This is a genomic window from Candidatus Dormiibacterota bacterium (genome assembly GCA_035635555.1).
GTDB lineage: Bacteria > Acidobacteriota > Polarisedimenticolia > Gp22-AA2 > Gp22-AA2 > Gp22-AA3.
Genome location: DASQAT010000028.1, coordinates 1 through 57,320, shown reverse-complemented (window position 1 = coordinate 57,320; position 57,320 = coordinate 1). Strand labels below are relative to the sequence as shown.

Sequence of the window (57,320 nt, the reverse complement as noted above, 5' to 3'; positions counted from 1 at the left end):
CTCATCGCCCTCGGCACGGCCGTCTCCTACGGCTACAGTGTCGTGGCCACGCTCCTCCCCTCCCTGTTCCCCGCGGCGCTCCATACGCACGGTGGGCAGGTCGGGGTCTACTACGAGATCGCGGCCGCGATCACCGTCCTGGTGCTGTTCGGCCAGGTGATCGAGCTGCGCGCGCGCAGCCGGACCGGCGGAGCCATCCGCGCCCTGCTCGGCCTGGCCCCTCCGACGGCGCGGCGCGTCGCGCAGGACGGTTCCGAGACCGACGTCCCTCTCGAGAGCGTCCAACCGGGCGACCGGCTGCGCGTCCTGCCGGGCGGCAAGATCCCGGTGGACGGCGCCGTGATCGAGGGGCGGAGCCCGGTGGACGAATCGATGATCACGGGCGAGCCGATCCCCGTCGAGAAAGGTCCGGGCGACCGGCTGATCGGCGGCACGCTCAACGGCACCGGTACCCTGGTGATGCGCGCCGAGCGCGTCGGCGCGGACACGCTCCTCGCAGGGATCGTGCGCCTGGTCGCGCAGGCGCAGCGCAGCCGCGCTCGCATCCAGCGCCTCGCGGACGTGGTCTCGTCGTGGTTCGTGCCGGCCGTGATGGTCGTCGCCGCGCTCGCCTTCTTCGGCTGGACGTTCTTCGGACCCGAGCCGCGCCTGGCGCACGCCGTCGTAGCCGCGGTATCGGTGCTGATCATCGCCTGCCCGTGCGCCCTGGGACTGGCGACGCCGATGTCGATCATGGTGGCGACCGGGCGGGGGGCCGGCGCCGGCATTCTCGTCCGGAATGCCGAGACGCTGGAGCGGCTGGAGAAGGTGGACACCCTGGTCGTGGACAAGACTGGCACGCTCACCGAAGGACGGCCGCGCCTCGCGGGCGTCCTGGCGACGCCGAGGTTCACGGAAGACGATCTTCTTCGCCTCGCCGCCTCCCTGGAGCAGGCCAGCGAGCACCCACTGGCCGCGGCGATCCTCGCCGGCGCTCGCGAGCGCGGCATCACGCCTCGGGAGGTGAGCGGATTCGAGTCGGTGCCCGGCGCCGGCGTCATGGCGTCGGTCGGCGGCCGGCGGGTCGCGCTCGGCAACCGCCGGCTCATGGACCGGATCGGCGCGCGCCCCGCGGGAAGCGTCGGGCCTTCAGGCGACGCGGATTTCGAAAAGCGCGCCGACGCCTGGCGCGCGGAAGGGCGGACGGTCGCCTTTCTGGCGGTGGACGGCCGCGTCGCGGGTCTCGTCGGCGTGACGGACCCCATCCGACCGACGACACCGGAGGCCTTGCGCGATCTGCGCGACGGCGGCGTGCGCGTGGTCATGGTGACCGGGGACCACCGGGCGACCGCGGAGGCGGTGGCCCGCCGCCTGGGGATCGAGGAGGTGCACCCGGAGATCCTGCCGGCGCAGAAGGCCGAGGTCGTGGCGAGGCTGCAGTCGGAGGGACGGGTCGTGGCGATGGCCGGCGACGGCGTGAACGACGCCCCGGCCCTGGCGCGTGCCGACGTCGGCATCGCGATGGGGACCGGCACCGACGTGGCGATGGAGAGCGCCGGAATCGTCCTGGTGAAAGGCGACCTGCGTGGCATTGCGCGCGCCCTTCGTCTGAGCCGGGCGACTCTGCGCAACATCCGCCAGAACCTGTTCTTCGCGTTCGTCTACAACGTCCTGGCCGTGCCGATCGCGGCGGGAGTCTTCTATCCCGTCGCCGGCATCCTGCTGAGCCCGATGCTGGCCGGCGCCGCCATGAGCGTCTCGTCGGTGACGGTGATCGGGAACGCTCTGCGACTGAGACGCCTGCCGTTGTAGCCGCACGCGCGGTCCTGTATTAGAATGTCGCTCCCCTGCTGAACACTTGAACCCTGAAGGAGGCACCATGCACCGTCGCCAGGTTCTCAATGTCACCGCCGCCGCGGCCCTGTCGGCCGCCGTCCTCGTCCTCGCCTTCCACACCGTGCCCGCCGCCCGGGCCGCCGATGAGCTGGCGATCGGCGCGCAGGGCGCCGCCTTCAACCTGAAAGGGACCGACGGCAAGATGCACTCCCTCGACAACGTCAAGGGGGCGAAGGGGACCGCGGTCGTCTTCACCTGCAACGAGTGTCCGTTCTCGAAGGGTTACGAAGACCGGCTCATCGCGCTCGCGAAGGAATTCCAGCCGAAGGGGATCGGCTTCGTCGCCATCAACGCGAACGATTCGAAGATCGTCCCCGGCGACGGCTTCGAGTTCATGGTCAAGAGAGCCAAGGACAAGAACCTTCCCTACCCGTACGTCCTCGACGAGACGCAGGCGATCGCCACCGCCTACGGCGCCAGGGTCACCCCGCACGTCTTCCTTCTTGATGCGTCCGGCAAGCTGGTCTACCGCGGGCGCGTCGACGACTCCCTCGAGCAGGACAAGGTCACGACGCACGACTTCGCCGCCGCCCTCGACGCCGTCGTCGGCGGCCAGCCGGTGAAGGTCGCCGAGACCAAGGCGTTCGGCTGCGGCGTGAAGTACGCGAAGAGGTAGGGCGTCTACTTTCCGCTCGTCGTCTCGTGCTGCGGCTTGCCGTCGTTGATCTCGTACCAGGGGACCTTGCTGCGCACGTAGATGTGGTACTCGGGGCGCAGGTCGATCGGCGTGTCGAGGGTCGCGGCGGCGATTTCGATGAGATCGTCGCCGTCCACGAAGCAGCTGAGGGTCGAGCCGCACTGTCGGCAGAAGGCCCGCTTGGTGCCCGATTCGGCCTGGTAGGTCTGTATCAGGTCGGCGCCCTTGACGTATCCGAAGGCGCGCTTGGGCGCCTCGACGTACGTCACGAAGGCGGCGCCGCTGTTCTTGCGGCAGTCGGTGCAGTGGCAGTTCGACATGTTGCTCAGCGGCCCTTCGACCTTGTAGCGGACGCGGCCGCACTGGCACGATCCCTCATGGGTTTGCTTGGAGGCAGTCATCTCGTCCCTCGCTGGTTGAAGATGTTCTGACCCTATCCTGCCGCGCACCGGCTGTCAAGTTCGTGTCCGCCGGCCCGCCTGGGCCTCCGCCGTCCTCTCCTCGGGCGAACTTCTGGACTCGGTCCGATTCGGCACGTTCAGTCGGGAGATTCCTGACACACCATACGGATTCTCAGCCTCGCTCATTGGGGCATAGACCGGATTTCATTGCGTGCCGACTTGTTCCATCTTCATCGCCTGATGAGGAGGGCGACTATCGTGAAACCGGGTGATCGGTCCCGCAGAGTCGGGTTCCACTTCGCGGCTGCTCTCGTGGCGGTCATCGGCGGCTCCCTGGCCTTCCCGCGGGACGCCCGGGCGCAGGGCAACCTGGTCGTGACCATCACCTCGCCGACGTCGGGCTCGACCGTCAGCGGGACGATCACCGTCAGCGCAAGCGTGAGTCCTCTGGGCGTCCTGGTGGGAGGCGTGCAGTTCAAGCTCGACGGCGCCAGCCTGGGCGCCGAGGACAAGGCCGCTCCCTACGCCGTCTCGTGGAATACGACCGGCGTCGGCAACGGGTCGCACTCCCTCACGGCGGTGGCGCGGGATGCTCTTGGCCTGCAGTACTCCTCGTCACCGGTCACCGTCACGGTCTCGAACGCTCCTCCGCCCGACACCACGCCACCGGCGGTCGGCATCACTTCTCCCGGCAACGGCACGACCGTGTCCGGGACAATCTCGGTCACCGCTTCCGCGTCCGACAACGTCGGTGTCGCGGGTGTGCAGTTCAGGCTCGACGGCGCCAACCTGGGTGCCGAAGACACATCGTTGCCCTACGGCGTCTCCTGGAACACCACGACTGTGGCGAACGGCTCGCACTCCCTCACCGCCGCCGCGCGCGATGCAGCGGGCAACAGCACCACCTCTGCGACTGTCACCGTTACGGTCTCCAACGCCCCGCCGCCCGACACCACGCCGCCGGCGGTCAGCATCACGGCTCCCGCCAACGGTGCCACTGTCTCCGGGACCATCTCGGTGTCCGCCTCGGCGTCCGACAACGTCGGTGTCGCCGGCGTGCAGTTCAAGATCGACGGAGCCAACCTGGCCGGCGAGGATACGACGTCGCCCTACGCCATCTCCTGGGACACGACGACCGCCGCCAACGGCTCGCACTCTCTCACCGCCACCGCACGCGACGCCGCGGGCAACAGCACCACCTCCACCACCGTCATCGTCTCGGTCTCCAACACCTCCACGGGTGGCACGACGCGGATCGAGGAGACCGATCCGTCCGTGGCCTACACGGGCAACTGGATCCCGCAGTCCCGCGCCGACCTGAGCGGCGGCTCCATCGTGGAGGGCCCGGACGCCGGATCGACCGCCAGCCTGACCTTCAACGGGACGGGTGTGCGCTGGATCGGCTTCAGGGCCGATTTCGGCGGCATCGCGGAGGTCTACCTGGACGGTGTCCTCAAGGCGACGGTGGACACGTATTCCCCGACCCAGCAGGCGCAGGCGGTGATGTACACCGCCAGCGGCCTGGCGGCCGGAACGCACACCATAATGATCAGGGTCACCGGGACCTGGAGCGCTTCGGCCTGCTGCTCCTGGATCGTCGTCGACGCCTTCGACGTGACGAGCGGCGGCGGCGGCAGCCCGCCGCCCGACACCACGCCTCCGACGGTCAATATCACCTCCCCGGCCAACGGCGCCACGGTATCGGGAACGACCACGGTGAGCGCCTCGGCTTCGGACAACATCGGCGTCGCGGGGGTCCTGTTCCTGCTCGACAGCGTGGCGCTGGGCCCGGAGGACACCACCGCGCCCTATTCTGTCTCCTGGAACACGACGACCGTGAGCAACGGTTCGCACACTCTCTCCGCCACGGCCCGCGACGCCGCCGGAAACAGAACCACGTCGGCCCCGGTCACCGTGACGGTGTCCAACTCGGCCCCGCCGTCCTCCACGCGCTTCGAGGAGAGCTCGGCGACGCTCTCGCCGGCCGCCTCCTGGATCGCTCTGACGAGCGCGTCGACAGGCGTGACGCTGAGCGGCGATTCCGCGACTGCGGCCGCCGACGCGGGGGCGACCGCGAGCTTCACGTTCACCGGGCAGGGGGTGAGCTGGATCGGCTTCAAGTGCGAGCAGTGCGGCATCGCGAGTGTTCTCCTGGATGGATCCGTCGTCGCGACGGTCGACACCTACGTAGCGACGCGCCCGGCCGCTTCCGGGTCCATGTTCAGCGTCACCGGGCTCGCCGCCGGAAATCACACGCTCGTGATCCAGGTGACCGGGAACAAGAACGCCTCCTCGGCCTCCACATACGTCGTCGTCGACGCATTCGACGTGATGTAGCGGGGATGGGCGGCGCCATCCGGATGGTTGATCCGGGACCCGCGATCAGGTAATAGATCACCCGGACGGCTCGGCTCCAGGACGCCCCGCCGTCCGGGAGATCCGGCATGCGTGTCCGTCACGCCGTCCGCGCCATCGGAGGGCTCGCCCTCCTCGTCCCCTTCCTGCTCGCCGCCTCGTACTCGACCGCGGAGCTGACCCGGAGCGCGTCGCGGGTGTTCAGGGGACGCTGCGTTGCCGCCCGTCCCGGGACCGTGGACTTCAAGGGTCGGCCCCTGGCCGCGACGACCTACGCCTTCGAGGTGAGTGAATACCTGAAGGGAAGCGGACCGCTATATCTCACCTTCCGCCAGACCGGGACGCCCGAGCGGGATGTCGGCGACCTGGGGCGTATCGCCGGCCTGACGGTCTTCGCTCCCGGCGTCGAATACGTGGTCTTCCTCAGGCCGGAGAGCAAGATCGGGCTGACCTCTGCGGCGGGGCGGGGCCGAGGTGTCTTCCTGGTGAGCGGCGAGACTGTGAAGGCGGCCGACGTGGACGGCCGCGCCCCGGTTCCCGGGGCCGAAACGATCCCCTACGACGCCCTGCGCCGCGCCGTCCTGCAGGTCCTCAAGGAAACTCCCTGATCGGCGGCCGACGCTTTGTGCTATAAATCGGCACGGATTACCCTAACTCCAACCGATCGTCAGCGCGAGGGTCGCGATGTTCGTTTCGAAGAAGATGTTCCTTACCAAGGGTGTGGGCCGGCACCGGGAGAAGCTCAACTCGTTCGAGATGGCGCTGCGCGACGCCGGCATCGCCCACTTCAACATCGTCCGGGTCAGCAGCATCTTCCCTCCCGGCTGCAAGATCATCACCAAGAAGGAGGGGGTCAAGTACCTGCGGGCCGGCGAGGTCGTCTTCTGCGTCATGAGCCAGGCGGAGACCAACGAGCCGCACCGCCTGTGCGCCTCCTCCATCGGCATCGCGATCCCCGGGAAGCACGGCGGTCACGGCTACCTGAGCGAGCACCATTCGTTCGGGCAGACCGAGACGGTGGCCGGCGACTACGCCGAGGATCTGGCCGCGCAGATGCTGGCGACGGTCCGGGGGGTCGAGTTCGACCCGGAGACCTCCTACGACGAGCGGAAAGAGATCTGGAAGATCAGCGGCGAGATCTACCGCACCATGAACACCTGCCAGTCGGCCGTGGGGGACAAGCGGGGACGCTGGACGACGGTCGTGACCGCCGCGGTCCTCATCCCCTGACGTCCATGGGCGAGCACCCCGAGCTTCCGATGAACTACGGCGGCCTGGACGAGGAGCACTCGTCGCTGGAACGGGCGCGCGTCGTCATCCTGCCGGTCCCCTACGACCGGACAGCCTCGTACATGAAGGGGACCGCGCGGGGGCCCGAGGCGATCGTCGAGGCCTCGCGATTCATGGAGCTGTACGACGACGAGATCGACCGCGATCCCTACACCATCGGCATCCACACCGCTGCGCCCGTCTCCGGCAACGACGACCCGCCCGAGGTCATGACCCGCAAGGTCGAGGAGGCCACGGCGCGGTACCTGGAGATGGGGAAGATGCCGGTGGTCCTCGGGGGGGAGCACAGCGTCGCCGTGGGAGCGATCAAGGCGTACCACCGGAAGCACCCGAAGCTGTCGGTCATCCAGTTCGACGCCCACGGCGATCTGCGGGCCACCTACGAGGGGTCCGAGTTCAGCCACGCCTGCGCCATGCACCATTTCGCCGGGCGCCTGCCGACCCTCCAGGTCGGCATCCGCAGCATCTCCCGGGAGGAGCGCGATCTGATCCGGGCGAAGAGCCTGATGGTCGTGCCGGCGCGGGACTTCGTCGGCCGGCCGGAAAGGGCGCTGGAACTGGTTGACCGCCTGACGGACGAGATATACCTTACAATTGACGTGGATTACTTCGACCCGGCCATCATGCCGGCCACCGGCACTCCGGAGCCTGGCGGGCCGGGGTGGTACGACACACTGGCCTTTATCCGGGGCGTGTGCAGGAAGAAGAGGCTGGTCGGGTTCGACGTGAACGAGCTGCGGCCCCTGGGAGCAGACGTCGCGCCCGATTTTCTGGCGGCCAAGCTGATCTACAAGATCATCGCCTACCGCTTCTTCGCCGACGGACGCGGCGACCAGGCGGCGAAAGCGGGATGAGGCACAGAATGAGCGGACAGGGCAACAGGAAGAACGCCGCCGACAAGGGAAACGAGAGGCCGCTGGACAAGACGATCGCCGAGAAGATCGCCGCCGCCGGCGTGCGCGCCCACGGCGAGATGCTCGCCTGCGATATCCCCGCCGAGCTGCCGATCATCCCGCTGGCCTCCACCGTCGTGTTCCCGCAGATGGTGGTCAACCTTCAAGTCGTGAGGAAGAAGAACCTCAACCTGATCAGGGACATGGAGCCCGAGTCGATCATCGGTCTGGTGGTTCAGAAGTCCTCCTCCATCGACGTGCCGCCGATCGAGGAGCTGTCGGCCATCGGCGTCGCGGCCCGGCTGGTCAACAAGATCAACGTCTCCGGCAACACCATCCAGATCATCCTCCTGGGGCTGCGGCGGTTCCGCGTCGCCTCGTACATCCAGACCGAGCCGTACCTCAAGGCCCGGGTCGCCTGCATCGACGAGAAGGAAGAAGACTCGATGGAGGCGAACATGCTGATGGGAAACGCCCTGCACCTTCTGGAGAACTTGATCCAGCTCGACCCGCGCGTCCCCGGCGAGATCCTGAACCTCATCAAGAACAACCTGTCCGGTCCCGGCAACCTCGCCGACCAGATCGCCAACCACCTGAACTTCGAGCTGGAGGAGAAGAAGGAAATTCTCACGACCATCACGCCGCTCGATCGCTTGAAAGTCGCAATTCGGCTGATCGAGAAGTCGACCGGGCTGGCGAAGGCGGGGCAGGAGATCAAGGAGCAGACCGAGGACGAGATCCGCAAGGCGCAGCGCGAGTTCTTCCTGCGCGAGCAGCTCAAGGTGATCAAGAAGGAGCTGGGCGAAGAGAGCGAGTCCGCGGCGACGGTGCGCGATCTGCGGGAGCGCCTCGACAAGGCCGGTCTGCCGGCGGAGGCCAAGAAGGAGGCCGAGAAGGAGCTGGGCCGCCTGGAGATGGTGAACCCCGCCTCGGCGGAGTACAACGTCATCACCACCTACCTGGACTGGATGGCGGCGCTCCCCTGGTCCACGACCACGATCGATCGGCTGGACGTGAAGGACGCGTCGCGCATCCTCAACCGCGACCATTTTGATCTGGAGAAGGTCAAGGACCGCATCCTCGAGTTCCTGGCGGTGCGCCAGCTGAAGAACGACATGAAGGGGCCGATCCTCTGCTTCTACGGACCGCCGGGGACCGGCAAGACGTCGCTCGGGAAGTCGATCGCCGAGGCGCTGGGGCGCAAGTTCGTGCGCATGAGCGTCGGCGGCATGCGGGACGAGGCCGAGATCCGCGGCCACCGCCGCACCTACGTCGGCGCCATGCCCGGCAAGGTCCTGCAGAGCCTCAGGCGCGCCGGATCGAGAAACCCCCTGTTCATGATCGACGAGGTGGACAAGATCGGCATGGACTTCAGGGGCGACCCGGCCTCGGCCCTCCTCGAAGTCCTCGACCCGGAGCAGAACAACACCTTCACCGACCTGTATCTCGATCTGCCGTTCGACCTGTCGCGCGTCATGTTCATCACGACCGCCAACCGGCTGGACACGATTCCCGACCCGCTGCGCGACCGGATGGAGATCCTGCACCTCCCCGGCTACGTCGAGGAGGAGAAGCTCGACATCGCCCGCCAGTACCTGGTCCCGCGCCAGATCGGCGAGCACGGGCTGTCGAAGGACCAGGTCTCCTTCACCGACGAAGCCATCCAGGAGATCATCCGCGGCTACACGGCCGACTCGGGTCTCAGGAAGCTGGAGCAGCAGATCGCCACGGTCTGCCGCAAGGTCGCCAAGGACATCGCCATGACGCGCTCCAAGGGACGCGCGGTGGACGCCAAGAACCTGCAGGAGTTCCTCGGCCCGATCGTGTTCATCCCCGAGGTGGCGGAGCGCACCGACGAGGTCGGCGTCGCGACCGGCCTGGCCTGGACCTCGGCGGGCGGCGACATCCTGTTCATCGAGGCCAGCCGGATGAAGGGGAACGGAGTCTTGTCGATCACCGGACAGCTCGGGGACGTCATGAGGGAATCGGCCCAGGCGGCGCTGACCTACGTCAAGGCGCACGCCAAGGAGCTGGGGATCGAGGAGGTCCTGTTCGAGAAGACCGACATCCACATCCACGTGCCGGCCGGCGCCATCCCCAAGGACGGCCCATCGGCCGGCGTGACGATTGTGGCGGCCCTGGCATCGCTGATGTCGCAGCACCCGGTGCGGCACGACATCGCCATGACGGGCGAAGTCACGCTGCGCGGCAAGGTGCTGCCGGTCGGCGGTATCAAGGAGAAGATCCTGGCGGCGCGCCGCGCCGGCATCACGACCGTGGTCATGCCGGCCAGAAACGAGAAGGACCTCGTCGATATCCCCGAGCACATCCGCAAGCAGATGAAGTTCACCTTCGTGAAGGAAGTCGGAGAGGTCCTCGGCGCCGTGCTGTGCGCCATCGTCCTGGCCCCCGCCGAAGCGATCCCGGGCGAGGCCCGCCGGGCGCGCGTCCGCGAGCGCGTGCAGAAGAGACGCGAGCGCGCCAAGCCGCGCGCCGCCGCCTCCACCGGGGGCCGATAAACCCCGCGCCCGGCCCTCTCATGCCCGAGCCCAGGCGCCGCCGCCCCCGCCGGAGAAAGGGGCTGCCGGGCGTCCGCCTTCCTCTTCCAAGGAAACCGCACCAGCGCCACGCAGACAGACGGACGAAGCCCCCGAAGCACAGGAAGACGATCTTCGAAGACTGAACGCGTAAGGAGGGAATCGTGGTGGAGCGTGGGGGGATCGAACCCCCGACCTCGAGACTGCCAGCCTCGCGCTCTCCCAGCTGAGCTAACGCCCCACGAGATTTGGCGAACTATAGCATGCGTGCAAAAATAGGGTCAACGCGCCCTCGTCCCGGGGGTCTCGCGGGGGCGCCGGGAGAACATCGATGATCAACGCGAAACGACTGCTGTCCGCTCTGACTGTCCTCCTCGCAGCTTTCCTGTTCGTCCCGGACGCCTCGGCGCAGGCGCGGCCCTATCGCGGCGGTTTCCACCGCGGGTTCGAGCTCAACGGCTACCTGACCTATTTCAATTTCGAGAAAAGCACCGACCTGGACGGCGACACCGGAGTCGGTTTCCGCTTCGGCTACCTCTACAACCCGCAGCAGGAGGTCGAATTCCTGATCGATAGCGTCTCGACCACCGGCGCCATCCGTGACAGCACCGGTGCCATCATCGGCATCGCGGACGACAACATCACGCATTTCCAGACGGCCTACGTCTTCAACTTCACCTCGCACGACGTCGTTCCCTACCTCACCGCGGGAGTGGGCTTCCTCAGCACGGATGACTCGGCGCTCGGAACCGAAACGGACCTGACGTTCGGTCTTGGTGGCGGCGTCCGCTTCTTCCTGGGACGAGTCCTCTATGCGCGCGTCGAGGCCCGTCAGAATTTCTTCTCGGGGAACCTGCCGGTGTTTTCGGACAGCGAGAGCTTCAGCTTTCAGGAGGTCTCGTTCGGCGTCGGCTGGCGCTTCCCGACGCGCTGAAGCCGGCCGCGGGCCCCGACGCGTTCAGTTGATGTAGCCGAGAGAGCGCAGTCTCTCGAGGACGTTGCGGTCGAGGTCCGACTCGTCGGGCGCCCCTCCGTGCTCCGCCGCGCCGTAGGTGTCCACCCACGTGGCCGGATGCGCCCCGGAGAAGCCCGCGTCGAGCGCCTGCTCGAGGACCTTCCCCTCCAGGTCGCGGGCGATCGGTACGTTGAGGAGCCGCAGAAGCGTCGGCAGCACGTCCAGGAGCCCCGCCCCCTCGATCGTCGTGTCGCGTCGCACGCCGCGCCCGTAGAGCGCCAGGACCCCTTGCATGCGGTGATGCCCCGAGGTCGTCGGCTTCCCCGGAAAGAGGACCGCCTTGAACCCATGATCGGAGAGGACGACGAGCGTCGTCTCCGGGCCGATCCGGTCGAGATACTCCCCCAGGAGCCCGTCCACATAGACGTAGTAGGCGTCGATGACGCCCCCCAGGGCGGCCGCCTCGTCGGGCCTGACGCCGTAATCCATGGCGTCCGGGTGGGCGAATTTCCAGAAGCGGTGCGAGGAGACGTCGACGCCGCCGAAATAGATCGCGAACAGATCGACCGGGTACTTCTCGAACAGCCGGAGCCCGATGCGGCGATACGTCTCGTCGCAGGCCAGGCTCCACAGGAACCCCTCGACGCACTCGCGGTCGTCGGCCGGCAGGGACCGGACGCGGTCCGGGTCGTAGAACCGGCGCACCGTCCCGGCCGGCAGGTCGGCGGGCTTCACCTTGTCGCTCTCCAGATCGTCGACCAGGGACTCCGGGAAGGTCTGCTTCGGTATCCCCGAAACAATCGTCCCCTTGAGCGGGCGGCCGGTGGACCAGTTGTAGATGTATGGCAGGTAGGAGGAAACGATGTAGCCGTTCGTCGGCTCCGCCGGCCAGGTGACCAGCCAGCCGACGACCCCGACCTTGCGCCCGTAGCGCGGCAGGATGTTCCAGAAGGCCGGGGCGCGCCGCATGGTGCTCGTGACCGGACGCACGTCGTCACGCCGGCCCGCCGGCTCCGCCCTCCCCTCCTCGCCGTGCGCCGCGTCCCCCGGCCCGCCGCTCCCCTCGACGACGAAGCCGTGGATGCCGTGACGATCCGGCCGCACCCCGGTCGCGATGGTGGTCCAGAGGGACGGGGACGCCGACGGCTCCATCGACTGCAGCGTCCCGGTGGCCCCCTCTTCGATCAATCGCTTGAAATGCGGAAGACGGCCGCGCGCCACCAGCGGCTCGATCACCTGCCAGTCGGCGCCGTCGATCCCGAAGATGACGACCCGGCCGTGGTCGGCGATCGCGTTTCCATCGCAGGCGGTGAGACAGGCGGCCAGGGCACAGAGCACCAGCGCATTCGCGCACAGCGGCGGCATCGGCCCGCCGGCGCTCAAAGCGCCGCCGGCAGGTCGAGCGTGCCGAGCTGGTCGAGGAGGAAGGTCTCCAGGGCCGAGCGCCCGGGCTCCGGAAGCGCCTCGAACTCGATCCCCATGCCGGGCGGCTCGCCCGTGGACGGCGAGCCGTGACGCCTTACGACGCCGAGGGCGCGGATGCTGCGCTCGGTCCTGCCGACGCTGAAGACCATCTCGACGCGGGTGCCGATCGGGAGGGGGGCGCTGGTGCGGACGTAGCAGCCGCCGAGGGCGAGGGACGTCATGCTGTCGTATTTGAACTGGTCGTCGTGGTACATCCCGGGCTCGCGGTGCGCCACCGCCATCTCGGTCCGGATGCGCAGCTGGCGCCTCCGATCGGTGGCGAAGACCTCCTGGATCTTCAGATAGAGATCGTTCAGGCGCAGCGGGCTCCCGACCAGGAGCCGCGCGCCGCGCGCCCCGTCCTGGACGGCCCGGCCCTCGTCCTCGTTCGACACGCAGGCCAGCACGGCCACACCTCTCTTGAGAAAATGAGTCCGGATGAGGTCGAGACACGCGGTCCTTTCGCCGGCGTCGGCGGGCGGGCAGAGCAGGACGAGCACCGGATGCATGCGGGCTCCGCGCTCCACGTCCGGCGCCTGCGGGTAGGCGGTCATGATCTGGAAGCCGAATTTCAAGAGCGCCTGGGACAGGCCGAGGAGCGTCTCGAGCTGCGGGGCGACGATCAGAACGGGACGGGAGGCGTTGTGCGTCATCGGCGCTCCTTCACCTGGCACCCTGCGACGCGGTTCCCGGTCCCTGGGGACCGGGCGCGGGGGATGCGGACGCGGTCTCGAATTCGTCTTCGATCTCCCCGAAGATCTCCTCGATGATGTCCTCCATCGTCAGGATACCGATCGCCCTTCCCTGTCGATCGACGACCGCAGCCATATGGAGGCGGCGCCGCCGCATCTCCTTCAGGACGGCGTCGATGCGCCGGTCCTCGGGGACCCGCAGCAGCTCCTTCACGATGCTCGAATCCTGCGCCTGCGCCTTGTCCTTGTCGGCGGCGTCCTTCTCGCTGTAGAGCGCCAGAGCCTTCAGATTGATGACGCCGACCAGGTCCCCGCGACGCGCGTCGTACACCGGGTAGCGGGTATGCTTCTCGGCGCGCGCCAGGGCCAGGTTCTCCTCGATGGGGCGATCGAACGACCAGGTGACCACGCGCTCGAGCGGCACCATGACGTCGTGCGCCGTCCGATCGGCGAAGCGCGTGGCGCGCTCCATGATCTCCGCCTCGCTGTGCGTGATGACCCCCTTGCGCAGCGACTCGGCGAACAGGAAACGGAGCTCGTTCTCCGACAGGCCGGGCTCCTCGTGGCCGCGCAGACCGAGCAGCGACAGGATGCCGTTGGCTGTCTTCGTCAGGAGCCACAGGGCCGGGTAGAAGATCCGGTTGAAGGCCATCAGCACAGGCGCGGCGACGCGCGCCATCCTTCCCGGCCGGCGGATCGCCGCCCGCTTGGGGACGAGCTCCCCCAGGACGATGTGCAGGGCCGTGATGATCGCGAACGCCAGGACGGCGGCGATGGTGTGCGCGGTCGGGGAGGCCAGCGCACCGAGCCCCTGGAGCAGCGGAAGCAGCAGGCCGGTGAACGCCTCCTCACCCACCCAGCCGAGACCGAGGCTGACCATGGTGACCCCGAGCTGGCAGGCCGACAGGTACTGGTCGAGGTTCGCGACCAGCTCGGCCGCCAGGTGCGACCCCGGCAGACGCGACGAGACCATCTCGTGGATGCGCGACGCGCGCACCTTGACGATGGCGAACTCGGCCGCCACGAAAAAGGCGTTCCCCGCCACCAGGAGGAACGCCAGAGTCAGATACAGGGGTATGTGAGGCTCGATCATCGGCCCTCCTCGGGACCCTTCACCCTCCTAGAGCTTGACGTACTCGGGGCCGCCGCCACCCTCCGGAGGCACCCATGTGATGATCTGATAGGGATCCATGATGTCGCAGGTCTTGCAGTGCACGCAGTTGCTGGCGTTGATCTGCAGCCGCTTGCCGCCCCCCTCCTTCGGCACCATCTCGTAGACGGCCGCCGGGCAGAAGTGCCGGCACGGATTGTCGTACTCGACGGCGCAGCGGGTCTCGCAGATCGACGTGTCGGCGACCAGGAGGTGCACCGGCTGATCCTCGTCGTGCTTCGTGCCGGAGTGGAACACGTCGGTCAGCTTGTCGAGCATCAATGGATTGTCGTACCGCGGCGACACTTCGTCGGGCGGAGGCGGCGTGTCCCCGAACTGGGCGCGCATGGTCCGCATCCGCGTGTGCCCCGGCTCCGACGGCAGAGGGTCGCGCAGGCCCCGCCCCCCCGAGATCATCTGCAGCGCCGAGTGGATAAGCCCCGGCACGAGCCCGCCCCGGAACCCGGCGTGGAAGTTGCGCACCTTCCACAGCTCGCGCCCCGCCCACGAGTCGCGGAAGCGCTTCTCGTAGCGTGACAGGAACGCCTCCGACGTGTCGTTCGCGACCAGCGCCTCGAGGATCGTCTCGGCGGCGAGCATCCCCGCCTTCATCGCCGTGTGAATCCCCTTCAGCCGCATGGCGTTCAGCATCGACGCCGAGTCCCCGGCGATGAGACACCCCGCGAGGTGCGGCCGCGGCATGGCGTAGATCCCCCCCTCGGGGATCGCCTTGGCGCCGTACGACAGGATTTTCGCACCGCGCAGCATCGGGGCGATGGCCGGGTGGGTCTTCAGCGTCTGGAACAGCGCGTGCGGGTCGAGGCGCGGGTTCCTGTAGTCGAGGCCGACGACCAGACCGATGTCGAGCAGGTCCTCCGCCATGGTGTAGATGAACGCCCCGCCGAACGTCTCGCGGTCGAGCGGGAACCCGAGCGTGTGGGTGACGCGCCCCTTCGGCAGACTCCCCTTCGGGCACTCCCAGACCTCTTTGATCCCGACCGCATAGACTTGCGGGTTCCGGGCCTGGTCGAGGTGGAACCGGTTGACGAGCGCCTTGGTGAGCGTGCCGCGCGGTCCTTCGGCGAGAACCGTGACCTTGGCGCGAATGTCGATCCCCGGCTCGAAGTTCGCCTTCCTCCGGCCCTCGCGATCGATCCCCTTGTCCCCCGTGCGCACGCCGATGACCCTGTCGCCGTCGAGGAGCGGCTCGGCCGCCGCGAACCCGGGGAAGAGATCGACCCCCTCCGCTTCGGCCTGCTGCGCCAGCCAGCGGACGACCTTGCCGAGCGAAGCGACGTAGTTGCCGTGGTTGCGCAGGGGTGGCGGGACGATCGGCAGCGGCAGCTTCCCGTGACGCGTGAGGAACCAGACGCCGTCGTCGGTGACCGGGCTCTCGAGCGGGCAGCCGCGCGCTTCGAAATCCGGGTACAACTCGCGCAGGGCCTTGGGATCGAGGACCGCCCCCGAGATCGCGTGCGATCCGATCTCCCTCCCCTTCTCCAGGAGGGCCACCGAGAGATCGAGCGGCGTCCCTGTCCCCTCCTTCTTGATCGTCTCGTTGCGCGCCTTCAGGAGCTGCCGCAGCCGGATGGCGCCCGCGAGTCCCGCCGGCCCCCCTCCGACGAACAGCACGTCCACGTCGAGCGTTTCGCGATCTCCTGCCGGCATGCCGTCTCCCGACTGAGGGCGTCATCATACTATGGGGCGCGAGCCATGCTAGGCTTGAAGCATGTTCGGATCTTCGGACGATTCCCCGCCACGCAGGCTGCGGACCGGACTTGCCGCAGGGATGCTGTGCGCTGCCGTGCTCGGCTGCAATTCCGGTCACCTGCGCCCCCGCGCCGCCGACGAGAAGGACCGCACCGTGATGTCCCAGGCGCTGCCCCGGATGGATGGCAGCCATCTCGGCGTCACGGTGGTGGAGGTCACGTACGGACCCGGCGGGTCCTCCCCCCCTCACAGTCATCCCTGCCCGGTGATCGGCTATGTCGTCGAAGGGGCTTACCGGACGCAGGTGAAGGGTCAGCCCGAAGCGATCTACCGGGCCGGCGAGAGCTTCTATGAAGACCCCAACGGCATTCATCTGATCTCCGCCAATGCCAGCGACAGGGAGCCGGTCCGGTTCATCGCTTCCTTCACCTGCGACCAGGAGGCGCCGCTCAGCGTCGATGTGCCGGAAGTCGAATCCGGTCGAGGTGGGCCGCCATGACTGAAACGGCTCTGGTGCTGGGCCTAATCCTCTCGGCCTCGGCGCTCCAGGCAGGAGCGGCCGAAGAGCCGCCGGCGACGGGGAGCCGGACTACGCTCGTGCTCCAGGATCTCGAAGGCCGCACGCGCGACCTCAAAGACCTCGAGGGCAGGATCGTGGTGGTGAACTTCTGGGCGACGTGGTGCATCCCCTGCCGCAAGGAGATGCCGGTCTTCGTCAGGCTGCAGGAGCACCGGGCGGCCGAGGGGGTGCAGGTGATCGGCGCGTCCGCGGATGAGGCAGGGAATGAACGCGCAGTCCAAGCGTTCGTTCAGGAGCAGCGCATCCATTTCCCGATCTGGATCGGCGCGACAACGGTCGACATGCAACGCCTGGGACTCGGCACGGCTCTGCCGGCGACGGCGATCATCGACCGCGACGGCACCGTGGTCGCGCGTGCGCCCGGCATCATCGACGAGGCGGGACTCAATCGGTGGATCGACTGGCTGCTCGGGGACAGATCGGCTCCCGCGCCCTCCCCACCGGTCGGAGTGCCGATCCCGCCCGCCGCCACCGGCGGCCACGAACACGATCATCACCACGGCGCGGGGGTCGGGCTGGACGGACCGTCTCTCGTCCCCAGCTGACCTCTCTGACCCGGCGAAGGCCGGGCGGTCCGGGGGACCGCCGAATCGCTCGAAGAGAGATGGATCTTCAGCGCCCGCTGGATCAACAACCAGATCCCGCGAGCCACGTGGCGCTTCACCCTGACCTACCGGTTCCTGAGGACGTTCACCGCCGGCGTCGAGTACAACCCGAAGGCCGATGAAGTCGCGCCGCTGGCGAACTGGCTGGTGATGCAGGAGACGACTCGCCGCCCGGCGCTCATCCTGGGGACGAGCACCGATCGGATCGGCACTCCTTCGGGTCACGCCTACTACGCCACCTTCAGCAAGACTCTCAAGCCGCTCCTGCGCGTGCCGATCGCGCCGTATGCCGGGGCGGCCTATGGCACGTACGACGACCGCCTGCGGTTCATCGGCGGGGTCAACGTCGCCGTGACCGAGAGTCTGTCCGCACTCGTGACCTACAACGGTGAGCACTACAACTCGATCTTCAGTCTGTCCCGCGGCCGCTACACAGGCTCGCTCCTGTTCGTGAGCGGCGGCGACATCGGCGCGGCCTGGAACGTCACCTGGTGAACCGAGCGGGGAATCTTCCTGTTGCACGCGGTTCGTCGATGGCGTATAAACACCAACAAAATCTTCGACGACAACATGGAGGGAATCCCTCATGAAATGTGACGCGGTGACCGTCGCATTCGTCCTGCTCGTGCTGGTGGCCTTTGCCCCTCCCGTCGAGGCGGCAAAGAATCTGGCGCCCGTCGCCTGCTTCACTCCCAGCCCAGGTTACGGGGTGGAAGGGACCACCTACGCGCTCGACGCGTCGTGCACGACGGACGACAAGACACCCCTCGACCGATTGCGCTTCCGGTGGGACTTCCAGAACGACGGCGTGTGGGACACGAGCTTCTCCACGGGGAGGATCATCAATGTCCAGTACGGAGCCTTCGGCACGAAAAACATCCGGCTCGAGGTAATCGATCAGTCCAACCTGGGAGGCCAGACCACACGGAATATCCTCGAGTTCAGGACCACGGCGATCCCGAACTCGTTTGGCGAGACGAACATCGACGTCAGTCCCCTCGACCCCCAGAAACTGGCTCTGTCGGTCCACGATGTGCCCTGGCAACCTGGGCCTGATTCAGTCCCCTATCCCGCGTTCCATTCGTCGGACGGGGGCGCCCAGTGGAGCCCGGGCGTGGGGCCGGGGCCGATCTACATGGGCGACACCAACATCCGATTCGATTCCGCCGGAAACGTCCTTGTGAGCAATCTCATCGACGGGGACGTTGGCGCCGTGCGGGGAGGCCTGATCGTGGCGCGTTCGACCGATGGTGGGGCCACCTTCGCCACCCCCACGTACGCCTTCAATTCAGACACCTTGGTGCGGTTCAAGGACGGTTCCCTGAAGACCGCCTGCGCGAACTCGACCCTTCGCTTCGATTACCCGAAACTGGGCGCCGATCGAAGCTCCACCTCCCAGTACCGGGACAATCAATACGTCGTCACGAGAATGAGCGTCGACACCAACGGGGACGGGAGCTGCGATGGTGGCTGGTTCTGGGCCTTCCGCCGCTTCCCCGCCGGGGGGACCGATTGGGACCAGGCGTTCATCGCGGGAGACGACAACGCCGACCCGGCCGGCGATTTTCAGAACATCGCCGTGGCGCAGGATGGGACGGTGTACCTCGCGGGGGGCTCCTATGGTCCTCTCTGTCCGTCTGGAATCGGTATCGGTCTCCTCAAATCGACCGACGGTGGGGGCAGCTTCCCGAATCCCCTGTGTGTATTCAACCGGACTCCCACGACGATCCCGGACGAAATGTGGAGCGCCACCGATCCCGCCAACCCCTCAAGGGTGTGGATAGCGTTCGTGGCACTACAGCTGCAGCCGGTCATTCATCGAGACATCTACGTCATCAGGTCATCGGACGCCGGCGCGACCTGGAGCGCCCCGGTCCGGGTGGACGATGTTCTTCCCGACGATATCGTAGACCGGTGGAAGCCGACTCTGTCCGTCGGCGGAAACGGCCGGCTCGACATCGCCTGGTTCGACTATCGCAACTCGAGCCCGAAGACATACGGCGGCTCGTGGACTCAGCCGCTCGACGTCTATTATTCCTGGTCGGTGGACGGCGGGATCTCCTGGGCCCCGAATGTCCGCCTCACCCCTCTCGCCCCCGGGTTCGGTGTAGGGAACGACTACCTCGGTATCGCTTCCTCGGGGACGCGCGCGTATGTCGCCTATGCACAGCAGCAGGTTCCCGGGAGCAGCTGGCAGGTGTACGTGGCGACGATCGGCCACTAGCGCAATCCGATCTCCGCGCCGTTTGCGATACAATGGCGCGAGTTCGCTCGACGGAAGCGCCTCGGGGCTGGTGTCCTGCGCGGACTTCAAAGTAGAGCCCCGGTTCGCCGCAACCCCGCGCTGCTCTAGGGCCTGCGGGATGGCCTGGATTCGGGGCTCCTGAGCGCGGTGAGGCCAGGAAGATCCCGATCAGGCCCCGATGGACCAGGGGTGGCGCTCGAAATAGCCGCGACAGAGCCGCGGGATCAGGGGCCAGATGTCCGATCCCATTGAGAATCTCAAGAACCTCATCACCGGCACATCGGTCAGCCTGGCGCCGGTGGTCGCGTGGATAGTGTATGCGCTGGACGCTTGGGAAGGACGACGCGAGAAGTGGGACGAGGCCCGTCAGCATCTCAGGCAGGTGATGAACGATCTTGTGTTCATCGGACACTGGGCTCAGACCGAGTACCCGGCCGCAGGCGCTCCTTCCCCAACCTGGCGCGAGCCTCTGTGGTCGGTCAATGATTTCCCTTCCGATCACATTCACGAGTTCAACCGGGTCGCCTACCGCATGCCCGTTCCCGAGGGGCTCCGGTCAGCTATGGCCTCGCTGGAGACGGCGATCGAGCACTTCCGTGGGCTCCTTCGATCGCACCGGGATTTCGTATGGCGCGACGAGGGTCGCCAGGCGATGGCCGCGGCGAGAGATCGCGGCGCGGTACCTCCTGCGTGGTTCGATGAGCTTTTCCGGTTGAACAGGGACATCCATGTGCGAGGGATCGGCACCGCGGCCGATCAGGACGGGTTGCACTCCACGTGGAAGCGAGCGCGGGACGAGGTGCAACGGGTCATTGATAATCCTGGCAGGGTTCCCTACCCGAAGAGCCTGTGGTTGGGCCACGTCCCCGCGCTGATCCTCGCGAGTATCGGGCTGTGGTTTCTCGTCGGCTTCATCTGCGAGATATTCTATTCGTTGTCGTGGCCTCCCTGGCCCCGATAGGACTTACCTCCGCCCGCACCGCGCCCGGGGTCCCCCTGGCACCGCCGGCCAGAGTGAGCTAGATTCCGTCGCGGAGGGCCCATGTTCGACCCCGCGATCCTGCCGATTGTCCTGCCCCTCGATACCCTGGAGGAGATCACCGCCGACATCCAAAGCCTCATGCGGACCCGTCGGGAGAATAACTACATCCTCGGGCTCCGGCTGATCGAAGCGAAGGAGAAGGTCGGTCACGGGAAGTGGGAAGCCTACCTCGCCGAGAACGTCCGCATCTTCGACAAGCGCACCGCCCAGAGATGGATGAAATGGGCACGGAGGGTCCAGGCCAACGAGACCTGGCTCCCGGACCCGGACGAAAGCGACAAAGTGTCGTTTTCAGACGAGTGGTATACCCCCATCGAGGTCGTCGATGCTGCCAGAAGGGTCCTCGGCGGGCGATTCAACCTCGATCCGGCTTCCTGCACCGAGGCCAACAAGATCGTCGACGCGGAGCGATTCTTCTCCCTGCGCCCTGAGCCGGGCTCGGCTGGGATCGATGGACTGAATCAGCGCTGGGAAGCGGAGAGGATGTTTCACAACCCGCCCTGGTGCAAGGACACCGGGAGGTTCGTCGAGAAGGTCTATTCCTCCTTCCGCCAGCGCGATGGCAATGTGTACTCCGCGATCGTGATCCTCAACCGTGGCCACCTCGCCATGCCCTGGTTCGCCCCGATGCTGGCCTTCCCGATCTGCATCTTCAATCGTGATCTCCGCTACCGCACGCCCGGAGGGACGAAGCACTCTCCGAAGCAAGGCACCATCGCCGTGTGTGTTGCCCCCCAGCTATGGCGCCGATTCAAAGAGGAGTTCTCCCCCTTCGGGAGGATCGTCTGGATGGACGAGGACGAAGAGGGTCCGCCACAGTTCACGAGCGCGGATTACTATCCGGACTTCAAGTAGCTCCCGCTCCCCCTCCTGCTATCAAACCCACGCCCCAAGGTTGCTGACGATTCCGCTCGACGAACCGATCAGGTGGGGGTATGGTCCCCGACATGGACCCGAAGAGACCTCCTCTGCCGAAGGCTCGCCCAGATGAAGCGCCCCAGCCGCTGCTCACCGGCGCGGAGCTTCGCCATCACTTCAAGATGAGCGGGAGCGCCTACAAGCGCATGCTGCGGGTCGGCTTGCCCGTGGCCGCAGATCTGGGCCTCGGGAAGCACCGGCATCGAAGGCACGATTTGCAAGTTGTGGTCCGCTGGCTCAGAGATCGATCTGCTATCAGCGCGGAGGGGTGAGCGACCTTGCAAGTCCATTGTTTCCAACGATTTCGGTTGACAAGCACCCCCTCTGCGCGGTATAGTCCTAACTGAGCAGAAGACCACCCTCTAGGAGACCCGAACCCATGTCCCAAACCCGCAGCGGCCGGAGGCTTGTCCGCTCGGCCAGTTCCAAGACGCGCTCAGTGCGCCTGAGCGTGCGACCGGACGGCGCGATTTACGGCTATCTCGTCGAGCAGATCTCAAGCTCGCCCAGGCGGGAGCGGGTGATCTGCTGGCTGGGCCGATCGCCTTCCGAGTCCCGAATCCGAAGCGCGTGCAAGCAATTCAACGCGAGGCTCCCGAAGGGCCTTCGCAAGGAGAATCACGTTGAGCAATTCTAACGGCCACGTCCCCTCCCACTGGCGTGGGGATTTCAGCCAGACCTCCAGCATCCCCCGGGCGCTCGAAGTCCTCGGCGATTCCGTCCCGAAATCCTGGGCCAAGGCATCTGCTGAGGCCCACCAGGCGGAGTGGAAATGCCGCGCCACTTACCCGGATTACTTCTCGCCGACGCTGAGTCAGAACCGCGACTCCTGCGTCGGCGTCCTCGCTGAAGCTGAAGCCCGGCTCGCCAACGCTGCCACCCCAGGGCAGAAGAAGGACCTCGCCAACTTCGTCGAGAACTGCCGCCATCTCCTCGCGGCTGCGCAAGAGATCCTCGAAGCCTGTCCCGCGGAATCAGAGCGGCTGAAGATCCGCGCTGATCGGGAGCAGAGGAAATTCGCACTCTCCCGGTTGAAGGAGCAGCGCACGCAATATGAACTCCGCAAGCTGCCTGTCCCGCTGGAAGTCATCGAAGCCCTCCTCGATCTCGCCGAGACGGTGGAGGTCGACGAGAGAGAGATCGCGAAGGAGCAGCGCCAGCGTGAGTTCCTGCAGCAGGAAGCTTCCGATCTGAAGGCGAAGGCGATCGGAATCCTCGTCGACGAGATTGCCGAGCAGATCTTCAAGACCGCCCAGACGGTCAGGGCGCCCTTGGGTCCGCGTGGCGTGGCGATCTCGAAAGTCTACCCGAGAATGTCCGACCCGCGAATCATGGACGCCTTCGATCGGGCTCATTCCCTCGCCAAGGTCGCTGCCGATCTCAACGGCGCGAAGATCGATGTCGACGCGACCTTCGGGAATGTCTTGAGTCAGGAGCAGTACGCAGCTTTCAGCGCGGTCGTCTGGGCCCATTCCGCGAGTCGACGGGACCAGAAGTAACCAACCCGCGCGGCCTACGGGTCGCGCATTCAAGGAGCACTTCAAGTCATGGCTTCAATCAACGTCTCAGCAGCAAACGACGGCGACAACACGATTCTCGCCGCTCCCGGAGCAGGTCTCGCCATCGTCGTAACCAACCTCGTATTGACCGGCCAGACCACCGCCGGCAGCGCGATCCTCAAGTCCGGCTCGACGACGCACGGGACCTTCAGCCTCGGCACGTCAGGGGGAATCAGCCTCGACGGTTCTGTCGCGGCCCCGCTGTTCGCCTGCGAGCCGAATCAGGCGCTCGTGGTGAACAACAGCGCGGGTCTCGACACGAAAGGGATGATCGTCTACGGCATCAGGAACGCCTAACTCGACGAGAAGCGAGCGGGAATCCTCGCGGCCAGCAGGTGATTCCAGGGGGACTTACGGCCCCCAGTGCGGCCTGCTGGCTCTTTCGAAATCCCTGCGGACCCGTGGCGCGAACTCTACTAGGCCGTCCGCGCCTTGGGTCCTGGGGCCAGGCGCATCCAGCCCTGCCCACTCGCGTCCGTCACCCGCGAAGGGGACGAAGCCTGGCTGGGTGCGCCGAATCATGCAAGGCCGATCAGAGAGCGTCGGGGACCAGCGCTGCTCTCGCCCGCTCAGGTTGTCGGGCCCTGGGGCGCTGGTCACATCACCACAGAGGAGAAACAAATGTCTCAACGCAAGTACGCATACACCCTCTCTGCCACCTGCGGCAACACGAGAGTCACGCTCAGTACGACCAGCGACTTTGATCCAGAGAACATGGCAGCGATTCTCCAACGATTGAACGAGCTGCTGTGTCTGGTCAAGCCGTGACCGACGACATCCAGAAGCAAGCCGGCCAGATCTACATGCGCTGCCCGAGGTGCGGACTGATTCTCGGCCAGAACACCAGCGCGGAACTCTGCCCGCATGATGACCCAGCCTGCGGAGCCTGCTGCTCGAAGTACCACAGAACCGACCCTGTCCCAGAGAACATCGTCCCGTTCAAACGAAAGGAATCAAGCATCATGCCCAGCACCATCCCGACCTACGCAACTCGACTCTACCGAACGATGCTCTGCTACGTCGACGCAGCGAGGAAGTACCTCGTAAGCCTCGGTCGTGATCCCTTCGATGCCGACGAAGAGCGGCAACTCGCCAGCTATCTCGCTACCATGAAGAAGGAATCAGAGAAAGAGGATCGCCAGGAGCGTCAGGCGATCGCCCTCGCCGCGAAGCTGGTTGTGGATCTGGCCCCTGATCGGGACTACGCCGAGGCCATCGCTTCTGACGACACCATCGCTGCCAGCCTGGCGACCGATCGGGTGGTGAAGGCAACGAGGGCAGGCGCTGCTCCTCTGTCATTCCTCCCCGAGGACCCCTTCGTCGCTCGCACTTGTGCGATCCCCGATTGCGGACAAGGCTTCGTGGCGCGGCAGAAGTCGACCCGAATGCTGTGTGACCAGCACGTCGGCGATTCGACTCCGCCTGACTATAGGGAGAAGCCATGAAGCTCAGAACCATCTCCATCGTCGAAGCTGAAGTCTCCGTCCGCGCCCTTGTCGACCGCGATCTGAACGGGCTGCCCCCTTCGTTCGGCCAGCCGGCTGACTATCGGCCGAGGCTCGTCGGCTTCTATATCGATCAGACCGCAACGCTGATGGTGCAGCAGATATTCAACGACGAGGCCACATCGACTCCCCCGGACGTTCAAGCTGCCCTGGCAAGCCAGATGGTCGAATCTCTGCGGCAGCAGATCGCCCGGGCGGTGAATGGATGAGTTTGGAGAGCCAACCCGGCACTGAGGGCACTCGCTGCCGCGATTGCTCCGACCCCATCCGCGCTGGGCAGACGAGGTGCGCCAAATGCCAGCGAGCGTTCGAAGCCCGGGAGAAGCTCAAGGGGGTCGTGATCCGCAAGGCCCCATCTGATCACGGCCCGGATTAGATAGAAGGAGAGTCGAAGTTAACCCGAAGCGAAGTGCCCCTCCTGGCGGAGCCCCGCGCTGCCGCTGGAGGGGAGGAGGATGAAAGTGAGCGCCCAGCAGCCGAAGCCCTCCCCACAACCCCCGACTATCCTCGACGCCTTCCCTCTGACCGCGAAGGAACTCGTCGACCTCCGCCAAGGCATCCCGATCATCCGGAAGGGACAATGAGCGAGACACCGAAGCCGCAGCCCCCGACCGAAGCTGAGTTCCAGAACCTCCTCGCCGAATCCCAGGTCGCTGCGGATACGAGGAAGATCGTCGAGACCCGAGCGCGGCTTGTCAAGCTTCAGCACATCCTCAAGAAGGCGAAGAAGCTCGATCCCGACGAGCGGGTCAAGATGGAAGCCCAGGTCCTCGCGGACCAGATGCTTCTCGCCGCTCTCGCTCCGCCACCTCCCGAGGAGGGTCCTGATCCGCTCAGCATCCCCTCCGGCCCGCCGATCTCCCGGGAGGACATCAAGAAGCTGCGCGCTGCATTCTCCCGACACCTTCGTATCAGCGACTTCGACTGGATCGAGATCGTCCTCGCGAGTTACCTCAGCATCGCCCTGGTCGACGAGCAGCCGGTGTGTCTCATGATCGTGGGAGCCTCCTCGGCGGGGAAGACCGAAGTCGTGGAGTCGCTGGATGGTCATCCGAAGTCCCCGAGGGTTCACATCGCGTCGGTGATCACCCCGAACGCGCTGCTCTCGGCCAAGCAGACCTCCGATGGTGGCGGGATCGATCCGCAGAACAGTCTCCTCCTGCGGAAGCCGACGATCTTCGTCCTGATCGTGAAGGACCTGACCACCACCCTCACAAAGCAGAAGAACCAAGTCGCCGATCTGCTGGGGAACCTCCGCGAGATCGCCGATGGATCGTTCAAGAAAGACAGCGGCGTCGGGCTGATTGAGTGGAAGGGGCGCCTGGGGATGCTCCTCGCCGTCACCGACGTCATCGATCGCCACCAAGACAGCCTCGCTCAACTTGGCCCGCGGTTCCTGCTCGTTCGCATTCAAGACCAAGCCGATCTCGACAAGGTCCGCAGCATCATCGCCAACCACGGCCACCAGACCGAGCGGAAGACGGCGCTTCATGGTGCCGTGGGGGAGTTCCTCTGCCACACGTTCCGCTCCGCCATCGACATCGCGCTCTCGAAGGAGTTCGAGATGCCTCTTGCCTCGCTGGCGGTCTGGCTCGCGACGGCCCGCACTGTTCCGAGCCGGCATGCGATCGGCAAGATCGGCTCCGTTCAGGCAGAGCAGCCCTATCGTCTCGCGATCGGCCTCACCACGCTGATCAAATGCCTCGCTTCAATCCGCGGCCATGAAGCTGTCGAAGCCGATGACTTCCAGACCGTCGCCCGGGTCGCGCTGGACACGATGAATCCTCCTCGGCGAGCCGTCCTCGGCGCGGTGAAGCTGCTTCACGACAACGGGGCCGGCGCTCTCACGTCCGAGATCGCTACCGCTGCTGGAGTGAAGGTCGCCACGACTCAGGACTACCTCTACGGCTTCGCCAAGATCAGTGGGGCGCTGGTCGAGAAGGTCCCCGACGACGAAGGCGGTTTCACCCGCTGGCGCCTGACCGACCTCGCGCTGAGCATCTACTCCGCCATCCGCGATGTGTCCTCCAACCACAACTACTCACGGCAAAGTTCATGAGGCACGGGTAGGGGGAAGGGCCTGTGTGAGAGGGGGGGTGCATGACCCTTGTGAACTTTGCCGTGACCTACCTGGCTCGCTGCGCTCGATCGCAGAATCCCCCGCCAGGTGGGCGCGCGCTCAATCTCCCCCTCGCACAACTTGCAAGCTGCAGAGCCCGCCCCTGGCCACTTGATATCAAGCCCGATCGCACTGCTAGTCCGTTCTGCATCTGGCGCATCGTGCGGAGCGAGCGAGAGATGCGCATGGAAGCCACGGTGCGTGCGGCTCTTACGCGGCTCAGCCAGGGGAAGGCGGAGGCCCGGAGATCTGTCAAACCGAACGCGAGCGCGGAGCTGGCAGGGGACCCGTGTGAATATTTCCACCACCTTCAGCGTGACGAAAGGCGTGACATCCCGCGCGTCACGCTGTCACGCTTCATAGCAGGAGAATGCAATGCCCAGCAGTCGTAGCAGAAGGAAGAAAGCCGATCGTGAGCCCACCAGCAGGGCGGAGCGGCGCCTGAAGGGGCTGAAGAAGGGCCAGCGCCTTCGCAGCAACAGGCAGGCGCTTCTGGCCCGACAGAGGCAGAGGGCCCGGAGGGAGAGGCTGAAGCAGCAGGCGGAGCAGAAGCAGAAGCCGCGGGAGAGGCTTCTGGGGCAGGAGCAGCCTCCTCTGCCGGCTGATCCCTGCGGCTCTGATTACGGCAGCCGGATCGGATTCACCCAAGAGAAGGGCATCCCGACTGATGACGAGCCCCTGAGCAAGAAGAAGCGAGTCCGTGCGCCCAGGCTCAGGAGGGCGCTTCTAGTCGAGCCCGGGAGCAGCCGGCCCAGGGGTCCGCTCAGAGGGGGCGAGAGCGCGGAGTCCTGGCGAAGCAACGATGAGTACCGGCCGGCTAGCCCGGGTGATCTGGTGGACTCATGGTGGGATTTCTGATCTTCACCCTGGACTAAAGCCGCAGAAGGAGCGTCAATTGGTGCGACCCCGCGCCCACCACGGGCTACCGGGGATCGAGGAGCAAGGCGATGAGCAGCAAGACGAAGGGGAACGGCAAGCCGAAGACGGAGCGTGTGCAGGTGGTCTTCAAGATCGATCCCGCGGTGAAGACTCTGCTCTCGAAGACAGCAAAGGACCTGGGCATCAGCATGAACCGCGCGGCTGAATCGCGCCTGGCGACAGGCAAGTGGCCGAGGAAGGCGGTGCAGGGATGAGAGCCCCTTTCCAAAGGCCCGGCTCACCTCGCTGGTGCTTCGAGTTCCGCCGCAACGGGAAGCGCTACTGCGGCAGCGCGGACTCGAAGCAAGAAGCCGCGACCGCGATGAAGGCAAAGCGGGTCGAGGTCTTCAAAGACGAGGTCTACGAGTCAACGCATGGCCATCGCCCGTTCAAGCCGACCCCGATGACGTTCGGCGAGTACGCGGACTACTACTTCCGGACCTTCTGCGCGAATAAGAAGTCCGCGCGGAGGGATCGGGAGATCCTCGACGCCCTGAAGAAGCGCTGGAAGATCAACCTCTCCGCCATCACGACCCAGATGCTCGTCGACTTCAAGGCCGAGAGAGAAACCGAGAGGCAGCCAGCAACGGTCCTGCAGGAGGTTCAGGTGATCAAGCGACTCTTCAAGAAAGCCGTCGCGCTGCACAAGCTGCAGGAGAACCCCGCGCTCAACATCGAGCGGCCCGAGGTCCACAACGAGCGCGTGAAGCACCTGAGCGTCGACGAGATGAAGGCACTGATGTCGGCGTGTCCGGACTGGGTGCGGCCGGTCGTGACCTTCGCTCGCTTCACGGGAGCACGTCAGGGGGAGATCTTCAAGCTGACCTGGCGGGACATCGACTTCAAGCGCGGTATCATCACCTTCCGCGATGCGAAGAACGGCTGCACCGGCACCGTCGAGATGAACGCAACGACTCGCTCCCTGCTAGAGGGTCTCCCCCGCCCGATCAACCCTTCCCTCCCAGTCTTCAGCGTCGACCGCCAGAAGCTCCGCTATCGCTTCGACCTCGCCGTCGAAGCCGCCGGCCTGAAGCGCCCCTGCGCGTGCCTCGCGGCCAACGAAGGCAAGCCCGACCGCTCCTGCTCGACCTGCGGCGGGAAGGGGGTCGATAAGTTCAAGTTCCACGATCTCCGGCACCAGGCCGCGACCGAACTGCTCGACCGGGGCGCGACCCTCAACGACGTGCGGGACTTCCTGCGGCACAAGACCCTGGCCATGACCTTGCGCTATGGCCATCTCCTGAAAGGCCGTCGCGCCAGCACAGCCGCGCTGCTCGATCAACCCGCGCCGGAGGGCGAAGGAGCCGCGACAGAGCCGCAGTCAGATCGCGGAGATCGCGAGAGCCGCTGACGGGAGCGCCGACAACCCCTCGTCTTCTGCTACACTTGGCCGGTTGCGGAAGCGCCTCGGGGCTGGTGTCCTGCGCGGACTTCAAATCCGTTGGGAGCCGGGGGAACCCGGCTCCGGTGGGTTCGATTCCCACACGCTTCCGCCAAGTCCTCCGCTCTTCCACTCTCTCGAGGAGGGTCCATGAAGAAGGTCGTCCTTCTGATCGTGGTGCTCGTGGGCATCTGGCTCGGCGTGAACTACGTCAGGACGGGACAGTTTTCTTTGATGCCGACCACCCTGAGCACCGATGAGCAGCACGTCCGGGATCTCGAGCAGCAGATCACGGCCATCAACGACCAGATGTCGCAGGCCGGTCGGGCCGCCGGCATGACGGGGATGGACACGACCCAGGACGTCTCGGCCCTGATGGTCAAGAAAGAGAAGCTGGAGAAGGAGCTCGTGGAGGCCAAGAAGAAGCTCCTGCACTAGAACGCGTCGAGCTCCCACAATCGGCACTCGTCTTCGCTCTTGAGCTCCGGGAGCGGTGTCAGGGGGTCGAGCGTCCGCAGCATCGGCACCCTCCCCTTCCTGCTCCGATCCGAGGTCGGGTAGAGCGGCCGCACGGTCAGGATCCCGGGCATGCACCATCCCTCGATCCGCTGCAGCCGCGCGCCGCGCGCCCAGGCGAGAACGCTCCAGAAGAGGTCGGTCAGAAGGTCCTCCGCCCCCCGGCGCGCGCCGTGCTCGCGCCAGCGCAGGGTCGGGCGTCCTGCGCCGAGCAGGACGTAGGCGTCCACGCGGCCGCTCCTCTCGATCACGAAGAACGGCGCGTCCTGCGCGGGGAGAATCCGTTCCCAGGTCTCCGCACTCCGATCGATCCGCAGGCGCTGCCGCGCGATCGTCTCCGCATGGATCGCCGCGACCTCCTCGAGGTCGTCCGGCCGCCAGGGCCGCAGCCCCGGAACGAACCGAAGCGGATCCTCCCCTGCCCGCAGCCACTCCGGCTCCTTCGGCCACTGCACCGGCAGCACCGTCCGGCAGGCCGCCTCGCTGCAGGGCAGGGGCTGAAAACCATCCAGTGCCCCGGTCCCCCCGGATTCGGAGGTGAGCGCCAGGGCCAGCGAGTGACCGCCGACCCGGGCCGCCTCGAGCGCGGCGGCCACGAGATCCCCCACTTCTCCTGCTCCGCCGGATCCACGGACGAGGCTCGGCACGTCCAGCCGGGCGATCCGCACGCGCCGACCGTCGAGGCTCCCGTCGAGCGACACCATCTTGAGGGGACCGATCGGCTTCCCCGAACCGTCGCGGCCGGCGTCTCCCGGGGGCACGTTTCTAGAGAGGGTAGGTGAACGAGACGTCGACCGGGACGTCGTCGATTTTCTTCAGGGCGTCGCGGACGGCGGGGTCGAGGTCGCCGTTCTTCTTGAGGAGGGCCCCGGCACGGGCGTAGTCGCCTGTCCCCTCGATCTCGAGCAGCTCCTTCGCGAGGGCGGTGATCGCCGGGTCGAATTTCTTCGCGTCGATCGAGAACTCCCCCTTCTTGCGGTCGAGCTCGATCCCGCCGGCGCCCAGGAGGTAGCTGAGCTGCAGGGCGTTCGCCCGGCCGTGGGCGTCCTCGGTGCCGAAGCGGACCGAGCGAAAGATCCCGGCCAGGTAGGTGGCGCGGTTCTCCTCGGCCTCGTCGTCCGAGAAGATTTCCTGCGCCACGAGGTACCTCATGTTGAAGAACCCGACGACGTCCGCCTTGGCCTCCTCGATGGCGGAGTAGCGCTCCATGAGGGCCTTGCGCACGGTCAGGTCCTTCTTGCCGACCACGTAGTCGACCCCCAGCGTGTGCGACAGCTCGTGCAGAAGGACGTTCGTGACGAACGCCTCCCGGGTCACGAGCGGCGCGTCCTTCCTGGTCAGGAGCGCCTTCGCGATCGGCTGCAGGATCGTGTCGAACTTCGCCTCCAGCACGTTCTTGTAGATCTGCTTCTTCGCCCCCTTCTCCTGCAGGATCCTCTCGTCGTTCGGCAGCGACGCGGCCACCGTCTTGATCCCGGCGTTGAAGTCCCCGGAGAAGCGCACGACGTTGACCACCTCCAGCACGTTGCCGCTGCCGGTGTTCGACTGCCTGAAACGCTCCTCGACCGGCAGCGCCTTCGCCATTCCGTCCATGTTCTGCCTGTAGACCTCGAGCGAACGGCTCTCCTTCGCGTCCTTGACGAGGGCCGCCCCCTCGTACGACGCCTTGAGGCCCAGGAGCGTGTCGTCGTACGTCTCGATCGGCCCGATGACGACGTCCAGGGCGTTGTCCTTCACGTCGAGCCACGCGACGTCCGAGGCGTAGTAGTCGCCGCGCAGGAGCGCCTCGGACCGCAGCGACAGGTAACGCCTGAGGCTGGGGCTCGCGACGAGGGCCGCCGCCTCCGCCAGGCTTCTGGACGCCGTCGCCAGCTGGTCCAGGTAGATCGTCTCGTACGGGATGGCGACGAGCGTGCCGTCCACGCGGCGGATCAGCGTGTCGGACTTCTCGAAGGCGTCCTTGATCTCGGGGAACCGCCGCACCCGCTCCTGGAACTCCTCCTTGGTCATGTCCTCGGGGTAGAAGCCCGCGCAGGGCAGGCGCGGACCATCCACCGAGCCGACCGCGATGAAGCGGTCATTGCCGTTGCGGATGTCGAACGGCCCGTAGTTGATCAGGATGAAGTCCCGGTACAGCTTGTCGATCGGGTCGGCGGCCGAGTCGAACGCCCGGCGGGCCTCGAGGGCCTGACGGCCCATCTGCCTCCAGTAGATCTCGTCGATCGCTCCGACCGCCGCCACGATCTTGCCGAGCGCCTCCCGATCCCGGGGACCGAGGCCGGTCAGGTCCGCCTGGAGCTTGATCGGGGCGTACACCTTGAGGCGGGCGCGGATGTCCCCCTCGTCCTTCCCTGGCGCCGGCGCGGCGCGCGGCGGCGCCGCCCCTGCGACCACGCCTAAAAGGACCGACAGGACGACCGCCGCTGGTTTCATCAGGCCTCCATTCGTATCAGGACGCGCTCGACCATTTTGACACAGGTGGCGCCGGGACCTATATTGCGGCGAGGGGTCGGTCCGCCCCTGCGACGGCCCCGGGAGACATGATGGAGTCCCACCCCCACACCCTCATGGACGGCACCGACCGGGCCGCCGTGTCCGCCCGCGGCCGCCTGTCCCGCTTGATGGACCGCCTCCTGGGCCGGCGCCGCACCTACGTCGTCGACCCGTCCTACCAGGTGCGCTCGGCGATCATCGCGGTCCTCGGGATGGCCTTCCTCCTGGTCTTCGCCGGGGCCCTGTTTCATCTGCTGAGCGTCGAAAACGCCCGCATCCTGGCGCAATCCGGCCCCACGCTCGTCGCCGCGAAGGCGTCGGGAGAGATGCGATCGGTCCTCTACCTGGTCGCCGTCGGGCTGTTCTTCGTCGCCGCGGTGTTCGCCATCGAGATCCTCGAGACCCACAAGACGGCGGGGGTCGTGTACAAGGTGATGCGCGGCCTGCGCGAGCTCGAGGGAGGGCGCTGGGGCGCCCGCGTCACCCTGCGCAAGCACGACAACTTCAAGGAGATGGAGGAGGCCTTCAACTCCGCTACGCGCGCGCTGCGCGACGAGTGCGACCAGGACCTCCGCTCCCTCCAGGGGGTCGAGGGCCAGGTGCGCCTGATCGCCCGCGAGTTCGAATCGGGCAACCGCGAGGGGGCGCTCGTGCTCCTCAGGCAGGTCGCCGGCGAGCTGCAGTCGCTGCGCGAGCGCAAGCGCAACCTCATGGACGCAGCCCCCACCGGGCCCCGCGAGCGAAAAGACGGTTGACAACGACGGTCCGCTGCGGTACTAAGTAGGGCCGATGACTGACCACAAGAGCCGGGGCTTTTGTGGCTTTTTTTTGTCCGGTGAGGAGGGTCCGCCGTGGCCAAGGGCAAGGTGAAGTGGTTCAACAACAGCAAGGGATACGGTTTCATCACGCAGGAGGACGGCACGGACATCTTCGTCCACTTCTCCGCCATCCAGGGTGATGGCTACAAGACGCTGGAAGAGGGGCAGGCGGTCGAGTTCGAGACCACCCAGGGACCCAAAGGGCTGCAGGCGGCCAACGTCAGCAAGGTCTGAACCACCCGGCGGCCCGGCCTGCCGGTCGTTGCGTGTGGTACGATCCGTCGCCCATGCTTCGCAGGCCGGCCGCCGGTTTGTCCCCCCTCCCCTCTGTCCTCCTCGGCGCCCTGCTGGCGCTTTGCGGCGCCCAGGGCTGCGGCGCTTCGAATCCCGCCGCGACCATCGAAGAGGCGCGGCGGTTGCGCGACAGCGGGCGCCCCGCGGATGCGGCGGCTCTGCTCGCAGACCTCGTGAAGCGCTCTCCGCGCGATTTCAAGGCGCGCTACGAGCTCGCGCTGGCCTGGCACGCGGCCAGGAACGAAGAGAATGCTCTCGCCGAGGCCGCCAGCGCCATCGAGATCGATCCCGCCTCCCCTGACGCCCGGCTGCTGCGCGCCGACGTCCTGGTGGCGCTGAAACGGGACGACGAGGCGCTCCCGGAGCTGCGCCAGGTCGTCGCCACCGACCCGTCGCGCCCCGGCGTCCATCGCCGGATCGGCGAGATTCACGCCCGCGCCGGCCGAGTCGAGCAGATGCTCAACCAGATGGAGAAGGAGCTGGCGGTCAATCCGCGGGACGCCGGGACGCTGACCGAGATCGGCATCCACTCTTTCCAGTCCGGACGTCTGGACGAGGCCTCGGAGCGGCTCGAGCGGGCGGTGTCGCTGCTGCCGGATCTGGCGCGTGCGCTGCAGTACCTGGGGGAGGTGCGCATCAGGCAGAAGCGGTACAGCGAGGGGCTGGATCTGCAGAAGCGCGCCCTGGCCGACGACCCCGGGAACGCGCAGCTCGTCGTGAACCATGCCGCCGCGCTCGACAGCTACGGCGATCCGCGCGACGCCGAGACGGTCCTGAAGGCGGCCCTCGACCGTGGTCTCCGCGATCCGCGCATCTACGTCCAGCTGGGCAAGCACGAGCGCGAGTGGCTGCGGTTCGACGACGCGGCGGCCGCCCTGAAGCGCGCCCTCGAGATCGCCCCGGGGAACGCCGAGGCCCATTTCTACCTGGGGAGGACCTACGACACCCAGGGCCGCGACGACGAGGCGCTGCACGAGTTCGAAGAGGCGGTCCGTCTGGCCCCCTTCGATCCGTACGCCCACTACTCCATCGGAATGATCCTCGCCGCCCGCGGCAAGACGAATGAGGCGATCGCCCGCTTCCGCCGCTCCGTCGAGCTCAAGGCCGACAACCCCAAGGCGCACTACGCGCTGGCCCGGTCCCTGCGGAAGATCGGGCGCAAGGAGGAGGCCGAGCGCGAGCTCGCGGTGCATGGCGAGCTTCTCAAGAAGCAGCGTGAGAGCAAGCATGAGGGCGTTGCGACCGCCGACTGAAAGCCGCCTGGCGGCAGGCGCCGGCACGCTCCTTCTGGCCGCGCTGGCCGCAGGGTCCTGCGCGCGCCCGGCCGCGGCCGCGGGGACGCCCGCCCCTTCCTCCGTCCGCTTCGCCAACATGGCACCTGCCGCGGGTCTGACGCTCCAGAACGTCAGCGGCGAGGTCCGCAAGACCACCATCGACGAGACGGTCGGCAACGGCGTCTGCCTGTACGACGTGGACGACGACGGGAAGATCGACGTCTTCCTCCCCAACGGCTCGCGGACCCGCCCGTTCCCGGCCGGCCAGGAGCCGCGCTCCGCTCTGTATCGCAACAAGGGAGACGGGACGTTCGAAGACATCACCGCCAGGGCGGGGGTCGCCGCACCGGGCTACTGGGCCCAGGGGTGCGTGTTCGGCGACTACGACGACGACGGCAAGGTCGACCTGTTCGTGACCGGCTTCGGGCGGTACATCCTGTACCACGGTCTTGGGGGGGGACGATTCAAGGACGTCACCGCGTCCTCGGGGCTGAAGGGGCGAGGCTGGAGCACGGGCGCCGCCTTCGGGGACTACGACGGCGACGGACGACTCGACCTGTACGTGTCCCACTATCTCGATTACGACGCGTCGAGCCCGCCGCTTCCGCGTCCCGGCTCCCTGAAGAACTGCTCCTACAAGGGGGCTCCGGTCATCTGCGGGCCGGGAGGGCTCGAGCCCTCCATCGGCCACCTGTTCCACAACGACGGGAACGGCGTGTTCCGCGACGTGACGCGCGGCTCGGGCCTGGTGACCGTGCCGACCGGCTACGGACTCGGCGCCGTCTGGTCGGATCTCGATCTCGACGGGGACCTCGACCTGTTCGTCGCCAACGACACGACGCCCAACTGGCTGTACCGCAACGACGGCCACGGGCGCTTCACCGAGATCGGCGCCGTCTCGGGCGCCGGCTACACCGAGGAAGGCCGGACGCAGTCCGGCATGGGCGTGGACGCGGGCGACTACGACAACGACGGTCTGCTCGATCTCATCGTCACCAACTTCTCGCACGACTACTCCACCCTGAGGCACAACGACGGATCGCTGACGTTCACGGACGTGTCGATGGCCTCCGGAATCGGACTGGCGACCCTGCCGACCCTCGGCTGGGGCGTCGGCTTCCTGGACTACGACAACGACGGCCGGCGCGACATCTTCATCGCCAACGGGCACGTCTTTCCCAACATCGACGACCGGCACCTGGGAACCACCTGGAAGCAGCACAACCAGCTGTTCCACAACGAGGGGGACGGCCGGTTCCGCGAGGTGACGAACGAGGCGGGGCCGGGGTTCCAGGAGCTGCACAGCGCACGCGGGGCGGCGTTCGGGGACCTCGACGATGACGGCGACATCGACATCGTCGTCAACAACATCGACGAGCCGCCCTCCCTCCTGCGAAACGACGGCGGCAACGCCGGCCACTGGATCGGCTTCCGTCTCATCGGCGGCCCGCGCAACCGCGGCGCCGTGGGCGCGCGCGTCGTGGTCCGCGCCGGATCCCTGCGGCAGGTGGAGGAGATCCACGCCGGCTCGTCGCACAACTCCTCGAACGACCCGCGCCTGCACTTCGGGCTCGGGGCCTCGACGAGCGTCGAACGCGTCGAGATCAGGTGGCCGCGCGGGCCGGTGCAGGTCCTGACCGGGCTGGCGATAGACCGCTACCACACCGTGCGCGAGCCTTGAGGCGCGGAGGTTTTTCTAAGGACTGGGCTGACCGACGATCTCGGGCGGCGGGATGAGCAACTTCTCGGGCGGCGCCGGGCTCGCCTCCGGCCTGGGGGCGGAGGCAAGACTCGGGGGTCCGGGCTTGACGGGGCCGGACGGCTCTTTCAGCTCGGGGTGCTTCGAGTAGTAGTAGTCGACGACCCACTGCGGCACGTATCCTTTGTCGTTGCTCCCCTTCTCCGGGACGATCTTCGTCTCGAACTTGCCGTCGCCGTCGGCATCCATGATCCCGTACTCGAACGGCGGCTTGCCGTCCGTATCGACCTCCACTCCGAAGACCCTCCCTTCGATCTCGAAGGTGAGGAAGAAGGTCCCGTCCGCCTTGCGGTACCCCTTCAGAAGGGTCTCCTTCCCCGGGATGAGCGACGTCTCATCCGAGACCCGGATCACTTCCTTCTTGGCCGTGACGATGTTGGGAAATTTCCAGCCCTGCGGATTGATCAGGATGGCGGCATGGACGGTGGAGCCGGAGAGCATGAGGGCGAGCGAGAGCGCCCCCGTCACCCACCATCCAGCCCGCAGCGAACCCCGCATCCCTTCCTCGTCGTCACGATGCCGCCTCAAATTATAGAGGAGCCCCCGACGACTTCCCACCCCCCTACACCTCGACCAGGATGCTGTCCCCCTCGAGCCGAACCTTGTGGCAGCCGAGGCTCAGTGCCGCGTTGGTGAGACACGTGCCGGTCTTCACGTCGTATTGGAAGCCATGCCAGGGACAGGTGATGACCTGGGCCTCCAGGTCCCCTTCCCCCAGAGGCCCGCCCCGGTGCGGGCAGGTGTTTTCGGTCGCGTAGACCTCGCCGCCGAGGTTGTACAGCGCGACCGCCTTTCCCGCAACCTCCACGGCCTTCGCCGAGCCGTGCGGCAGCTCGGAAAGGCTGGCCACTTTCACGAATTCCGCCATGGCGTCCTCCTAATCCTCGGGTTTGCCGTCCGGGGGGCTGTTGGCCAGGATCGTCTTGTAGTAAGGGAGCAGCTTCTCGTTGTAGACCTGGATGAGTTTGTCGAGCAGGTCCTCCGGTTTGTGGCTGTAGATGATGTGCGCCCCCGTCTCCTTCTCGACGAGCTTGACGATCGTGTCCATGCGGTCGGCGATCCCTCCCGTCCCCTGCAGGATTCCGATCACCTTCCCCTCGTCGTAGGCGATGGCGAACTCGCCGAGCGTCCCGGACCGCCCCCCCATGAACACCACGAGGTCGCAGGACCGGATGTTCTCGATCTCGCGTCCCATGAGGCCGCTGCCGGTGTACACGAGCATGTCGTACCCCTCGTACGGCGAGTGATACTTGATGCAGTGCTCCTCGAAATTCAGGGCCGGGGAGATGCCGACCACGATCCCTCCGGCCGACTTCGCCCCTTTCACGGCGTCGTGCGGCAGGCCGGGACAGGCACCCGTGACCAGGACGCAGCCGCGGGCGGCGATGATCCGCCCCATCTCGGTCGCCATCCTGGCCGCCGCGTCGCTGATATGGCCGCCGGCCGATCCCATGACCCCCACGGTGATCTTGAGAAGACTTCGCGCTTTTTCCCCGATGGCGTTTTGCAAGAGATCCTCCTCGTCCCCGGCGGTTCGCGCGCGAGTCTAGCACTCTTGGGGCGCTCCGGGCGTCGCGCGACCGGTCCGCCGCGGGGCCCGGTCGGCCGTTTGACCCGACCCCGCCCTGCGCTTATACTGGCCGGCCTTTGCAGTCAGGCCCGCACATTCTCGCAGACTCCGTGAACCGCATGGCCCAGAGACGATCCTACTGCCCGGCACCGCCCAAGGGGGCGGCGGCCATGGCGCTGTGCGCGGCGCTCGTCATGCACTGCGGCGGCTCGCAAGGCCCCTCCTCCGTCGGCACGAACGAGGGGCTGACCCACCCGATGGCCGGACAGAAGGCGCCCGACTTCGCGGCGCAGGACCCCTCGGGTCCCTGGCTGCCGCTGTCGAGCCTGAAGGACAAGCCGGTCGCTTTGCTGTTCTTCCGCCCCGGCGCTTCGTTCGCCCCCGACCTGGCCCGCGAGTTCAGCCGTTTCCGCGACGACGCGTCCTACCGCCCGATCGTGTTCCTGGGGATCGCGCGCGAGTCGATGGAGCGGATCAAGGAGTTCATCACGATCCAGCGCGTCACCCTGCCGATCCTCCGGGACCCCGGGCCGATCGCCTCGTCGTACGGCATCGGCGACGTCCCCACCGTCGTGCTGATCGACTCGGACGGCATCGTGCGTTTCCGGATGGAAGGGTACCTGGGCCGGATGTTCCAGCCGCGCCTCGTGGCCACGATGGAGGCCCTGCGCCGGCTGCCGCAATTCACCTCCGACAAGGGAGGGGCGCTCGACCTGAACTACACCGCGCACCCGCGCGCCCCGGTGTGGACCGCCCGGGCCATCGACGGGAAGACGATCGATCTCGCGGCTCTCAGGGGGCGGGTCGTCGTGCTCAATTTCTTCGACCAGGACTGCCCGCACTGCCAGAAGGACCTGCCTCTCCTCGTGCCGGTCCTGAAGGAGTTCCGGAGTCGGGGTGTCGCGGCCATCGGGATCGCCGCGCGGAACGCCGAGGGGCGGATGCGCCAGTTCATGGAGGAGCACCGCATCGACTACCCGGTGGTCATCGACGCCGGGCGCGCCATCTTCGGTCAGTACGACTCGGCCCGCACGCCCGACACCGTGTTCATCGACAAGGACGGCTTCATCCGCTTCCGCGAGCACGGCGACCGGGAGGACCGCGCCGAGATCACGCGCCTGGAGCTGCGCCTGCTTCTGGGTGAAGCGCCCGCGGCCGTGGCCGCCGCACTGCCGGTGGGACGCTACGCGGGCGACGGCGTGTGCCGCGCCTGCCACGAGCGCGAGTACGACGACTGGCTGCTCACGCCGCACAGCATCGCCTGGGACAGCCTCGACAAGGGCGAGAAATGGCGCGATCCCGAGTGCGTCGGGTGCCATGTCACCGGCCGCGGCCGCCCCGGCGGGTTCGCGGATCCCGAGTCGACGAGCCACAGGGTCAACGTGCAGTGCGAGGTCTGCCACGGCCCGGGCGGCGGGCACCCGAAGGGCGCGGCCGCCGCCGCGAACGGTCCCGACGCCATGAAGAAGGTCTGCCTCACCTGCCACACCGGCAAGTTCGTCCTGAACTTCGATCCGGACGAGGCCCTGGCCCTGGTCGCGCACCAGGACCATCCCGACCTCGACAGGCTCTTCAAGTACAGCGACGAGCAGCGCCAGCGCCTCGACGCGATCAACACCCGGCGGCTGGAAAAATTCAAGTCGGGAGTGGCCTACGTCGGCGCCGATGCCTGCCACGATTGCCACCTCAAGGAGTACGAGCAGTGGAGCAGGACGCCTCACGCCGGGGCCTTCGCCGCGATCCTGCAGGCCGGCCGCGGCTACGACAGATCCTGCACCCCGTGCCACACCACCGGGCTGGGTCACAAGGGAGGCTTCGCCGACCCGGCCGCGAAGAAGTCGGACAACCGGATGACGAACGTCCAGTGCGAGGTCTGCCACGGGCCGGGGGACGACCACGTCAAGGCACCGGCCGGTCTCAAGAAGGCGACCATCTACGGCATCACCGATCAGTGCTCCTTCTGCATCATCCAGGGCGTCTGCGCCGCCTGCCACGACCAGAAGAACGACCCCCGCTTCGACATCGAGAAGGCCCTGCCGCGCGTGCGGCACAGCGAGGGCGCCGCGGTCGCGCCCGCGCGCACCGGCGCCCGGTGAAGGCCGGCTACGTCGCGGCCGGCGCCTGCGTCCTGATCTGGGGCGCCAACTACTCCGTCGCCAAGCGCGCGCTCCAGGAGATCGATCCCCTCGCGATCGCCTTCACCCGGGCCGCCGCGGGCGTGCTGTTCTTCGGCCTGTTCCTCCTGGCGCGCCGCGGCTGGCGCGGACTGCCGCCGGGGCTCCTGCGCGCGGTCCCTCTCGGCCTGCTCGGCATCTTCGCCAACCAGCTTCTGTTCATGACCGGCCTGAAGCGGACGAGCGCCTCGCACGCGGCGATCCTGATCGGGATGCTGCCGGTGTTCGTGCTCCTGCTCTCGGCCCTTCTCCACCAGGAGCGCATCTCGCTTCCGAAGACTGCGGGGATCCTGATCGCCTTCGCCGGCGTGTCCCTCATCGCGCTCGAGCACGGGGTCGGGTTCGAGACGCCCTCGCTCACGGGAGATGTGCTGACCCTGCTCGGCGTCCTGGCGTTCTCGGGCTACACCGTCCTCGGGCGGCCCGTCCTGCGCGATCTCGGACCGATCGACACGACCGGTCTCGCCTTCCTGTCGGGCGGAGCCCTGATCATCCTCGTGACCCTTCCGGCCGCCGCGCGCCAGGAGTGGCGGACGGTCTCGCCTGCCGCTCTCGCCTGTCTCGCCTGCGTCGTCGTGCTCTCGACCATCGTGGCCTACCTCCTGTACTACTCCGCGGTGGCTCGCATCGACCCTTCGAAGGTGGCCGCCTTCATGTACTTTCAGCCGATCGTCGCGGCGCTCATCGCCTTCCTCGTCGCCGGGGAAGGGTTCAGCCGGGCCTTTCTCTTCGGAGGGGGGCTCGTCCTCGCCGGGGTGCTCCTGGCGGAGTGGTCCTGAGTCATGGAGTGCTATCATTCCGCCGATGATCGTTCGTGCCCGATGGACGAGCCCGGCCGCTCTCGCCCTCTTCACGGTTGCCTGCGGCGCGGCGCGACGGCCTGAGATGACCGCCGACCTGATCCTGACGAACGGCGCCGTTGTGACCGAGGATCCGCGCCACCCCGAAGCGCAGGCCGTGGCGGTGCGCGGCGGCTCGATCGCGGCGGTGGGGAGGAGCGACGAGATCGCGGCTTTGGCCGGGCCGGCCACTCGGCGCATCGACCTGCGCGGCGCCATGGTCGTCCCGGGTCTCACCGACAGCCACGGCCATGTGCGCTCGCTCGGGGCGGAGCTGGCGAACCTCGACCTGCACGGTATCGCGAGCCCCGAGGAGATCGCCCGCAGAGTCCGGGAGCGCGACGCGACGCTTCCCCCCGGCGCCTGGGTCACCGGCCATGGCTGGGACCAGAACCTGTGGCCGGGGAAGAAATTCCCCGATCACCGCCCGCTGACCGCCGCGGCCCCCGGGCGCCCGGTCTGGCTGAGCCGCGTGGACGGGCACGCCTCCTGGGCCAATCTCAAGGCGATGCAGGTCGCCGGCGTCACGCGCAGGACGGCGGACCCGTCCGGCGGGAAGATCGAGCGCGACGGCCGCGGCGAGCCGACCGGCGTGTTCGTCGACAACGCCCAGGACCTGGTCGGGAAGGCGCGGCCCGAGCCGACGCGCGAGCAGATCAAGGGATGGCTCAGCCTGTCGCTGCAGCGTCTGGCCGAGGCGGGGCTGACCGAGATCCACGACGCCGCGGTCGATCCCGGGGACGTCGACGCCTACCGCGAGCTGGCCGACGCCGGACAACTGCCCCTGCGCGTCTATCTGATGTGGAACGGCATCGGCAAGTCCCGGATTGAGCCGCTGGTCGAGCAGCCCCCCTTCTCGAATTACAAGGACCGGCTGACGCTGCGCGCCGTCAAGCTGATGATCGACGGCGCCATGGGGTCGCGCGGCGCGGTCTTCCTCGAGGACTACTCCGACGACAAGGGGAACCGCGGTCTGTTCGTCACCGAGCCTGCCGAGCTCGAGCGGCGCGCCGCGCTGGCGATGCGCAAGGGATACCAGGTCTGCACGCACGCCATCGGCGATCGCGGCATCCGGCTCACCATCGACGCCTACGAGAAGGCCCTCGCCCGGATCCACCCCGCGGATCCGCGGCCGCGTATCGAGCACCTCCAGTGCATCACGCAGTCCGACGTGGCCCGCCTGCTGCCGCTCGGCATCATCGCCTCCATGCAGCCGAGCCACGCCACCAGCGACATGTACTGGGCCGAGGATCGCGTCGGTCGCGAGCGAGGTCGCGGGCTGTACGCCTGGCGCTGGGTTCTCGACGCGGGTGTCCCGATCGCCGCCGGCTCCGACTTTCCCGTCGACCCGGAGAGGCCGCTCATCGGCCTGCACAGCGCCGTCACCCGCCAGGACCTCAAGAGCTGGCCCCCGGGCGGCTGGCATCCCGACCAGCGCATGACGCTCGCGGAGGCCCTGGCCGCCTACACGACGGGGGCCGCCTACGCCGCCTACGAGGAGGACCACCGGGGGAGGATCGCCCCGGGCTACTGGGCCGACCTGACGGTGATCGGCAAGGACCTGCGCTCGATCCCGCCGGAGGAGATCGCCGACGCCGGGATCGACTTCACGATCGTCGGCGGATCGGTCGTGTACGAGAAGCGCTAGAGAGGATCTGCTCCACGCGCAGCGCGGACAGTCTCGGCGCGACTCGGCGGGCGCCGGCGCGCCGCAGAGCCGCCGGGCGGAAGGTGGTCGCCACTCCGATCACGGCGCACCCTGACGCGCGGGCGGCGCGCACGCCCCCCGGCGAGTCCTCGATCGCGACCGAGCCGCGGCCGCCCGCAAGACCCAGACGACGCAGCGCGAGGCGGTAGCCGTCGGGCCGGGGCTTGGGGCGCCGGACATCCTCCGCCGTGACGACGACCCCGAACAGTCGGCTCAGCCGGGCGCGCCGCAGCGCGGACGCGACCTCGCGCCGGGTCGCGCCCGAGACGACGCCGAGCGACACCCGGCGCCCCAGTGCGCGCACCAGACGCGCCGCACGAGGATCGATGCGCACGCGTTTCGCCAGCCGCGCATACACCCGGCGCTTGCGGGCCAGCAGCCGCTCGAGATCCGCCACGCCTCGAGCGGCGTCGCGCAGCATCGTGCGGAGCGCGGTCCTGTCGTCGAACACCAGGTAGCGCGCGTTGTACCGGGCGCGGCCGAGACGGATTCCGAGCGGGGCGAGGACGTCCCGGAAGGCGCGCCAGTGATAGGTCTCGTCCTCGACCAGGACACCGTTGAAATCGAACAGGACCGCGCGCGGTCCGCTCACGCGATCTCTCCCGGGCCCCGCCTCTTCAGGATTTCCCTTCGTCGGATCGTCCATCGTTCCCCCTCCGCCGCCTCAAGAAGGGGTCGAGTTAGTTCACTGATTTATCGGGAAAATGAGCAGACACTTCGGGGAGGATTACACTGGAAACAGTCTCCCGCGATGGCCTCGATGCAGGCGAATTCAAGCCCGCACCTTGAGCTACGGGCAGGCAGCGGTCACCCTCTCAACCCCGTCGCTCCGGAATCCATAGGTGCCCGTCCCGCAGGCGTTCTTCCCACGCACCAGATACCAGAAGCCCTTATGAGGTAAAGGGTATGCTGAGTCCGAACTGTTCGGGCTTGGGATCCCCGAAGCAAGGCAGACCTCCGAGGGCCCTGACCCAACGGGGAACTCGTCGAATGCGCCGCGGACGACATCGTATACAGTTCCCGTCCCGGCACTGTTGGCCGCGGAGCACCAGCTAAGCGTGTGGGCGGTGTCGGCAGCGATTAAATCTCCGCCAACCTCTCCCGGTGCCGCGAACACTCCTGGGTTCGAGGGCGCACAGTCGCACGCATTCCCTGCTTGATCACCATCTGCATTTTCCTGTCCTGGGTTGAGGACATACGGACAATTATCATTCACATCCAGGATCCCGTCGCCGTCGCTATCTCCCTTGCACTGACCCCCTCCTCCCGGGGAATAGAGCGACTGCACTTCGCACCCGGATAATGAGCGCCCGTAGAGTTGCGCCTCATCAATGAGTCCATTCCAGAACACTCCACCAGCGCTGTTGCCAGCGGCTCCAATTAAAGCAGAATAGTTGCTGTCAGCGATCGATGCTACGGTGGAGGAAGCAATCAGGTGACTCTGCGCCTCATATCCATTAACAAAGATTCTAATCGCTTGGTCCCCCGCATCGAAAGTGGCGGCAACGTGCTGCCATGCCGCCGCATGCATAACGACGTAATCGGTTTCGACGCCACGTGCAATTGTACCCGACACATCTCCATATACGACAAATTCTAGCTTCCCCGAGTCAATCATTTGGAGAATCCAGCTCACCTGGGGTCCACTGGAGTCGTACTTCGACAGAATCACTCCATTCTCAGTTACATCGTCGGTGCGGACCCACGCCGCAAGCGTTATCGCCGAAGGCGTATTCAGCATAGGACTGTCCGGAATCGCTACGTAATCTCTAGTGGACCGATTGAGGTCGAATGCCTCCGAAACGATTCCAGCGTTATACTCAGCGCCGTTGGCGAGAGAACCATTGTTCATCCCACGAAGGTCAAGGGCATTGCCATCGCCCGACCACCAACTTACGAGTCCAGGGGGGGTCTCACCGCAGGATCGCGCTCGGCAACCTGTAGCATGTGCGTTGTGCCGGACATAGGTCCAGTACGAGATCCCCTCGGCGGCATCTGAGGCTTCTCCCCATACGATGCGAGGTACGTTGCCGAAGTCGTTAGGGCTGTAATAGGTGTGACCGTTTAGCGTCGATACACCATCGTAAAACACAGTAATGTTGGCTCCCCCCAGAGGATCGGCTGTGGCCTCTATTCGGTATGTGTGGAAGTTGTGTGTGTCCACAAACTTGGTAGGCCGGGGGTCCACGCATTCAGCACTTGTAAGGAAAATCGCCTCGGCTCCAGACACATCGTCCACTCCGATAAGCAGATTCACCCCCACGCCTGGGGCTGTGGAGATCTGTATCGCACTGGGCTGGCGATAGTGGCCACACGCGCCGCATACGGATCCTGAGCCGTAACTTACACGTGCTTCTACCACCCAAGGGTTCGGTAGAGGCGAAATGATCTCCGTTCCGTCCTGGACGTAGTCAAGATTCGCCGAGCAACTGGCGGTAGCGATCGTCATGATCCCGCCAAACAGGGGTGGTGATCCACTTGCATGGAGATGACGCCAAGAGGGACAGGACTGTTCGGGCAGTAACCCCGAGGAGGCGTCCCAGGTTGAGTTGTAAGCCTGCGCAAGAGCAGGAGAGTCCGCGAAGCCTAAGGGAATGAACACACCGGTGACAACGATGACCATCAACTTCAAGCGAGCCTGCAAGGTCATCTCGGATCTCCTCACCAACGTTGGCCGGAGTCTACGCCGACACGCCTGCGGCAACAACCGACGCATGCTCATCGTACACCTTTCCCAATTTCCTCATGCGTGGCCTCGGACGTGCCCCACAACCTGTGTACGTACTCGGTGAGTTCGTTCTCGACATTGAGAATCAGATGGGCCAGGCGGTCGAGGTAGAAAGACATCCCCCCGCTCTGGAGCATCCAGGCCACGCCGAGGGCGCTGAGGAGTGAGCGGTGCATCGCAGGGCATCCACGCAGGGCGGCTGCGCTGCCGCGGCTCGGCCGATGGGCCGCTCGGGCGGCCCGCCGGTGCTGACCGCGTCGAGGACGTGCTGCTCACGGACCCGCGTGCTACCATGACGGGCGCGCCATGACGACTCCTTCGGAAACCTTTCACCCGGCCGTGGCCGCCTGGTTCGGCCGGCGCTTCCCGGCGGGACCGACCGGGCCGCAGGCCCGCGCCTGGCCGGCCATCCGGGAGGGACGCGCCACGCTGGTCGCCGCTCCCACCGGCTCGGGGAAGACCCTCGCGGCGTTTCTCGCCGCCATCGACGGCCTGGTTCGGCAGGCGGTGGCCGGCCGCCTGGACGACGCCACGCAGGTCGTCTATGTCTCCCCGCTCAAGGCGCTGTCGAACGACATCCAGCGCAATCTGCAGGAGCCGCTGGCCGGGATCGCCGCCGAGCTCAAGGCGATGGGGCTCGACCGGCTTCCCGAGATCCGCACGATGGTGCGCACCGGCGACACGCCGGCGAAGGAGCGCGCCGCGATGCTCCGCCGTCCGCCGCACATCCTGGTGACGACACCCGAGTCCCTGTACATCCTCCTGACGAGCGAGCGCGGGCGGGGGATGCTGCGCACGACGCGGACGGTGATCGTGGATGAGATCCACGCCCTGGTCGACGACAAGCGCGGCTCGCACCTGGCGCTGTCGCTCGAGCGGCTGGAGGCCCTCGCGGCCAGGTCGCGCACCGCCGGGGACGGCTCCCCCGCCCCCAGGCTGATCCGCATCGGCTGCTCGGCGACGCAGCGCCCGATCGAAGACGCCGCCCGCTTTCTCGTCGGCGCGGGGGGGCTCGACCCCGATGGCGCGCCGCGCTGCGCGATCATCGACACCGGCCACGCGCGCGACCTCGATCTCAGGATCGAAGTCCCCCGGTCGCCGCTCCAGGCGGTCATGCCCAACGAAGTGTGGGAAGAGGTCTACGATCGTCTGGCGGCCCTCATCGGCGAGCACCGCACGACCCTCATCTTCGTCAACACGCGCCGGCTGGCGGAGCGCCTCAGCCGCCAGCTGAGCGACCGGATAGGCGGAGACGCGGTCACCGCCCACCACGGAAGCCTGTCGCGCGCGCACCGGCTGGCCGCAGAGCAGCGCCTCAAGAGCGGGGAGCTGCGCGCCCTGGTGGCGACCGCCTCCCTCGAGCTGGGGATCGACATCGGGTCGATCGACCTGGTGTGCCAGATCGGCTCGACGCGCTCCATCGCGACGCTCCTGCAGCGCGCCGGGCGTTCCGGTCACTCGGTCGGCGGTTTTCCAAAGGGGCGTCTGTTCCCGCTGACGCGCGACGAGCTCGTCGAGTCGGCGGCCCTGCTCGATTCGGTGAGGCGCGGCGAGCTCGACCGCTTCGCGATCCCGGAGGCGCCGCTCGACATCCTGGCGCAGCAGATCGTGGCGATGGTGGCCTGCGAGGAGTGGAGCGACCACGATCTGTACGCCCTGGTGCGCGGCGCCTTTCCCTATCGCGCCCTGCCGCGCGCCGACTTCGACGCCGTCGTGACCATGCTCGCCGAGGGGTTCTCCGTGAAGCGCGGCCGGCGCGCGGCGCACCTCCATCACGACCGGGTCAACGGCCGGCTGCGCGCCCGCAAGGGGGCGCGCCTCACGGCGATCACCTCGGGGGGCGCCATTCCCGATTCGGCCGACTACCAGGTCGTCCTCGAGCCCGAGGGCACGCTCGTCGGCACGGTCAACGAAGACTTCGCCATCGAGAGCATGGCCGGGGAAATCTTCCAGCTCGGCAATGCTTCCTGGAAGATTCTCAGGATTGAGCCTGGGAAAGTCCGCGTCGAGGACGCGCGGGGCCAGCCGCCCGGGATCCCGTTCTGGATCGGCGAGGCGCCGGCTCGCACGGCGGAGCTCTCCTTGTCGGTGTCACGGCTGCGTGAGGAGATCGCCGGCGCTCTCGAATCGGGCGATGCCGGGACGGCCGTGCGCCACCTGATGGACGGGGTCGGGTTATCCCTCGAAGCCGCGGAGCAGATCGTCGACTACCTGGCAGCGGCCCGTGCGGCGCTCGGGGTCCTGCCCTCGCAGTCGAACATCGTGCTCGAGCGCTTCTTCGACGAGAGCGGCGGCATGCAGCTGGTCCTGCACTCCCCCTTCGGCCGCCGGATCAACTTCGCGTGGGGGCTGGCGCTCCGCAAGCGTTTCTGCCGCAAGTTCAACATCGAGCTGCAGGCGGCCGCCACCGAGGACGCCATCGTCCTGTCGCTCGGCCCCTCCCACAGCTTCCCGCTCGAGGACGTGTTCCGCTACCTGCGCGCGGGCTCGGTGCGCGACGTGCTCGTGCAGGCGCTCCTGGCGGCGCCGATGTTCGCGGTGCGCTGGCGCTGGAATGCGGCTCGGTCGCTGGCGATCCCCCGCTTCCGCGGCGGACGGAGGGTGGCGCCGCAGCTGCAGCGCATGCAGGCCGAGGATCTCATCGCCGCCGTCTTCCCCGACCAGATCGCCTGCGCCGAGAACCTCACGGGGGAGCGCCAGATCCCGGATCATCCTCTGGTCCGCCAGACGATCGACGACTGCCTGGGAGAGGCGATGGATCTGCCGGGGCTGGAGTCGCTTCTCGCGAGCATCGAGCGGGGGGAGCGGACGCTCCTGGCGAAGGACGTCCGCGAGCCGTCCCCCCTGGCCCAGGAGGTCCTGAGCGCCCGGCCGTACGCCTTCCTGGACGACGCCCCCCTCGAGGAGCGGCGCACGCAGGCGGTGGTCAGCCGGCGCTGGACCGATCCGCAGACGGCGTCCGATCTCGGCGCGCTCGACGCTGCGGCGATCGACAGAGTCAGGGACGAAGCCTGGCCGCGCGTGGAGAGCGCCGACGAGCTCGCGGACGCCCTGGAGATTCTCGGCTTCGTCGGCGAGAGCGAAGGAAGGGACTCGGGCTGGGAAGGACACCTGCGCGAGCTCGTCGCCGAGCGGCGGGCCACGGTCTTCCGTCTTCCCGGACGGGGGCCGCGCCTCTGGGTCGCGGCCTCGCGTCTGTCGCACGTCCTGGCGGCGTTCCCCTCGGGTGCGCTCGACCCTCCCATCCCCGCCCTCCCCGGAGACTCCGCGGGGGATCCGATCGACGCCATGGCCGCCCTCGCCGAAATCGTCCGCGGCCGGCTGGAGGGGCTGGGCCCCGTGACCGCCCAGGCGCTGGCCGGCTCATGCGGCTTTCCGGACGACACGATCGAGCAGGCACTTCTGCGCCTCGAGTCCGAAGGGTTCGTTCTGCGCGGCCGCTTCACGCCGGGAATCGGCGCCGTGGAATGGTGCGCCCGGAGTCTCCTGGCGCGGATCCACCGTTACACCCTCAATCGTCTGCGCGCCGAGATCGAGCCGGTCAGCGCCGCCGATTTCATGCGCTTCCTGTTCTCGTGGCAGAGGGTCCTCCCGGACGATCGGGCCGAGGGGGCGCAGAGTCTTCAGACGATTGTCGAGATGCTGGAGGGGTTCGAGGCGCCGGCGGCGGCGTGGGAACGGGACATCCTCCCGGCCCGGCTGTCCCGTTACGACCCGGCCTGGCTCGACGCCCTGTGCCTGAGCGGGCGGGTCGTCTGGGCGCGGCTGTCCCCGCCCCGGCCGGCCCCCGACTCTCCGCCCGGCGCGGGTCCCGTGCGCTCGACGCCGATAGCGCTCCTGTCGCGCGGCCGCCTCTCCGCCTGGCGGGCGCTTACCCTTCGGCCGGACGGCGGACGGGAGCCGTCGACCGAGGCGGGCGTCGTCCTGGATCTCCTGGCGGCGCGCGGGGCGCTGTTCTTCGACGAGATCGCCGAACGGTCCGGTCTGCTCCCGACCCGTGTCGAGAACGCCCTCGCCGAGCTCGTCGCCCGGGGGACCGTGACCTCGGACGGCTTCACCGGCCTGCGCGCCCTGATCACGCCATCGGGCCGGCGCGGATCGCGACGCCGGCGATCCCCTTCGCCGTTCGGCATGGAGAGCGCCGGGCGCTGGACGGTCCTCTGGAACGACCGGACCGTCGCCGAGTCGGAGGACTCCCCCGCCGAGACGATCGCCCCGGTCCTGCTGCGGCGCTATGGCATCGTGTTCCGGCGTCTTCTCGAACGCGAGGGGGCGATGCCGCCCTGGAGAGACCTCCTGCGGGTGCTGCGCAGAATGGAAGGACGCGGCGAGGTCCGCGGCGGCCGCTTCGTCGCCGGTGTCTCGGGAGAGCAGTTCGCGCGGCCGGAGGCGGTGGAGCGCCTGCGCGCCGTCAGGCGGGCCGGCCCCTCCGGCTCGCTGCTTCCGATCGGCAGCGCCGACCCGCTCAATCTCGTGGGCCTGCTCCTCCCCGGACCGCGGATCGCGCCGACAGGCGCGGGCCGCATCCTCTATCGCGACGGCGTGCCGATCGCCGTCCGCGAGGCGGGAGAGGTCCGCCCCCTCGTCGATCTCGACGAGGCGTCGGCCTGGCGGGCGCGCGATGTTCTCGTCAAGCGCGGCGCGCCGCCGCTTCTGCGCCCCTCGCTCGGCCACACGGCCTGAGGAAATCGCCCATGCAGAGCGCCGACTTCCTGCGGGAGCTGGACGGTCTGAAGCAGGAGGGGCTGCGCGCTCTCACCGCCTCGGGAAGCGCCGCGCTTGGCGCGGCGGGGGCGGGGATCGGCGCCGGCACGGGGGACCAGGTCCGGCTGCTTCAGATCGCCCTCGCGAACGAGATCAGCGTCAGCGAGCTGGCGGCGCTGTGGATCCCCTCGACACCCGAGGTGGACGTCAAGGTGGCGCTGGCCCGCCAGGCCGGAGACGAGGCGCGGCATTTCGAGCTCGTGGGGAAGCGGCTCAAGGAACTGGGGTTCGATCCCGCGGCTTTCGTTCCGCCGCAACCGAACGCGCTGTTCGACTACCTCAAGTCCCTGCAGACGTCGATCGAGCGGGTGGCCGCGGGTCTCTACACCCTGGAGTCGATCGCCTACGAGGTCAACGAGAACTTCATGCGCCTGTGCAGCGGGCGCGGCGACGCGGAGACGCTGCGTCTGTACCGCAACTTCATCCAGCCGGACGAGGAGGCGCACCAGAGGCTCGGCGCGGCCCTCCTCCTGAAGCACGCGACGACGCCCGGCTCGCAGGACGCGGCGCGCGCCGCGGTCCTGAAGACGATCGAGATCGCCGGGACCTTGCGCGCCAGGGCGGCTTTGCTCATCGGCACGCCCTGCTTTCCAGGGTGCTGAGGACGACCATGAACTGGCTCTTCAAAGAAGAACCGACGCACTACAGCTTCGACGACCTCGTGAAAGACGGGCGGACGCGCTGGTCGGGCGTGAAGAACCCGCTGGCGCAGCAGCACCTCAGGGCCGTCCGCCGGGGCGACCGGATCCTGTACTACCACACCGGCGGCGAGAAGGCGGTGGTCGGGATGGCCCGGGCCGCGGGGGACGCGTTCCCCGACCCCGAAGATCCGTCGGGCAAGCGCGCGGCGGTGGACATCCTCCCCGACGGGAGGCTGCCCCGGCCGGTGACGCTCGGCGAGATCAAGAAGCTGAAGGAGTTCGCGAAGTTTCCGCTGGTGCGCATCTCGCGGCTGTCGGTCATGCCGGTCGCCGACCGCGAGTGGGACGCCATCGTGAAGATGTCGGGGTGAGGAGGGAACGTGGACCGGGCGCGTTTCGAGCGGCTGGTGTCGGAGGCGATCGAATCGCTTCCGGACGACTTCAAGGAGCGGCTCGACAACGTCGCGATCATCGTGGAGGACCTGCCGTCCCCGGGAGAGTCGCGGCGTTTCGGCCGCCGCGGCGGCCGCCTCCTCGGACTGTACCAGGGCCAGCCGCTGACACGCCGGGACTCACGGTACGGCATGGTGTTTCCCGACAAGATCACCATCTTCCAGGGGAACGTCGAAGCGATCGGCGGGAGCGACGCCGAGATCCGGGAGGAGGTCCGCAGGACGGTGCTGCACGAGATCGCCCACCACTTCGGCATCGATGATAACAGGCTGCATGACCTCGGCTACTGACGCGCCGCGGCGGGCGGCAGAGTGCGGGCGAAGGGCCCTGTGCGCCCTGACCGCCTTCGCCCTGATCGCGGCCGCCACTCCGGGCGATCTGCGGTCGACCCTCGACAAGACCGACCGGGCGATCGAGCAGGCGGAGCGTGCCGTCGGCGGGAAGGATCCCGGCAAGGTGAGTCTGTTCCTGATCCGAATCGACGAGCTTCTGGCGTCCTTCCTCTCCGACTCGGAGATCGAGGCGCTGGTGAAGACGTTCGACGAGGCGCACGCAGCGTCGCAGGCCTCCGACCTGCCGGCCGCCGCGGCGGCGGTGCGGCGTGCCAGCGCCCTGATGGCCCCGCTGACCGACTTCGTGGTGCTGCGCCAGGCGGCGGAGTCGAGCCGGGCGGCGATCCGGGCGGCCGAGACGCGGGACTCCGCCTCGTTCGCGGCCCCCCTGGACCGGTTCGACGCCTCCGTCCTCGCCCCGGTGCTGCTGGCGCGGGTGCGCGAGGCGCGAGCCGCGGTCGGCCGCGCCCGCCAGGCGATGGTCCGCAACAACATGCCGGACGGCCGGGCGCGCATCGCCGAGATCAGGCGGGCGTTCGGCGGGCTGCTCTACGCCGGCGCTTTGGCGCGCGCCTCCTATTCGCTGACGATCGGGTCGGAGCTCCTGTCGAGCGGCTCGATCATCACCGCCCGCGATCAGATGCAGCGGGCCATTCGCGACCTGAAGCTGGCGCTGGGGGCCGCCCCCGACGACACCCGGACCGCCCTGGAGGGGGCCTTGGCGCAGACCATCGAGATCTGGAAGCGCTCGGGGCACGCGGCCACGGGGGATGGCGACAGCCTGGCGGAGCTGGCCGGCACGATCGACGGCGTTCGCATGAAGCAGGCGCGCTGAGGGCCGGCTGCATCCGCGCCGCGGCCGCTTTGCCGCCGCGGGCCGGTTGTGTGAGAATAGGCGGCCGTCATGAACGCGCCAAGCGCTTCACACAGACGTCCCGTCCAAGGAGCGCGCGCGCCCGCGGCGGTGACCGTCCTGCTCGCGGCGGCGACGCTCACCGCCGGCCTCGCGGCCCAGACCGCTGCGCCGTCCCCGGCCGCTCCGAAGCGGAACATCGGCGGTCCGGGCGACTACCCTCTCCGCGAGAAGATCGTCCACTTTATCGGGCGCGACCCCGCGCTGGCGAAGGAGCCGATCACCATCGTGCTGGTGAACGGCGGCGTCGTCTTCTCGGGCAAGATCAGGAGCTGCGCCCTCAAGCAGCGGGTGCTCTCCCTGGCCGCCACGATGCGCGGCGTCATCAACGTCACGGACGAGATGACCGTTCCACGCGCCGAGGTCGCGGACGCCGAGCTGGCGAAGGCGGTCACCTCGCTCCTGAGTGACGCGGCCGCGTCACTCGATTTGAAGAGCCTCGACGTCCAGGTGGCGGACGGAGTCCTGACGCTGGAAGGAGCGGTCAAGGACGTCCTGTCGCGCAGCCACGCCGAGGCCATCGCCGGCACGGTCCTCGGGGTGACGCGCATCTCCAACCACCTCAAACCCGCCGACGCGCCGTCCGCCCACGACGACGCGTCGCTGCTGCGGGCGGAGCTGGACTACCTCGGCAACTTCCGCTCCTTCTCCTACGCCGCCGAGATCACCGTCAAGGTCGATCAGGGGGTCGTGACGCTGAAGGGAAAGACCAACCTGTTCATGGGCCGGCAGCAGGCCGGGCTCGTGGCCTCCCTCGTGAACGGCGCGACCCGGGTGGACAACCGGATCAAGATCGACGAGTCCCTGCCGCCGCGCACGAGCCGCGTCCAGGCCGAGAAGTGATGCGCCGGCGGCCCCTCCCTGTCGCAGGAATCCTGGCCGTCCTCGCGATCGTCCTGGCGATTCCCTCCCCCGACTGCCGCGCCCAGGCGCTCGAAGGGAAGGTCAAGCGCATCACGCTCGACAACGGCATGCGCTTCCTGGTGGTGCGCCGCGGCACGGCCCCGGTGTTCGCCGCCAACCTGCGCTTCCGCGTCGGCAGCGTGGACGACCCGGGCGGCGAGAGCGGTCTGGCCCACCTGTTCGAGCACCTCGCCTTCAAGGGGACCTCCACCATCGGCACGCGCGACCCGAAGAAGGAGGCGGAGATCCTCGACGCCATGGACAGGACGGTGATCGATCTGCTGCGCGAGGAGGATCGCGGCGGCGCCGCGGATCCGAAGCGCCTGGAGTCGCTGCGCTCCGATCTCGAGGCGCTGACGAAGAGTCTTCAGGAGTTGACGGTGAAGGACGAGTTCAGCCAGATCCTGACGGGGAACGGCGCCGCCGGCCTGAACGCCTCGACCAGCACCGACCTCACCTCGTACGTCGTCGCCCTCCCGTCGAACCGCCTGGAGCTGTGGTGCCTCATGGAGTCGGCGCGGCTGCGCGACCCGGTCCTGCGCGAGTTCTATTCGGAGCGCGACGTGGTGATGGAAGAGCGCCGCATGCGCATCGACAACCAGCCGCAGGGGAAGCTGTACGAGCAGCTCCTCCTGTCCGCCTTCGAGGCGCACCCGTACAGGGTGCCGACCGTCGGCTGGATGTCCGACCTCGAGCACCTGACACGTCCGCAGGCGGCCGAGTTCCGGCGCGGCTTCTACGCCCCCAACAACGCGGTCGCCACGCTGGTCGGCGACATCGACCCGGCCGCGGCGGAGCGTCTCATCAGGCGCTACTTCGACGGTCTCCCGGCCGGTCCTCCACCCCGCCTGCCGGTGACCACCGAGCCGCCGCAGACCGGCGAGCGGCGCGCCGTCGTCGAGTTCGACGCCGGGCCCGATCTGATGATCGCCTTCCACAAGGCGGTCTGGCCGAGCCCGGACGATCCGGTGTTCCAGGTGGTCGACAGTCTCCTGACCTCGGGGCGGACCTCGCGGCTGTTCCGCCGCCTGGTCCTGACGACTCAGGTGGCCTCCGAGGTCTACAGCACGCAGGCCCCCGGTGACCGCTATCCGAACCTGTTCGTGATCGGGGCGACCCCGCGGGCCCCGCACACGCCGGCGGAAGTCGAGACGGCGATCCTGCAGGAGCTGGCTCACCTGACCGCCGAGCCGGTCCCGGAACGCGAGCTGCAGAAGGTCAAGAACCAGCTGCGGGCGTCCTTTCTCTATCCGCTTCGCAGCAATTCCGGGCTGGCGGCGCAGCTGTCGTACTACGAAATCCAGACGGGCGACTGGAAGAATCTCAACGTCTACGCCGCGGCGCTGCAGGCGACCACGGCCGCGCAGGTGCAGGACGCGGCCCGCCGGACGTTCGTCCCCTCGAACCGGACCGTGGCGGTCCTGGCGCGCCCGTCGGCGGGGGGAGAGAAGGGGGCGGGCGACGACGCGACCGGGATGCCCCCCGCCACAACACCCGGTGCGATGAGATGAGACGCGCCGCAGCCGCGCTCGCGCCGGCCGTCCTCGCCCTTCTGTCCACGGGGGCGTGGGCCGCGCCCGTCGCGGCTCCTCCGCCGGACCCGCGCGCCCTGACCTATCCGCCGTTGTCGATCGCGTTCCCGAAACCGCAGAAGTTCCTCCTGCCGAACGGTCTCCTGGTCTACCTGTTCGAAGACCATGAGCTGCCCCTGATCGACGCCGCCATCGATTTCAAGGCGGGCGGAGTGTTCGATCCGCCCGCGAAGCCGGGGCTCGCCTCCCTGGCTGCGTCGCTGATGCGCGCCGGCGGCACGGACCAGCAGACACCGGACCAGGTCGACGAGGTCCTCGAGTTCATGCCGGCGCAGGTGAGCCTCGGCGCCGGGGACGACATGCTGACCGGCTCGGTCTCCGCCGTGAAGGACAAGTTCCCCGAGGCGCTGCGCATCTTCGCCGCGATGCTGCGCGCGCCGCGCTTCGACTCCTCCCGGCTGGAGGTGGAAAAGGCGCGCGCCATCGAGGATATCAGGCGCCGCTGGGACGATCCCGGCGACGTGGCCGAGCTGAACTTCCGGCGGCTGGTGTACGGGACCTCCAGTCCCTGGGCGAGGCTGCCGACCGAGGACTCCGTCACGCGGATCGGCCGCGATGATCTCGTCGGGTTCCACCGTCTCTACATCCATCCCAACAACGCCGTCCTCGGCGTGGCCGGCGATTTCGACGGCAAGGGGATGAAGAGGCTGCTCGAGGAGACGTTCCGCGGCTGGACCCAGGCCAAGGTGACCCCGCCCCAGGTCCCGAAGATCAAGGACGAGATCCCCGCCGGCGTCCACCTCGTGGCGCGTCCCGTCACGCAGTCGCACGTCGAGATCGGCCACCTGGGCGTGAACCGGTTCGACCCGGACAAGTTCGCCATCAAGATCCTGAACTTCATCCTGGGGGAGGGGGGGTTCACCTCGCGCCTGGTGAAGGAGGTGCGCTCCAACCGCGGGCTGGCCTACTCGGTCGGCGGCGGCATCGGGCTCGATTCCGACCGCGGGCTGTTCCAGATCTCCTGCAGCACGAAGGCCGCCTCCACCGTCGAGGCGATCGATCTCATCCGGACGATCCTGCGGCAGATGCGCGAGCAGGGGCCGACCGAGCAGGAGGTCAAGGAGGCGAAGGAGGCCGGCATCAACTCGTTCGTCTTCTCCGTGGACGGGACGGTCCGGTTCATGCAGACCTTTCTCTACTACGATTTCTACAACTATCCGCCCGACTTCCTGCAGTCGTACCGGGACAACCTCGCGAAGGTGACGCGCGGGCAGGTCCACGAGGCGGCGCGCAAGCACATCAACCCCGACCGGCTGGTGGTCCTGGTGGTGGGAAACGACGCGGTGTTCGCCCGGCCGCTCCAGTCGCTCGGCCTGGGCGAGCCGAAGCCTTTGAAGCTGGACGAAGGGACAGCCGCCGCCGCGAACCGCTGACTACTTGAACAGACTGATCTGCTCGGCCTTGTCGAGCCAGTGCACCGGCTTCGGCTCGCTCGGCGGCTCGGGAGCCGCGAACACCGGGCAGATGTCGCGGTATTCGCACCAGCCGCACAGGGCGCTCTCGCGCGGCGGGAAGGCCTTCGCCCCCTCGATCGTGTCGATCAGCCGCATCGTCTGGCGGCGGTGCTGCTCGATCTCGTGGGGGGTGCGGTCGGAGGTCAGCGTCCGATCGAAGACAAGATAGTGCCAGACCAGCCGGATCTCGCGGGCGTCCGGGAAGCGCTTCTCCACAGCCATCCGGTACAGGGTGAGCTGGCGGTCCTTGCGCAGAACGGCGTCGGACGGCAGGCTGTTCGAGGTCTTGTAGTCGTGGATCTCGTAGACCCCTCCGCCCTGCCGCACCAGGCGGTCGATATAGCCCTTCAGCTGGTAGCGCCCTCCCTCGTCGAGCGACACGGTGATCTGGTCCTCGAGCCCGAGGGTCGTGCCGTCGTCGAACGGGTGATGACGGCGGTAGTACTTGGTGACGCACTCCACGCCGGCCCTGCGGTAGTGATCCGCGGTCAGCTCGGTCCTGACGATCGTGATCTTCTCCGAGAACTCCTCGTCCCAGCGCCTGTGATACCGGGCCAGGAGCTCGTCGAGCGACGCGATCCTCGACGCCATCCGATCGCGGTACAGCGTCTCCAGAACCTCGTGCACCCTGTTCCCCAGGAACGCCTCGATCGACTTCGTGTCGCGCTTGATCCTGTCGAGATAGCGGTAGCGGTACTGCAGCGGGCATTTCTCGTAACTGCTGAGACGGGAGTGGGAGTAGACCGGCACGCGCTTGACCTCGAGGCGGTCGAAGTATACCACGCGCCGGGGAGGCGGGGCCGCGGGCGGGGCGCGCCTCATCTCGCTCGCGCCGCGAAAGCGTGCTCCGGTCGCGCGCATGGCGCGGCTCAAAATCGGCGCGCCCCGCCCGCGGCCCCGCCTCCCCCTTCGGGGGGGGATCCACGACACGCAAGATTCCGGCGCGCGCCGCGCTTACGTCGCCGTGAGCTGAAGGACAAACGTTCTGCGACCGCGGAGTTCTCTTCACCTACCAGGACGACAACCGAACCGCGTCCTGCATCGCGAGAGTCAGGGGTGGCGGGCCGCACAGGGGCGCGCCGATTTTGAGCCGCGCCATGCGCGCGAGCGGGGCATAGTTACGCCGCGCGAGCGAGATGGGATGAAGTGGCTGGTCCCCGATGGGGACGTGGTGGCTAGACTAGCCCCACACGGTGTTCAACGCGCTCTGAGGCGCAGCCCAGGAGGACCAGCCATGACCAATAGTGGCATAGATCTCGGACGG

Annotated in this window: 51 protein-coding genes and 2 tRNA genes (1 of these 53 running past the window's edge); 39 read left to right on the top strand and 14 right to left on the bottom strand. The window is 67.5% G+C overall.

The genetic code is table 11. The features are described from left to right. Together VEW47_07220 and VEW47_07215 are read left to right on the top strand one after the other, a co-directional pair. Positions 1–1,791 carry the 3' portion of a heavy metal translocating P-type ATPase gene (locus VEW47_07220; protein ID HYS04968.1) on the top strand. Its footprint begins 561 nt before the window's first position, so only the last 1,791 of its 2,352 coding nucleotides appear in the window; its start codon lies beyond the left edge, outside the window; the stop codon is at positions 1,789–1,791. Between the two features lie 67 nt (positions 1,792–1,858). Then, positions 1,859–2,491: a thioredoxin family protein gene (locus tag VEW47_07215; GenBank protein HYS04967.1), complete on the top strand. Its 633-nt coding sequence runs from the start codon at positions 1,859–1,861 to the stop codon at positions 2,489–2,491. A 5-nt stretch (positions 2,492–2,496) separates the two neighbouring features. Here the strand turns inward: VEW47_07215 and VEW47_07210 are convergent, their stop codons facing one another. Beyond that, complete coding sequence (locus VEW47_07210; protein HYS04966.1) at positions 2,497–2,913, bottom strand: GFA family protein; 417 nt, start codon at positions 2,911–2,913, stop codon at positions 2,497–2,499. 258 nt (positions 2,914–3,171) lie between these two features. Between VEW47_07210 and VEW47_07205 the strand changes: the two genes are divergently transcribed. From VEW47_07205 to lon, 5 genes are all read left to right on the top strand, one after another. Beyond that, a complete protein-coding gene (locus VEW47_07205; GenBank protein HYS04965.1) occupies positions 3,172–5,250 on the top strand; it encodes an Ig-like domain-containing protein in 2,079 nt (692 codons plus the stop codon). A 107-nt stretch (positions 5,251–5,357) separates the two neighbouring features. Beyond that, positions 5,358–5,876, top strand: a complete 519-nt coding sequence (locus tag VEW47_07200) for a hypothetical protein (GenBank protein HYS04964.1) — start codon at positions 5,358–5,360, stop codon at positions 5,874–5,876. Between the two features lie 76 nt (positions 5,877–5,952). Beyond that, entirely contained in the window at positions 5,953–6,498 is a 546-nt protein-coding gene (locus tag VEW47_07195) for an arginine decarboxylase, pyruvoyl-dependent (protein HYS04963.1), read from the top strand. Between the two features lie 29 nt (positions 6,499–6,527). Further along, positions 6,528–7,412, top strand: coding sequence for an agmatinase (gene speB / locus VEW47_07190; GenBank protein ID HYS04962.1), 885 nt, complete (start codon positions 6,528–6,530; stop codon positions 7,410–7,412). 8 nt (positions 7,413–7,420) lie between these two features. Beyond that, positions 7,421–9,970: an endopeptidase La gene (gene lon, locus VEW47_07185; protein ID HYS04961.1), complete on the top strand. Its 2,550-nt coding sequence runs from the start codon at positions 7,421–7,423 to the stop codon at positions 9,968–9,970. Between the two features lie 183 nt (positions 9,971–10,153). On the opposite strand, the gene VEW47_07180 is transcribed toward lon, so the two are convergent. Continuing rightward, positions 10,154–10,229 (bottom strand) — tRNA-Ala (locus VEW47_07180). 90 nt (positions 10,230–10,319) lie between these two features. Between VEW47_07180 and VEW47_07175 the strand changes: the two genes are divergently transcribed. After that, on the top strand, positions 10,320–10,922 hold the full coding sequence (locus tag VEW47_07175; GenBank protein ID HYS04960.1) for an outer membrane beta-barrel protein: 603 nt from the start codon (positions 10,320–10,322) through the stop codon (positions 10,920–10,922). Positions 10,923–10,946: 24 nt separating this feature from the next. Here the strand turns inward: VEW47_07175 and VEW47_07170 are convergent, their stop codons facing one another. From VEW47_07170 to VEW47_07155, 4 genes are read right to left on the bottom strand one after another with little or no spacing between them, the layout of a single operon-like run. Then, a complete protein-coding gene (locus VEW47_07170) occupies positions 10,947–12,308 on the bottom strand; it encodes an alkaline phosphatase family protein (GenBank protein ID HYS04959.1) in 1,362 nt (453 codons plus the stop codon). A gap of 14 nt (positions 12,309–12,322) precedes the next feature. Beyond that, positions 12,323–13,060 carry a PilZ domain-containing protein gene (locus VEW47_07165; protein ID HYS04958.1) on the bottom strand — a complete coding sequence of 246 codons (738 nt, stop codon included), beginning with the start codon at positions 13,058–13,060 and terminating at the stop codon, positions 12,323–12,325. Positions 13,061–13,070: 10 nt separating this feature from the next. Beyond that, complete coding sequence (locus tag VEW47_07160; protein HYS04957.1) at positions 13,071–14,192, bottom strand: hemolysin family protein; 1,122 nt, start codon at positions 14,190–14,192, stop codon at positions 13,071–13,073. A gap of 27 nt (positions 14,193–14,219) precedes the next feature. Next, the gene (locus VEW47_07155; GenBank protein ID HYS04956.1) at positions 14,220–15,917 is read right to left on the bottom strand and encodes an electron transfer flavoprotein-ubiquinone oxidoreductase; all 1,698 of its coding nucleotides are present in this window, start codon (positions 15,915–15,917) and stop codon (positions 14,220–14,222) included. Positions 15,918–15,978: 61 nt separating this feature from the next. Here VEW47_07155 and VEW47_07150 point away from each other — a divergent pair, with 61 nt between their 5' ends. The 16 genes from VEW47_07150 (at position 15,979) to VEW47_07075 (ending at position 29,269) form a co-directional block, all read left to right on the top strand. Next, positions 15,979–16,458: a cupin domain-containing protein gene (locus VEW47_07150; protein HYS04955.1), complete on the top strand. Its 480-nt coding sequence runs from the start codon at positions 15,979–15,981 to the stop codon at positions 16,456–16,458. Further along, positions 16,455–17,084 carry a TlpA disulfide reductase family protein gene (locus tag VEW47_07145; protein HYS04954.1) on the top strand — a complete coding sequence of 210 codons (630 nt, stop codon included), beginning with the start codon at positions 16,455–16,457 and terminating at the stop codon, positions 17,082–17,084. Before VEW47_07150 ends, VEW47_07145 begins: the two co-directional genes overlap by 4 nt. Positions 17,085–17,294: 210 nt before the next feature. Then, on the top strand, positions 17,295–17,639 hold the full coding sequence (locus tag VEW47_07140; GenBank protein ID HYS04953.1) for a hypothetical protein: 345 nt from the start codon (positions 17,295–17,297) through the stop codon (positions 17,637–17,639). Positions 17,640–17,730: 91 nt separating this feature from the next. Next, complete coding sequence (locus VEW47_07135) at positions 17,731–19,368, top strand: sialidase family protein (GenBank protein HYS04952.1); 1,638 nt, start codon at positions 17,731–17,733, stop codon at positions 19,366–19,368. A gap of 256 nt (positions 19,369–19,624) precedes the next feature. Then, positions 19,625–20,350 (top strand): hypothetical protein, encoded by a 726-nt coding sequence (locus VEW47_07130; GenBank protein ID HYS04951.1) that lies wholly within the window; start codon positions 19,625–19,627, stop codon positions 20,348–20,350. 81 nt (positions 20,351–20,431) lie between these two features. Then, a complete protein-coding gene (locus VEW47_07125; GenBank protein ID HYS04950.1) occupies positions 20,432–21,286 on the top strand; it encodes a DUF3102 domain-containing protein in 855 nt (284 codons plus the stop codon). A 686-nt stretch (positions 21,287–21,972) separates the two neighbouring features. Further along, positions 21,973–22,848 (top strand): hypothetical protein, encoded by an 876-nt coding sequence (locus tag VEW47_07120; protein ID HYS04949.1) that lies wholly within the window; start codon positions 21,973–21,975, stop codon positions 22,846–22,848. A 48-nt stretch (positions 22,849–22,896) separates the two neighbouring features. After that, positions 22,897–23,205, top strand: a complete 309-nt coding sequence (locus VEW47_07115; protein HYS04948.1) for a hypothetical protein — start codon at positions 22,897–22,899, stop codon at positions 23,203–23,205. A 467-nt stretch (positions 23,206–23,672) separates the two neighbouring features. Beyond that, positions 23,673–24,353: a hypothetical protein gene (locus VEW47_07110; protein HYS04947.1), complete on the top strand. Its 681-nt coding sequence runs from the start codon at positions 23,673–23,675 to the stop codon at positions 24,351–24,353. Beyond that, complete coding sequence (locus VEW47_07105; protein HYS04946.1) at positions 24,350–24,622, top strand: hypothetical protein; 273 nt, start codon at positions 24,350–24,352, stop codon at positions 24,620–24,622. The genes VEW47_07110 and VEW47_07105 overlap by 4 nt, the downstream gene beginning before the upstream one ends. Positions 24,623–24,822: 200 nt before the next feature. Beyond that, on the top strand, positions 24,823–26,472 hold the full coding sequence (locus VEW47_07100) for a hypothetical protein (protein HYS04945.1): 1,650 nt from the start codon (positions 24,823–24,825) through the stop codon (positions 26,470–26,472). Positions 26,473–26,907: 435 nt separating this feature from the next. Continuing rightward, positions 26,908–27,390: a hypothetical protein gene (locus tag VEW47_07095; GenBank protein HYS04944.1), complete on the top strand. Its 483-nt coding sequence runs from the start codon at positions 26,908–26,910 to the stop codon at positions 27,388–27,390. A gap of 89 nt (positions 27,391–27,479) precedes the next feature. Then, the gene (locus VEW47_07090; GenBank protein ID HYS04943.1) at positions 27,480–27,665 is read left to right on the top strand and encodes a hypothetical protein; all 186 of its coding nucleotides are present in this window, start codon (positions 27,480–27,482) and stop codon (positions 27,663–27,665) included. 107 nt (positions 27,666–27,772) lie between these two features. Beyond that, entirely contained in the window at positions 27,773–28,801 is a 1,029-nt protein-coding gene (locus VEW47_07085; protein ID HYS04942.1) for a site-specific integrase, read from the top strand. 47 nt (positions 28,802–28,848) lie between these two features. Further along, a tRNA-Sec gene (locus tag VEW47_07080) sits at positions 28,849–28,946 on the top strand. Positions 28,947–28,981: 35 nt separating this feature from the next. Beyond that, positions 28,982–29,269 (top strand): hypothetical protein, encoded by a 288-nt coding sequence (locus VEW47_07075; protein ID HYS04941.1) that lies wholly within the window; start codon positions 28,982–28,984, stop codon positions 29,267–29,269. Here VEW47_07075 and VEW47_07070 read toward each other — a convergent pair. Continuing rightward, positions 29,266–30,108: a hypothetical protein gene (locus VEW47_07070; protein HYS04940.1), complete on the bottom strand. Its 843-nt coding sequence runs from the start codon at positions 30,106–30,108 to the stop codon at positions 29,266–29,268. The two genes, VEW47_07075 and VEW47_07070, sit on opposite strands and share 4 nt — an antisense overlap. A gap of 4 nt (positions 30,109–30,112) precedes the next feature. Then, the gene (locus tag VEW47_07065; GenBank protein HYS04939.1) at positions 30,113–31,780 is read right to left on the bottom strand and encodes a hypothetical protein; all 1,668 of its coding nucleotides are present in this window, start codon (positions 31,778–31,780) and stop codon (positions 30,113–30,115) included. A gap of 110 nt (positions 31,781–31,890) precedes the next feature. Between VEW47_07065 and VEW47_07060 the strand changes: the two genes are divergently transcribed. The 4 genes from VEW47_07060 to VEW47_07045 all read left to right on the top strand — a co-directional run bounded on the left by VEW47_07060 (position 31,891) and on the right by VEW47_07045 (position 35,907). Next, a complete protein-coding gene (locus tag VEW47_07060) occupies positions 31,891–32,595 on the top strand; it encodes a hypothetical protein (protein HYS04938.1) in 705 nt (234 codons plus the stop codon). A gap of 96 nt (positions 32,596–32,691) precedes the next feature. Beyond that, a complete protein-coding gene (locus VEW47_07055; protein HYS04937.1) occupies positions 32,692–32,892 on the top strand; it encodes a cold-shock protein in 201 nt (66 codons plus the stop codon). A gap of 53 nt (positions 32,893–32,945) precedes the next feature. Continuing rightward, positions 32,946–34,205, top strand: coding sequence for a tetratricopeptide repeat protein (locus VEW47_07050; GenBank protein HYS04936.1), 1,260 nt, complete (start codon positions 32,946–32,948; stop codon positions 34,203–34,205). Further along, positions 34,180–35,907 (top strand): CRTAC1 family protein, encoded by a 1,728-nt coding sequence (locus VEW47_07045; GenBank protein ID HYS04935.1) that lies wholly within the window; start codon positions 34,180–34,182, stop codon positions 35,905–35,907. The genes VEW47_07050 and VEW47_07045 overlap by 26 nt, the downstream gene beginning before the upstream one ends. A 15-nt stretch (positions 35,908–35,922) precedes the next feature. On the opposite strand, the gene VEW47_07040 is transcribed toward VEW47_07045, so the two are convergent. The 3 genes from VEW47_07040 to VEW47_07030 all read right to left on the bottom strand — a co-directional run bounded on the left by VEW47_07040 (position 35,923) and on the right by VEW47_07030 (position 37,495). Beyond that, entirely contained in the window at positions 35,923–36,483 is a 561-nt protein-coding gene (locus VEW47_07040; GenBank protein ID HYS04934.1) for a hypothetical protein, read from the bottom strand. Positions 36,484–36,547: 64 nt separating this feature from the next. Then, positions 36,548–36,853 carry a Rieske 2Fe-2S domain-containing protein gene (locus VEW47_07035; protein HYS04933.1) on the bottom strand — a complete coding sequence of 102 codons (306 nt, stop codon included), beginning with the start codon at positions 36,851–36,853 and terminating at the stop codon, positions 36,548–36,550. 9 nt (positions 36,854–36,862) lie between these two features. Next, positions 36,863–37,495 carry a hypothetical protein gene (locus VEW47_07030; GenBank protein ID HYS04932.1) on the bottom strand — a complete coding sequence of 211 codons (633 nt, stop codon included), beginning with the start codon at positions 37,493–37,495 and terminating at the stop codon, positions 36,863–36,865. Positions 37,496–37,674: 179 nt separating this feature from the next. On the opposite strand from VEW47_07030, the gene VEW47_07025 reads away from it, so the two are divergent. From VEW47_07025 to VEW47_07015, 3 genes are all read left to right on the top strand, one after another. Next, positions 37,675–39,651, top strand: coding sequence for a redoxin domain-containing protein (locus tag VEW47_07025; protein ID HYS04931.1), 1,977 nt, complete (start codon positions 37,675–37,677; stop codon positions 39,649–39,651). After that, positions 39,648–40,508 (top strand): DMT family transporter, encoded by an 861-nt coding sequence (locus VEW47_07020; protein ID HYS04930.1) that lies wholly within the window; start codon positions 39,648–39,650, stop codon positions 40,506–40,508. The genes VEW47_07025 and VEW47_07020 overlap by 4 nt, the downstream gene beginning before the upstream one ends. Before the next feature lie 106 nt (positions 40,509–40,614). Continuing rightward, positions 40,615–42,216 carry an amidohydrolase gene (locus tag VEW47_07015; GenBank protein HYS04929.1) on the top strand — a complete coding sequence of 534 codons (1,602 nt, stop codon included), beginning with the start codon at positions 40,615–40,617 and terminating at the stop codon, positions 42,214–42,216. Here the strand turns inward: VEW47_07015 and VEW47_07010 are convergent. Next, complete coding sequence (locus VEW47_07010; protein HYS04928.1) at positions 42,176–42,868, bottom strand: HAD family phosphatase; 693 nt, start codon at positions 42,866–42,868, stop codon at positions 42,176–42,178. The genes VEW47_07015 and VEW47_07010 overlap by 41 nt on opposite strands. A 198-nt stretch (positions 42,869–43,066) precedes the next feature. Then, positions 43,067–44,128, bottom strand: coding sequence for a LamG-like jellyroll fold domain-containing protein (locus VEW47_07005; protein HYS04927.1), 1,062 nt, complete (start codon positions 44,126–44,128; stop codon positions 43,067–43,069). A 1,182-nt stretch (positions 44,129–45,310) separates the two neighbouring features. On the opposite strand from VEW47_07005, the gene VEW47_07000 reads away from it, so the two are divergent. The 8 genes from VEW47_07000 to VEW47_06965 all read left to right on the top strand — a co-directional run bounded on the left by VEW47_07000 (position 45,311) and on the right by VEW47_06965 (position 55,975). Continuing rightward, on the top strand, positions 45,311–49,687 hold the full coding sequence (locus VEW47_07000; protein HYS04926.1) for a DEAD/DEAH box helicase: 4,377 nt from the start codon (positions 45,311–45,313) through the stop codon (positions 49,685–49,687). Positions 49,688–49,698: 11 nt separating this feature from the next. After that, entirely contained in the window at positions 49,699–50,370 is a 672-nt protein-coding gene (locus tag VEW47_06995) for a ferritin-like domain-containing protein (GenBank protein HYS04925.1), read from the top strand. A gap of 8 nt (positions 50,371–50,378) precedes the next feature. Continuing rightward, positions 50,379–50,780, top strand: a complete 402-nt coding sequence (locus tag VEW47_06990) for an EVE domain-containing protein (GenBank protein ID HYS04924.1) — start codon at positions 50,379–50,381, stop codon at positions 50,778–50,780. 9 nt (positions 50,781–50,789) lie between these two features. After that, complete coding sequence (locus VEW47_06985; protein HYS04923.1) at positions 50,790–51,152, top strand: metallopeptidase family protein; 363 nt, start codon at positions 50,790–50,792, stop codon at positions 51,150–51,152. After that, positions 51,136–52,029 carry a hypothetical protein gene (locus VEW47_06980; GenBank protein HYS04922.1) on the top strand — a complete coding sequence of 298 codons (894 nt, stop codon included), beginning with the start codon at positions 51,136–51,138 and terminating at the stop codon, positions 52,027–52,029. The genes VEW47_06985 and VEW47_06980 overlap by 17 nt, the downstream gene beginning before the upstream one ends. Before the next feature lie 69 nt (positions 52,030–52,098). Further along, the gene (locus tag VEW47_06975; protein ID HYS04921.1) at positions 52,099–52,950 is read left to right on the top strand and encodes a BON domain-containing protein; all 852 of its coding nucleotides are present in this window, start codon (positions 52,099–52,101) and stop codon (positions 52,948–52,950) included. Beyond that, the gene (locus VEW47_06970) at positions 52,950–54,521 is read left to right on the top strand and encodes a pitrilysin family protein (protein HYS04920.1); all 1,572 of its coding nucleotides are present in this window, start codon (positions 52,950–52,952) and stop codon (positions 54,519–54,521) included. The genes VEW47_06975 and VEW47_06970 overlap by 1 nt, the downstream gene beginning before the upstream one ends. Continuing rightward, positions 54,518–55,975: a pitrilysin family protein gene (locus tag VEW47_06965; GenBank protein HYS04919.1), complete on the top strand. Its 1,458-nt coding sequence runs from the start codon at positions 54,518–54,520 to the stop codon at positions 55,973–55,975. Before VEW47_06970 ends, VEW47_06965 begins: the two co-directional genes overlap by 4 nt. Here VEW47_06965 and VEW47_06960 read toward each other — a convergent pair whose 3' ends face one another. Further along, entirely contained in the window at positions 55,976–56,917 is a 942-nt protein-coding gene (locus VEW47_06960) for a PD-(D/E)XK nuclease family protein (GenBank protein HYS04918.1), read from the bottom strand. Between the last annotated feature and the right edge of the window lie 403 nt (positions 56,918–57,320).

What these genes read in the sequence shown, in the direction of transcription:
- VEW47_07075 (HYS04941.1), top strand. Translation starts at nt 28,982, where the DNA reads ATGAAGAAGGTCGTCCTTCTGATCGTGGTGCTCGTGGGCATCTGGCTC.
- VEW47_07160 (HYS04957.1), bottom strand. Translation starts at nt 14,192, where the DNA reads ATGATCGAGCCTCACATACCCCTGTATCTGACTCTGGCGTTCCTCCTG.
- VEW47_07015 (HYS04929.1), top strand. Translation starts at nt 40,615, where the DNA reads ATGACCGCCGACCTGATCCTGACGAACGGCGCCGTTGTGACCGAGGAT.
- VEW47_06990 (HYS04924.1), top strand. Translation starts at nt 50,379, where the DNA reads ATGAACTGGCTCTTCAAAGAAGAACCGACGCACTACAGCTTCGACGAC.
- VEW47_07065 (HYS04939.1), bottom strand. Translation starts at nt 31,780, where the DNA reads ATGAAACCAGCGGCGGTCGTCCTGTCGGTCCTTTTAGGCGTGGTCGCA.
- VEW47_07040 (HYS04934.1), bottom strand. Translation starts at nt 36,483, where the DNA reads ATGCGGGGTTCGCTGCGGGCTGGATGGTGGGTGACGGGGGCGCTCTCG.
- VEW47_07210 (HYS04966.1), bottom strand. Translation starts at nt 2,913, where the DNA reads ATGACTGCCTCCAAGCAAACCCATGAGGGATCGTGCCAGTGCGGCCGC.
- VEW47_06975 (HYS04921.1), top strand. Translation starts at nt 52,099, where the DNA reads ATGAACGCGCCAAGCGCTTCACACAGACGTCCCGTCCAAGGAGCGCGC.
- VEW47_07170 (HYS04959.1), bottom strand. Translation starts at nt 12,308, where the DNA reads ATGCCGCCGCTGTGCGCGAATGCGCTGGTGCTCTGTGCCCTGGCCGCC.
- lon (HYS04961.1), top strand. Translation starts at nt 7,421, where the DNA reads ATGAGCGGACAGGGCAACAGGAAGAACGCCGCCGACAAGGGAAACGAG.
- VEW47_07105 (HYS04946.1), top strand. Translation starts at nt 24,350, where the DNA reads ATGAAGCTCAGAACCATCTCCATCGTCGAAGCTGAAGTCTCCGTCCGC.
- VEW47_07165 (HYS04958.1), bottom strand. Translation starts at nt 13,060, where the DNA reads ATGACGCACAACGCCTCCCGTCCCGTTCTGATCGTCGCCCCGCAGCTC.
- VEW47_07140 (HYS04953.1), top strand. Translation starts at nt 17,295, where the DNA reads ATGCAGGAGACGACTCGCCGCCCGGCGCTCATCCTGGGGACGAGCACC.
- VEW47_07200 (HYS04964.1), top strand. Translation starts at nt 5,358, where the DNA reads ATGCGTGTCCGTCACGCCGTCCGCGCCATCGGAGGGCTCGCCCTCCTC.
- speB (HYS04962.1), top strand. Translation starts at nt 6,528, where the DNA reads ATGAACTACGGCGGCCTGGACGAGGAGCACTCGTCGCTGGAACGGGCG.
- VEW47_06980 (HYS04922.1), top strand. Translation starts at nt 51,136, where the DNA reads ATGACCTCGGCTACTGACGCGCCGCGGCGGGCGGCAGAGTGCGGGCGA.
- VEW47_07130 (HYS04951.1), top strand. Translation starts at nt 19,625, where the DNA reads ATGTCCGATCCCATTGAGAATCTCAAGAACCTCATCACCGGCACATCG.
- VEW47_07000 (HYS04926.1), top strand. Translation starts at nt 45,311, where the DNA reads ATGACGACTCCTTCGGAAACCTTTCACCCGGCCGTGGCCGCCTGGTTC.
- VEW47_07035 (HYS04933.1), bottom strand. Translation starts at nt 36,853, where the DNA reads ATGGCGGAATTCGTGAAAGTGGCCAGCCTTTCCGAGCTGCCGCACGGC.
- VEW47_06970 (HYS04920.1), top strand. Translation starts at nt 52,950, where the DNA reads ATGCGCCGGCGGCCCCTCCCTGTCGCAGGAATCCTGGCCGTCCTCGCG.
- VEW47_07050 (HYS04936.1), top strand. Translation starts at nt 32,946, where the DNA reads ATGCTTCGCAGGCCGGCCGCCGGTTTGTCCCCCCTCCCCTCTGTCCTC.
- VEW47_07175 (HYS04960.1), top strand. Translation starts at nt 10,320, where the DNA reads ATGATCAACGCGAAACGACTGCTGTCCGCTCTGACTGTCCTCCTCGCA.
- VEW47_06960 (HYS04918.1), bottom strand. Translation starts at nt 56,917, where the DNA reads ATGCGCGCGACCGGAGCACGCTTTCGCGGCGCGAGCGAGATGAGGCGC.
- VEW47_07135 (HYS04952.1), top strand. Translation starts at nt 17,731, where the DNA reads ATGAAATGTGACGCGGTGACCGTCGCATTCGTCCTGCTCGTGCTGGTG.
- VEW47_07060 (HYS04938.1), top strand. Translation starts at nt 31,891, where the DNA reads ATGGAGTCCCACCCCCACACCCTCATGGACGGCACCGACCGGGCCGCC.
- VEW47_07145 (HYS04954.1), top strand. Translation starts at nt 16,455, where the DNA reads ATGACTGAAACGGCTCTGGTGCTGGGCCTAATCCTCTCGGCCTCGGCG.
- VEW47_06965 (HYS04919.1), top strand. Translation starts at nt 54,518, where the DNA reads ATGAGACGCGCCGCAGCCGCGCTCGCGCCGGCCGTCCTCGCCCTTCTG.
- VEW47_07085 (HYS04942.1), top strand. Translation starts at nt 27,773, where the DNA reads ATGAAGGCAAAGCGGGTCGAGGTCTTCAAAGACGAGGTCTACGAGTCA.
- VEW47_07115 (HYS04948.1), top strand. Translation starts at nt 22,897, where the DNA reads ATGGCTTCAATCAACGTCTCAGCAGCAAACGACGGCGACAACACGATT.
- VEW47_07215 (HYS04967.1), top strand. Translation starts at nt 1,859, where the DNA reads ATGCACCGTCGCCAGGTTCTCAATGTCACCGCCGCCGCGGCCCTGTCG.
- VEW47_07125 (HYS04950.1), top strand. Translation starts at nt 20,432, where the DNA reads ATGTTCGACCCCGCGATCCTGCCGATTGTCCTGCCCCTCGATACCCTG.
- VEW47_07195 (HYS04963.1), top strand. Translation starts at nt 5,953, where the DNA reads ATGTTCGTTTCGAAGAAGATGTTCCTTACCAAGGGTGTGGGCCGGCAC.
- VEW47_07045 (HYS04935.1), top strand. Translation starts at nt 34,180, where the DNA reads ATGAGGGCGTTGCGACCGCCGACTGAAAGCCGCCTGGCGGCAGGCGCC.
- VEW47_06995 (HYS04925.1), top strand. Translation starts at nt 49,699, where the DNA reads ATGCAGAGCGCCGACTTCCTGCGGGAGCTGGACGGTCTGAAGCAGGAG.
- VEW47_07155 (HYS04956.1), bottom strand. Translation starts at nt 15,917, where the DNA reads ATGCCGGCAGGAGATCGCGAAACGCTCGACGTGGACGTGCTGTTCGTC.
- VEW47_07005 (HYS04927.1), bottom strand. Translation starts at nt 44,128, where the DNA reads ATGAACAATGGTTCTCTCGCCAACGGCGCTGAGTATAACGCTGGAATC.
- VEW47_07090 (HYS04943.1), top strand. Translation starts at nt 27,480, where the DNA reads ATGAGCAGCAAGACGAAGGGGAACGGCAAGCCGAAGACGGAGCGTGTG.
- VEW47_07025 (HYS04931.1), top strand. Translation starts at nt 37,675, where the DNA reads ATGGCCCAGAGACGATCCTACTGCCCGGCACCGCCCAAGGGGGCGGCG.
- VEW47_07095 (HYS04944.1), top strand. Translation starts at nt 26,908, where the DNA reads ATGCCCAGCAGTCGTAGCAGAAGGAAGAAAGCCGATCGTGAGCCCACC.
- VEW47_07150 (HYS04955.1), top strand. Translation starts at nt 15,979, where the DNA reads ATGTTCGGATCTTCGGACGATTCCCCGCCACGCAGGCTGCGGACCGGA.